The sequence below is a fragment of the Campylobacter concisus genome, assembly GCF_002092845.1.
Classification (GTDB): domain Bacteria; phylum Campylobacterota; class Campylobacteria; order Campylobacterales; family Campylobacteraceae; genus Campylobacter_A; species Campylobacter_A concisus_AQ.
Map to the genome: position 1 here is coordinate 1 of NZ_LVXF01000041.1, position 57,671 is coordinate 57,671.

At 39.0% G+C, this 57,671-nt stretch carries 52 protein-coding genes; 24 read left to right on the forward strand and 28 right to left on the reverse strand.

From position 1 onward, the window contains the following. Positions 1-57 precede the first annotated feature (57 nt). From uppS to glmU, 4 genes are read right to left on the reverse strand one after another with little or no spacing between them, the layout of a single operon-like run. Positions 58-729, reverse strand: coding sequence for a polyprenyl diphosphate synthase (gene uppS / locus A3854_RS08695; protein ID WP_084042141.1), 672 nt, complete (start codon positions 727-729; stop codon positions 58-60). A 3-nt stretch (positions 730-732) separates the two neighbouring features. After that, complete coding sequence (locus A3854_RS08700; RefSeq protein ID WP_084042142.1) at positions 733-1,419, reverse strand: hypothetical protein; 687 nt, start codon at positions 1,417-1,419, stop codon at positions 733-735. Next, positions 1,416-2,588, reverse strand: a complete 1,173-nt coding sequence (coaBC, locus tag A3854_RS08705; protein WP_084042143.1) for a bifunctional phosphopantothenoylcysteine decarboxylase/phosphopantothenate--cysteine ligase CoaBC — start codon at positions 2,586-2,588, stop codon at positions 1,416-1,418. The genes A3854_RS08700 and coaBC overlap by 4 nt, the downstream gene beginning before the upstream one ends. Continuing rightward, positions 2,575-3,882 (reverse strand): bifunctional UDP-N-acetylglucosamine diphosphorylase/glucosamine-1-phosphate N-acetyltransferase GlmU, encoded by a 1,308-nt coding sequence (gene glmU / locus A3854_RS08710; RefSeq protein WP_084042144.1) that lies wholly within the window; start codon positions 3,880-3,882, stop codon positions 2,575-2,577. Before glmU ends, coaBC begins: the two co-directional genes overlap by 14 nt. A 136-nt stretch (positions 3,883-4,018) precedes the next feature. Here glmU and A3854_RS08715 point away from each other — a divergent pair, with 136 nt between their 5' ends. Genes A3854_RS08715 through A3854_RS08750 form a run of 8 tightly spaced genes read left to right on the forward strand, consistent with a single transcriptional unit; the run spans position 4,019 to position 13,415 of the window. Beyond that, positions 4,019-4,786, forward strand: a complete 768-nt coding sequence (locus A3854_RS08715) for a motility protein A (RefSeq protein ID WP_084042145.1) — start codon at positions 4,019-4,021, stop codon at positions 4,784-4,786. Next, a complete protein-coding gene (locus A3854_RS08720; protein ID WP_084042146.1) occupies positions 4,786-5,565 on the forward strand; it encodes an OmpA/MotB family protein in 780 nt (259 codons plus the stop codon). Before A3854_RS08715 ends, A3854_RS08720 begins: the two co-directional genes overlap by 1 nt. A gap of 11 nt (positions 5,566-5,576) precedes the next feature. Further along, the gene (gene fliP / locus A3854_RS08725) at positions 5,577-6,299 is read left to right on the forward strand and encodes a flagellar type III secretion system pore protein FliP (RefSeq protein ID WP_374057409.1); all 723 of its coding nucleotides are present in this window, start codon (positions 5,577-5,579) and stop codon (positions 6,297-6,299) included. Then, complete coding sequence (locus A3854_RS08730) at positions 6,299-7,564, forward strand: TolC family protein (protein ID WP_084042147.1); 1,266 nt, start codon at positions 6,299-6,301, stop codon at positions 7,562-7,564. Before fliP ends, A3854_RS08730 begins: the two co-directional genes overlap by 1 nt. Continuing rightward, the gene (locus tag A3854_RS08735; protein WP_084042148.1) at positions 7,561-8,304 is read left to right on the forward strand and encodes an efflux RND transporter periplasmic adaptor subunit; all 744 of its coding nucleotides are present in this window, start codon (positions 7,561-7,563) and stop codon (positions 8,302-8,304) included. Before A3854_RS08730 ends, A3854_RS08735 begins: the two co-directional genes overlap by 4 nt. Then, positions 8,301-11,327, forward strand: coding sequence for an efflux RND transporter permease subunit (locus tag A3854_RS08740; protein ID WP_084042149.1), 3,027 nt, complete (start codon positions 8,301-8,303; stop codon positions 11,325-11,327). The genes A3854_RS08735 and A3854_RS08740 overlap by 4 nt, the downstream gene beginning before the upstream one ends. After that, positions 11,324-12,559 (forward strand): TolC family protein, encoded by a 1,236-nt coding sequence (locus A3854_RS08745; RefSeq protein WP_084042150.1) that lies wholly within the window; start codon positions 11,324-11,326, stop codon positions 12,557-12,559. The genes A3854_RS08740 and A3854_RS08745 overlap by 4 nt, the downstream gene beginning before the upstream one ends. Beyond that, entirely contained in the window at positions 12,552-13,415 is an 864-nt protein-coding gene (locus A3854_RS08750) for an EamA family transporter (protein WP_084042151.1), read from the forward strand. The genes A3854_RS08745 and A3854_RS08750 overlap by 8 nt, the downstream gene beginning before the upstream one ends. Here A3854_RS08750 and A3854_RS08755 read toward each other — a convergent pair. The 9 genes from A3854_RS08755 to A3854_RS08795 all read right to left on the reverse strand — a co-directional run bounded on the left by A3854_RS08755 (position 13,412) and on the right by A3854_RS08795 (position 22,474). Continuing rightward, a complete protein-coding gene (locus A3854_RS08755; protein ID WP_084042152.1) occupies positions 13,412-14,686 on the reverse strand; it encodes a ComEC/Rec2 family competence protein in 1,275 nt (424 codons plus the stop codon). The two genes, A3854_RS08750 and A3854_RS08755, sit on opposite strands and share 4 nt — an antisense overlap. Continuing rightward, positions 14,686-16,098, reverse strand: a complete 1,413-nt coding sequence (locus A3854_RS08760) for a replicative DNA helicase (RefSeq protein WP_084042153.1) — start codon at positions 16,096-16,098, stop codon at positions 14,686-14,688. Before A3854_RS08760 ends, A3854_RS08755 begins: the two co-directional genes overlap by 1 nt. A gap of 10 nt (positions 16,099-16,108) precedes the next feature. Continuing rightward, positions 16,109-17,167, reverse strand: a complete 1,059-nt coding sequence (gene ispG, locus A3854_RS08765; RefSeq protein WP_084042154.1) for a flavodoxin-dependent (E)-4-hydroxy-3-methylbut-2-enyl-diphosphate synthase — start codon at positions 17,165-17,167, stop codon at positions 16,109-16,111. A gap of 82 nt (positions 17,168-17,249) precedes the next feature. Beyond that, the gene (locus A3854_RS08770; protein ID WP_084042155.1) at positions 17,250-18,200 is read right to left on the reverse strand and encodes a hypothetical protein; all 951 of its coding nucleotides are present in this window, start codon (positions 18,198-18,200) and stop codon (positions 17,250-17,252) included. 8 nt (positions 18,201-18,208) lie between these two features. Continuing rightward, complete coding sequence (locus tag A3854_RS08775; protein ID WP_084042156.1) at positions 18,209-19,663, reverse strand: MBOAT family O-acyltransferase; 1,455 nt, start codon at positions 19,661-19,663, stop codon at positions 18,209-18,211. Between the two features lie 61 nt (positions 19,664-19,724). Further along, the gene (locus A3854_RS08780; RefSeq protein WP_084042157.1) at positions 19,725-21,578 is read right to left on the reverse strand and encodes a primosomal protein N'; all 1,854 of its coding nucleotides are present in this window, start codon (positions 21,576-21,578) and stop codon (positions 19,725-19,727) included. Further along, on the reverse strand, positions 21,578-21,994 hold the full coding sequence (locus tag A3854_RS08785; RefSeq protein WP_084042158.1) for a type II secretion system protein: 417 nt from the start codon (positions 21,992-21,994) through the stop codon (positions 21,578-21,580). The genes A3854_RS08780 and A3854_RS08785 overlap by 1 nt, the downstream gene beginning before the upstream one ends. Further along, positions 21,991-22,227 (reverse strand): hypothetical protein, encoded by a 237-nt coding sequence (locus tag A3854_RS08790; protein WP_054196819.1) that lies wholly within the window; start codon positions 22,225-22,227, stop codon positions 21,991-21,993. Before A3854_RS08790 ends, A3854_RS08785 begins: the two co-directional genes overlap by 4 nt. A gap of 13 nt (positions 22,228-22,240) precedes the next feature. Beyond that, on the reverse strand, positions 22,241-22,474 hold the full coding sequence (locus A3854_RS08795) for a cell division protein ZapB (protein ID WP_021091279.1): 234 nt from the start codon (positions 22,472-22,474) through the stop codon (positions 22,241-22,243). Between the two features lie 125 nt (positions 22,475-22,599). Between A3854_RS08795 and uvrB the strand changes: the two genes are divergently transcribed. After that, a complete protein-coding gene (uvrB, locus tag A3854_RS08800; protein WP_084042159.1) occupies positions 22,600-24,576 on the forward strand; it encodes an excinuclease ABC subunit UvrB in 1,977 nt (658 codons plus the stop codon). A gap of 190 nt (positions 24,577-24,766) precedes the next feature. Here uvrB and A3854_RS09905 read toward each other — a convergent pair whose 3' ends face one another. The 4 genes from A3854_RS09905 to A3854_RS08815 all read right to left on the reverse strand — a co-directional run bounded on the left by A3854_RS09905 (position 24,767) and on the right by A3854_RS08815 (position 30,200). Then, on the reverse strand, positions 24,767-24,889 hold the full coding sequence (locus A3854_RS09905; RefSeq protein WP_257639908.1) for a hypothetical protein: 123 nt from the start codon (positions 24,887-24,889) through the stop codon (positions 24,767-24,769). Between the two features lie 139 nt (positions 24,890-25,028). Next, complete coding sequence (locus A3854_RS08805; protein ID WP_084042160.1) at positions 25,029-26,396, reverse strand: hypothetical protein; 1,368 nt, start codon at positions 26,394-26,396, stop codon at positions 25,029-25,031. Between the two features lie 253 nt (positions 26,397-26,649). After that, entirely contained in the window at positions 26,650-27,627 is a 978-nt protein-coding gene (locus tag A3854_RS08810) for an MFS transporter (RefSeq protein WP_180378677.1), read from the reverse strand. A gap of 29 nt (positions 27,628-27,656) precedes the next feature. Then, positions 27,657-30,200: a tryptophanyl-tRNA synthetase gene (locus A3854_RS08815; protein WP_084042161.1), complete on the reverse strand. Its 2,544-nt coding sequence runs from the start codon at positions 30,198-30,200 to the stop codon at positions 27,657-27,659. A gap of 168 nt (positions 30,201-30,368) precedes the next feature. Here A3854_RS08815 and groES point away from each other — a divergent pair, with 168 nt between their 5' ends. The 4 genes from groES (at position 30,369) to A3854_RS08835 (ending at position 34,104) form a co-directional block, all read left to right on the forward strand. Further along, positions 30,369-30,629, forward strand: coding sequence for a co-chaperone GroES (groES, locus tag A3854_RS08820; RefSeq protein WP_084042162.1), 261 nt, complete (start codon positions 30,369-30,371; stop codon positions 30,627-30,629). An 8-nt stretch (positions 30,630-30,637) separates the two neighbouring features. After that, positions 30,638-30,946, forward strand: coding sequence for a monooxygenase (locus A3854_RS08825; protein WP_084042163.1), 309 nt, complete (start codon positions 30,638-30,640; stop codon positions 30,944-30,946). Positions 30,947-30,968: 22 nt separating this feature from the next. Then, entirely contained in the window at positions 30,969-32,603 is a 1,635-nt protein-coding gene (groL, locus tag A3854_RS08830) for a chaperonin GroEL (RefSeq protein ID WP_084042164.1), read from the forward strand. 133 nt (positions 32,604-32,736) lie between these two features. Further along, positions 32,737-34,104, forward strand: a complete 1,368-nt coding sequence (locus A3854_RS08835) for a phosphomannomutase/phosphoglucomutase (protein ID WP_084042165.1) — start codon at positions 32,737-32,739, stop codon at positions 34,102-34,104. Positions 34,105-34,497: 393 nt separating this feature from the next. Here the strand turns inward: A3854_RS08835 and A3854_RS08840 are convergent, their stop codons facing one another. The 4 genes from A3854_RS08840 to A3854_RS08855 all read right to left on the reverse strand — a co-directional run bounded on the left by A3854_RS08840 (position 34,498) and on the right by A3854_RS08855 (position 37,499). Beyond that, a complete protein-coding gene (locus tag A3854_RS08840) occupies positions 34,498-35,358 on the reverse strand; it encodes a cysteine ABC transporter substrate-binding protein (protein WP_084042166.1) in 861 nt (286 codons plus the stop codon). Positions 35,359-35,451: 93 nt separating this feature from the next. Then, positions 35,452-36,189 carry an amino acid ABC transporter ATP-binding protein gene (locus A3854_RS08845; RefSeq protein WP_021091230.1) on the reverse strand — a complete coding sequence of 246 codons (738 nt, stop codon included), beginning with the start codon at positions 36,187-36,189 and terminating at the stop codon, positions 35,452-35,454. A gap of 1 nt (position 36,190) precedes the next feature. After that, on the reverse strand, positions 36,191-36,859 hold the full coding sequence (locus A3854_RS08850; RefSeq protein ID WP_084042167.1) for an amino acid ABC transporter permease: 669 nt from the start codon (positions 36,857-36,859) through the stop codon (positions 36,191-36,193). Beyond that, positions 36,846-37,499, reverse strand: coding sequence for an amino acid ABC transporter permease (locus A3854_RS08855; protein WP_084042168.1), 654 nt, complete (start codon positions 37,497-37,499; stop codon positions 36,846-36,848). The genes A3854_RS08850 and A3854_RS08855 overlap by 14 nt, the downstream gene beginning before the upstream one ends. A gap of 109 nt (positions 37,500-37,608) precedes the next feature. On the opposite strand from A3854_RS08855, the gene A3854_RS08860 reads away from it, so the two are divergent. Genes A3854_RS08860 through A3854_RS08875 form a run of 4 tightly spaced genes read left to right on the forward strand, consistent with a single transcriptional unit; the run spans position 37,609 to position 40,622 of the window. After that, the gene (locus tag A3854_RS08860) at positions 37,609-37,854 is read left to right on the forward strand and encodes a CBU_0592 family membrane protein (protein ID WP_009293649.1); all 246 of its coding nucleotides are present in this window, start codon (positions 37,609-37,611) and stop codon (positions 37,852-37,854) included. Next, positions 37,851-38,819, forward strand: coding sequence for an agmatine deiminase family protein (locus A3854_RS08865; RefSeq protein WP_084042169.1), 969 nt, complete (start codon positions 37,851-37,853; stop codon positions 38,817-38,819). Before A3854_RS08860 ends, A3854_RS08865 begins: the two co-directional genes overlap by 4 nt. Positions 38,820-38,821: 2 nt before the next feature. Further along, complete coding sequence (locus tag A3854_RS08870; RefSeq protein WP_084042170.1) at positions 38,822-39,748, forward strand: cation diffusion facilitator family transporter; 927 nt, start codon at positions 38,822-38,824, stop codon at positions 39,746-39,748. Between the two features lies 1 nt (position 39,749). Then, complete coding sequence (locus A3854_RS08875; RefSeq protein WP_084042171.1) at positions 39,750-40,622, forward strand: carbon-nitrogen hydrolase; 873 nt, start codon at positions 39,750-39,752, stop codon at positions 40,620-40,622. 26 nt (positions 40,623-40,648) lie between these two features. Here A3854_RS08875 and A3854_RS08880 read toward each other — a convergent pair whose 3' ends face one another. Genes A3854_RS08880 through A3854_RS08895 form a run of 4 tightly spaced genes read right to left on the reverse strand, consistent with a single transcriptional unit; the run spans position 40,649 to position 43,860 of the window. After that, positions 40,649-41,314 (reverse strand): phosphate ABC transporter ATP-binding protein, encoded by a 666-nt coding sequence (locus A3854_RS08880; RefSeq protein ID WP_084042172.1) that lies wholly within the window; start codon positions 41,312-41,314, stop codon positions 40,649-40,651. Continuing rightward, a complete protein-coding gene (locus A3854_RS08885; RefSeq protein WP_084042173.1) occupies positions 41,283-42,140 on the reverse strand; it encodes a PstA family ABC transporter permease in 858 nt (285 codons plus the stop codon). Before A3854_RS08885 ends, A3854_RS08880 begins: the two co-directional genes overlap by 32 nt. Then, positions 42,127-42,984: a phosphate ABC transporter permease subunit PstC gene (pstC, locus tag A3854_RS08890; RefSeq protein WP_084042174.1), complete on the reverse strand. Its 858-nt coding sequence runs from the start codon at positions 42,982-42,984 to the stop codon at positions 42,127-42,129. Before pstC ends, A3854_RS08885 begins: the two co-directional genes overlap by 14 nt. A 3-nt stretch (positions 42,985-42,987) precedes the next feature. After that, entirely contained in the window at positions 42,988-43,860 is an 873-nt protein-coding gene (locus A3854_RS08895; RefSeq protein WP_084042175.1) for a phosphate ABC transporter substrate-binding protein, read from the reverse strand. A 314-nt stretch (positions 43,861-44,174) separates the two neighbouring features. On the opposite strand from A3854_RS08895, the gene A3854_RS08900 reads away from it, so the two are divergent. Both A3854_RS08900 and A3854_RS08905 read left to right on the forward strand, forming a co-directional pair. Beyond that, positions 44,175-45,116: a TAXI family TRAP transporter solute-binding subunit gene (locus A3854_RS08900; protein ID WP_072594373.1), complete on the forward strand. Its 942-nt coding sequence runs from the start codon at positions 44,175-44,177 to the stop codon at positions 45,114-45,116. Between the two features lie 86 nt (positions 45,117-45,202). Beyond that, a complete protein-coding gene (locus tag A3854_RS08905; RefSeq protein ID WP_084042176.1) occupies positions 45,203-47,269 on the forward strand; it encodes a TRAP transporter permease in 2,067 nt (688 codons plus the stop codon). A gap of 168 nt (positions 47,270-47,437) precedes the next feature. On the opposite strand, the gene A3854_RS08910 is transcribed toward A3854_RS08905, so the two are convergent. The 3 genes from A3854_RS08910 to A3854_RS08920 form a co-directional block, all read right to left on the reverse strand. Then, positions 47,438-47,923 (reverse strand): tetratricopeptide repeat protein, encoded by a 486-nt coding sequence (locus A3854_RS08910; protein ID WP_084042177.1) that lies wholly within the window; start codon positions 47,921-47,923, stop codon positions 47,438-47,440. A gap of 73 nt (positions 47,924-47,996) precedes the next feature. Continuing rightward, the gene (locus tag A3854_RS08915) at positions 47,997-48,680 is read right to left on the reverse strand and encodes a M48 family metallopeptidase (protein WP_084042178.1); all 684 of its coding nucleotides are present in this window, start codon (positions 48,678-48,680) and stop codon (positions 47,997-47,999) included. Next, on the reverse strand, positions 48,635-49,954 hold the full coding sequence (locus tag A3854_RS08920; RefSeq protein WP_084042179.1) for an MATE family efflux transporter: 1,320 nt from the start codon (positions 49,952-49,954) through the stop codon (positions 48,635-48,637). Before A3854_RS08920 ends, A3854_RS08915 begins: the two co-directional genes overlap by 46 nt. 102 nt (positions 49,955-50,056) lie before the next feature. Here A3854_RS08920 and abc-f point away from each other — a divergent pair, with 102 nt between their 5' ends. The 5 genes from abc-f (at position 50,057) to A3854_RS08945 (ending at position 57,521) form a co-directional block, all read left to right on the forward strand. Then, complete coding sequence (gene abc-f, locus A3854_RS08925) at positions 50,057-51,988, forward strand: ribosomal protection-like ABC-F family protein (RefSeq protein ID WP_084042180.1); 1,932 nt, start codon at positions 50,057-50,059, stop codon at positions 51,986-51,988. Between the two features lies 1 nt (position 51,989). Further along, complete coding sequence (locus tag A3854_RS08930) at positions 51,990-52,424, forward strand: hypothetical protein (RefSeq protein WP_084042181.1); 435 nt, start codon at positions 51,990-51,992, stop codon at positions 52,422-52,424. A 72-nt stretch (positions 52,425-52,496) separates the two neighbouring features. After that, complete coding sequence (locus tag A3854_RS08935) at positions 52,497-54,008, forward strand: DKNYY domain-containing protein (protein ID WP_084042182.1); 1,512 nt, start codon at positions 52,497-52,499, stop codon at positions 54,006-54,008. Beyond that, the gene (locus A3854_RS08940; protein ID WP_084042183.1) at positions 54,008-55,453 is read left to right on the forward strand and encodes a DKNYY domain-containing protein; all 1,446 of its coding nucleotides are present in this window, start codon (positions 54,008-54,010) and stop codon (positions 55,451-55,453) included. Before A3854_RS08935 ends, A3854_RS08940 begins: the two co-directional genes overlap by 1 nt. A 127-nt stretch (positions 55,454-55,580) precedes the next feature. Next, on the forward strand, positions 55,581-57,521 hold the full coding sequence (locus A3854_RS08945) for a BCCT family transporter (protein WP_084042184.1): 1,941 nt from the start codon (positions 55,581-55,583) through the stop codon (positions 57,519-57,521). Positions 57,522-57,671: the final 150 nt, after the last annotated feature.

Here is a 57,671-nt window from a genome sequence, read left to right on the forward strand (position 1 = left end):
ATACCCAAAACAAAAGCAAAAACGGCAAAAAAGATGACTAAATTATCCATTATCTCGCTAAACTCCGCCAAATCTTCGCTCTATATTTTTAAATTTGCTAACGATGCTTGTAAGCTCATCTTTACCAAAGTCAGGCCAAAGTGTCGGCGTGAAAAACAGCTCCGCGTAGCTTGCCTGCCAGAGCATGAAATTTGAAAGCCTGCTCTCGCCCCCAGTTCTAATGAGAAGATCCACTGGCTCACTCTCATCAAGTGCTGCATTTAGGCTCGCTTCACTTATCTCACAGCCTTTTAAATTTAGCTTTCTCACAGCTCTAATGATCTCGTCTTTTGAGCCGTAGTTTATCGCTAAATTTAATAATAAATTTTTATTCTCTCTTGTAGCGTTTTTGGTGATCTCTATCTCGTTTTTTAGCTCATCGCTAAATGGCGAAATATCGCCGATTGTGTTAAATTTAATCCCATTTTTTATAAAGTCAGTACGCTTTAAAATGAGAAATTTCTTAAGCAAATTCATTAAAAACTCAACCTCTTTTTGTGGCCTTTTCCAGTTTTCAGTACTAAATGCGTAAAGACTTAAAATTTTCACGCCATTATCGATACAAAATTCGCACATATCGCTTACTACATTTGCTCCGGCTTCGTGCCCATTTGTCCGTAAAAATCCACGTTTTTTAGCCCAGCGTCCATTTCCATCCATGATAATAGCAAGGTGGTTTAATTCATTCAATCTTTAGCCTTTTATATCAATAATTTGTTCTTTTTTGCTCCAAAGAGCACTCACATTTTGCACTGTTATGTTGGCGTTAAATTCACTTTTTAACAAGCTAGCTACATTATTAAATGGGGTCGCGATCTCGTATAAAACTTCATCTTTAAATTTAAAAATAAGTGGAGCAAAATTTGAAAATATTAAAAAAATTTTCATATCCTCCTCCTCTTTTTTTAGCTGAAAAACGCCGTTTGTACCATTATAAATAAATGGTATATACACGACATTTTCTTGCAGAGCAAAGAGCATTTTCGCTAGCACTTTCATCTCGTCTTTTGTCTTAGCTTCACTTAAACTTTTAAATAAATGGTCATAAAACCACGATAAATTTTCATTTTCTATCAAAATTTCGATAAGATTTAGCCCATCAGCCAAGATATCTTCGTCTAAAATTCTTGGCTTTTCGTATAAATTTTTTATGACGATATTTTCGCCCTGGCTTTGCACCTCGCCCCAGTATCTCGAGCCTACGTTTAGCTCTTTTGCGCTTTTTGTGTTTAAATTTCTATTTGCGAAATTTAAAATGTATCTGTTAAAGCCGATCTTTTGGCTTACCAAGATACTAAGTGGAAGTGACGAATTTATAGCTACTAACGGAGAATTTGCATTTTTTGCTATTTTTTGAATGCGAGAAATTTTCTCTATCATAAATTTGCCGCTAGCTCCACGATATGTCTTGCGATCTCGTCTTTTGTGGCAAGCGGCAGCAAAGTTTCACTATTTTTCGTGATGAAATTTACCTCATTTTGCTCGCTTGCAAAGCCATTTTTCTCACCCAAGATATTTAGGCAAACTGCGTCAAGCCCCTTTTGTTCTAGCATTGCTCTAGCGTTTTTGTGTGCGCTCTCACTTGAGATTTCAAGCTTAAAGCCGATCTTTTTGCATTTAAGCTCTTTTAAGCTTTGCAAAATATCGACATTTCTCTTTAGACTTAAGCTTAAAATTTCGCCAACGTCCTCTTTTTTTATCTTGCCATCAATTTTTGTCGGAACAAAATCGCTTACCGCAGCACACATTACAAGCAAATTCGTACTCTCGCACTCGCTCTTGCAAAGCTCTAAAAGCTCACTGCTTGAGCTAAATTTAAGGCATTCAAATGGCTCGTTTTCCGCTTCAAAGCTAGCAAGTAGTTTTACCTCTGCGTCCGCATAGTAAAAGGCTCTTGTCAAGGCTCTTGCCATCTTGCCGCTTGAGAAATTTGTAATGGCTCTTACATCATCTATCTTTTCGGTTGTCGCGCCACCTGTGATCACCACTTTTTTGCCAGCAAAAAGTGGTCTGCTAAGCCTTTTAATGGCAGCTTCAACTATCGCTTCAGGACTTGCAAGACCGCCCTTGCCAACGTCGCCACAAGCTAGAGTTTTAAGCACTGGCTCAACTACTAAAGCGCCGTTTTTCTTTAAAATTTCAAGTGAATTTTGCGTCGCGTAATGCTCGATCATGTTGTTATTTGCAGCTGGGGCAACGACTAAAGGCACGTGCGAGGCGGCGATTAGCGTTTGCATAAAGACATTGTCGCAGATGCCAGCTGTTAGCTTATTTATCGTATTTACCGAGGCAGGTGCGATGAGGACTAGATCCATTTTAGAGTAGGCTATGTGATTTACGCCATCTTGCCAATTTTGCGTTTGTGAGCTTAAAATTTTATGCTCGCTTAGCGCCTCAAAGCCGCTTACACTGCAAAAATCAAGCGCCCCGTCACTTAAAGCCACATAAACATCAGCGCCTAGCTTTTTAAGCAGCGATAAAATTTCGAATGCCTTATAAAAGGCGATACTACCGCAAACGGCAAGTAAAATTTTCTTATTTTTTAACATCGTCTTTGCCAAAGAATTTCTCAAAAAAGCCACTTTTGTTCTCTTGACGACCTCTGCTGATAGCTAGAGCGCCGCTTTCAACGTCTTTTGTGATGGTGCTGCCAGCTGCGATGATAACATTATCAGCGATATTTACAGGGGCAACTAGCTGCGTATCTGAGCCAATAAAGACGTTTTTGCCGATTTTGGTTTTGTATTTTGCTTTGCCGTCGTAGTTGCATGTGATCGTGCCACAACCGATGTTTGTGCCACTTTCTATCTCACAGTCGCCAAGATAGCTCAAATGTCCAGCTTTTACGCCGCCAAGAACGCCTTTTTTTACCTCGACGAAATTGCCTATATGTGTGTCAGAAATTTCAGAATTTGGCCTTATGTGAGCTAGTGGGCCGATGTCTGAGTTTTTAATAACGCTGCTTTCGATCACCGACGAGCTTTTGATGATGCTCTCAGTGATGACGCACTCGCCAAGGATACTTACGTTTTCTTCTAGCACGCACTCGCCTTCAAATTTAGCCCTGCTGTCTATGAAAATGCTCTCAGGCATGCGCATCAAAACGCCAGCTTTCATCAAATTTTGCTTGATCTCATCTTGCATGATCTTTTCAGCGATGCTTAGCTGAAATTTATCATTTATGCCCATGAAATTTTGCTCATTTACATTTACTGCGACGCACTTTAAGCCCTTTTCATTTGCTATTTTTATGGCGTCAGTTAGGTAGTACTCTTTTTGTGCGTTTTGGTTGCTTATGAGCGGTAAAATTTGCTCTAACGCCTCGCGTTTAAAGCAGTAGCAGCCAGCATTTACGCTTTTTATTGCAAGCTGCGCCTCGCTCGCATCTTTTTGCTCGACGATGGCTTCAACTTTGCCGTTTTTTATGATAACTCTGCCGTAACCAAAAGGATTTGCTGCTTCAAATGAGCTCATAACCACATCTGCTTCGGCATTTGCTAGGCGCATGAGGTCAGTTGATCTAACTAAAGGCATGTCGCCGCAAGTAACAAGCACCTTTTCTCCGCTTAGGCTAACGCCTTTTATCGCTCCAGCAGTGCCTGGGAAATTTTCTAAATCTTGCTCAAAAATTTTAGTTTGAGGGAAAATTTCTTTTATCTTTTTGCTAATTAACTCTTTTTCGTAGTGAAGCACGACACTAACGTCATTTGTGATGGCATAGGCTTGTTTTAAGATGTGAATTATCATTGGCTCACCACAAAGTTCAAATAATACTTTTGGGCGGGTTGATTTCATTCTGGTGCCAAGACCAGCAGCTAAGATTATGATTGAAGTATTGTTCATTTTTAAGCCTTTTAACGTTAAAAATTTCGCAGATTGTATCAAAAAATGGCAAACAATTTTTTTAATTTAACGATTTTTTCAACAAAAAGCTAATAGAATAGGCAATCTTAAGAATTTATAAATAAAGCGAGTTTAAATGGATTTAGGAACCGTCGTCGGCTGGGTTTTGACCCTGGTGCTTTTGTTTGGATCAATGGCGATAGGCGTTGGTATAGGACCATACATCGATATTCCTTCTGTGATGATCGTTTTTGGTGGTACTATCGGCGTTATGATGGTTGGCTTCAAGATGGAGACGCTTAAAGGAATTGGTAAATTTTATGGCATTGCTGTTAAGCCATCAGTCGTAGTAAATTTACCTGAGACTATAAAAAAAATAGTCGATTATTCAACTAAAGCTAGACGTGATGGTATCTTATCGCTCGAAAGCGAAGTAAATAATGAGACAAATCAGTTTTTAAAAAGAGGCCTTTCAATGGCAGTTGATGGCAATGAGCCAGATGCGATCAGAGCACTTTTGGAGATCGATATCGATCAAACTAGCACAAGACATTCAAATAACATTAAAATTTTTGAGCAAATTGGCGGTTTTGCTGGTGCGATGGGTATGATCGGTACTCTAATAGGTCTTGTTGCGATGCTTCTTAACATGTCAGATCCTAGTGCGATCGGCCCATCAATGGCGGTTGCCTTGCTTACGACGCTTTATGGTGCGATGATAGGTAACATCATAGGTGCGCCTGTGGCAAACATCCTCTCTATTCGCGATGCTGATGAAGCACTTGAAAAACAAGTTGTGCTTGAGGGAATTATGTCGATACAAGCAGGCGATAATCCAAGAACGCTTGAAGCTAAACTCTTAGCATTTTTACCACCAAAAGATAGAAAAAGTCAGTTTGAATAATGGGTAAGTTAATAAAACCAGAAGAGTGTCCAAAATGTATGCCTGAGTGGCTAGCTGCTTTTGGTGACCTTATGTCACTTTTGCTTTGTTTTTTCGTTTTATTACTTTCTATGGCGACAATGGATGCTAAAAAGATGGAGGCCGCTGTTGGCTCACTAGCTGGTGCTTTGAGTGTGCTTGAAGGTGGTGCTAGACCTGAAAATCAGATAGAAAAAGAGACAGATCCTGAAAATACTCGTGCAAAAAAGATAAGCAAGCAAAAGGGCTCACAAAGTGAGCTAAATATGAATGTTAAAAAGATAAATGAATTACTAGCTGCTAGCGGAGCACCTGAGATTACGATGGAAGAGAGCGAGGATGGCTTTATCGTAAGGCTTCCAGCGGCTATGCTTTTTGATAAAGATAGTGCTGAAATTTCTGGCGAAGATGCGAAGCTATTTTTAAAACGAATAGGCATGATTGTGGCGAAAATGCCTAATGATGTAAAAGCCGATATCATCGGCCATACAGATAATATAGAACCAAGCAAAGACTCAGCTTATAAAAATAACTGGCAACTTTCAACTGCAAGAGCTTTAAGTGTAGTAGAGCAGCTTAGCAGCGATGGAGTGCCACAAAATAGGCTGATAGCTTCAGGAAAGGCTTCGTTTGATCCTATTGCTACTAATAACACAGAAGAGGGTAGGGCAAAAAACAATAGAGTAGAAATTCACTTCGTCTCTCTTGAGCCAAAAAACAAAGAGGCTACTAAGAAAAGTATCCTTGATATGAGGAATTAGTCTTGAAAGCACTGCTTAGCTTAGCGGTTTTATTTTGTGTAGTTTTTGGGGCTGATCCGGCCTTACCAACTATAAATTTAAGCCTAAATTCTCCTGCAAATGCTGAGCAATTAGTAAATTCTCTAAATGTTTTACTAATCCTAACAGCACTTGCACTTGCTCCTTCGCTCATCTTTATGATGACAAGTTTTTTGAGGCTTGTTATTGTTTTTTCATTTTTACGCCAAGCGATGGGTACACAGCAAGTGCCTCCTTCAACAGTGCTTATCTCGCTTGCGATGGTTCTTACATTTTTTATCATGGAGCCAGTTGGGCAAAAGAGCTATAATGATGGCATAAAGCCTTATATAGCTGAGCAAATAGGCTATGAGGAGATGCTTGATAAGAGCTTAAAGCCTTTTAAAGAATTTATGGTAAAAAACACAAGAGAAAAAGACCTTGCGCTTTTCTTTAGGATTAGAAATTTACAAAATCCAGCAAATATCGAAGAGATACCGCTAAGTATCGCAATGTCAGCTTTTATGATAAGTGAGCTAAAGACATCTTTTGAGATAGCATTTTTGCTCTATTTGCCATTTCTTGTCATCGACATGGTCGTAAGCTCAGTGCTAATGGCTATGGGTATGATGATGCTTCCTCCTGTCATGATCTCACTACCATTTAAACTGCTCATATTCGTGCTTGTTGATGGCTGGAATTTGCTAATAGGAAATCTTGTAAAAAGCTTTCACTAATGAAAAAAATTTTATTCATTTTTTTGCCGGTATTTTTGCTTGGTTCAAATTTAAGCGTGATCGCAAACAAAGCAACGCAAAATGAAATTTCAAAGATCAAAGAGCTTGAGCTAAAAAGAGCAAATTTAAGCGATGAAGCCACATTAAGCTCATATATGCCAAGCCTTAGCTTAGAGGGCTCATACGGCAAAAATGCAAGCACCTTTCCAAGTGTAGTCGCTAAAGAGTCAGCTGGCGTGCTGGCTAGAATTGATTTTTTGCTTTATGATGGCGGAGCGAGAGAGGCTAGGCTAAAGATGAGCCAGCTTTTGAAAAATAAAGCCGCCATCGCAAACGATGAAGCCAAAAACTACCTTGCATTTAAGGCTGTAAATTTATACTTTAACGCCTGCGCACTTGAAAATATAATAGCCGCCAAAAACGCTCAGGCAAATTTCTTAAAAGGCGTTTTAGACAAGCTTGAAAAGGCAAATAAAGCAGGACTTGCCCCAAAAGATGAGCTAGAAAATGTGCGTGCAAAATACCACTTGGCAAACAGCACGCAGCTTGAATACAAAAATAAAATGGATCAAATTTTAAATGAGATAAATTTGCTAACAGGTGAGCAAATCGCACCTATGAGCGGGGCAAAAATGGCTGAGATTAGCTCAAATTTAGCTTCAAAAAACGCTGAGCTTGACAAGCTAAGTCAAGATATATCTTTAAGCGAGGCTAAGCTTAGTGAGACAAGAGCTGGCTTTTTGCCTCAAATTTTGCTTTATGACACATATGGATTTTACAAAAATAACTACGACATCGACCTTGGCAAGTATAGCGCTTACCGTCCATATCTTGATAAATATCTAAAAGAGGATACGCACGGCAATAAATTTGGCGTTAGCTTTAGGTGGAAAATTTTTGACTTTTTTGCCACTAGCAAGATGAGCCAAGCTAGCAAGATCGCGCTTGATGAAGCGAGGCTAAATTTAGAGTATAAAAAGCGTGAAAACGAGACAAAACTTAAAAATTTGCAAAGTGAAATCGTGGTACTTACTTCAAAAATCGCTTCACTAAACGAATATGTAAAAGCAAGTGATTTGGCATTAAAAGCTAGCTATGAGAAGTATAACTCTGGGCTTTTAGGATATAGCGACCTACTTGAGGCGCTTTCTCAAAAATTTGATGCCATTAGCCTTTTTGAGAGTGCAAAGGATGAGCTTGAGATTAAAAAAGCGGAGTTCTTTTTTGAAAATGGTGAGCCGATTTTAGAGAGGATTAAAGATTGAAAAAGCTGATAATTTTAATGATATTTTGCATTTTTTCATTTGCTAGTGAGGAAATTTTTGTTGACTTTGAAGTCTACGCTAAACAAAGCTCAAAGCTCGCATTTGAGGGTAGTGGCAAGGTGGATAAAATTTTTGTAGATGTTTCAAGTCATGTTAAAAAGGGCGACGCTTTAGCTATTCTTGATCAAAGCAGCTTAGAAATAGCTCTTAAAAAGGCAAAAAATGATCTTGAGCTGGCAAAAAATGCTAGTGAATTTGCAAAAAATACTTTAAACAAATTTACTCAAGTAAGGGACGTCACTTCAAAGCAAGAATTTGACGAGGTAAAGTATAAATTTGACGAAGCGATACTTCGGGTTCAAAGTGCACAAATCGCTATTTTAAATGCGCAAGATCGCCTTAAAAAAGCTGTTTTAAAAGCCCCATTTGATGGCGTTATCGCTAGCAAAAACATTGAGCTTGGAGAGAGTGTTTCGCCGCTTAGTCCAGCTTTTATTTTAAACTCAAACGAGGCTAAAATTTTAATAGCGATCGATGAAAAATATGCAAATTTAGTAAAAGTTGGCGATACATTTAAATTTAAACTTGACGCAACAAGCGACGAAAAAGAGGTAAAAATCGCACTCATCTATCCAGAGATTAAAAGAGAGACCAGGAAATTTTACGCCCAGGCTTATGACACTGGGCTAAAGCCAGGCATGTTTGGTCAAGGCAGAGTGCTAGTTAGTAAAAGAAAATGATAAAAACAGCCATAAATCGCCCTATAACTACATTAATGGTTTTTTTAAGCCTTGTTGTCTTTGGCATCTACTCGCTAAAGACAATGAATGTAAATTTATATCCACAAGTAAATATCCCAATAGTAAAAATCACGACCTACGCAAACGGCGATATGAACTATATAAAAACTAAGATCACACAAAAGATCGAAGATGAAATTTCAAGCATTGAAGGTATCAAGAAAATTTACTCAACTAGCTTTGATAACCTAAGTGTGGTTAGCATCGAATTTGAGCTAAACAAAGACCTAGAGAGCGCTACAAACGACGTCCGTGACAAGATGCAAAAAGCTAGGTTAAACGCAAACTACGAGATAGAAAAGCTAAACGGGCTCTCTTCATCTGTTTTTAGTCTCTTTATCACAAGGCTTGATGGCAACGAAACCAAGCTCATGCAAGAGATCGATGACGTGGCAAAGCCATTTTTGGAACGAATTAGCGGCGTTTCAAAGGTCAAGACAAATGGTTTTTTAGAGCCAGCGGTGAAAATTTTACTTGATAGATTTAAGCTTGATAAAAACGCCCTTAGTGCAAATGAAGTGGCAAATTTAATAAAGGTTGAAAATTTAAAAGCACCACTTGGCAAGATAGAAAATGAGCAGATCCAAATGGCGATCAAGTCAAATTTCAGTGCTAAAAGCATAGATGAGATAAGAAATTTAACGATCAAACAAGGGGTCTTTTTAAAAGATATCGCAAGTGTTGATCTCGCTTACAAAGACGCAAACGAAGCAGCGATAATGGATAAAAAAAGTGGCGTCTTGCTGGGTCTTGAGCTAGCTCCAGACGCAAACGCTCTAACCGTGATCGCTCTAGCTAAGTCAAAGCTAGATCAGTTTAAAAGCTTGCTTGGCAATGAATACGACGTAAAAATAGCCTACGATAAGAGCGAAGTGATACAAAAGCACATTGATCAAACCGCCTTTGATATGATCCTAGGCGTCTTGCTAACCATCGTGATCGTCTATCTATTTTTAAGAAATTTCTCGATCACTATCATCTCGGTCGTAGCGATACCAACTAGCATCGTAGCGACATTTTTCATCATAAATGCCCTAGGATACGACATAAACCGCCTAAGCCTTATCGCATTAACGCTTGGCATCGGAATTTTTATCGATGATGCGATAGTTGTCACTGAAAATATCGCTAGTAAGCTAAAAGATGAGCCAAATGCCCTAAAAGCAAGCTTTGCAGGCATAAAAGAGATAGCATTTAGTGTCTTTGCGATCTCGCTCGTGCTGCTTTGCGTCTTTGTGCCTATCGCCTTTATGAGTGGCATCGTTGGCAAATACTTTAACTCATTTGCCATGAGCGTGGCAGCTGGCATCGTCATATCGTTTTTTGTGAGCATATTTCTTGTGCCAACGCTTAGTGCAAGGTTTGTAAATGCCAAACAAAGCGGCTTTTTTCTAAAGAGCGAGCCATTTTTTGAGGCGCTTGAAAATTTCTATGAGAAAATTTTAGCTTTGGCGCTTAAGTTTAAGCTCATATTTTTAGCCATAACGCTTGTGGTCGTCGTTTGCTCGTTTGCTTTGGCTAAATTTATAGGAGGTGACTTCATGCCAAGCGAGGATAACTCGGAGTTTAACATCTACTTTAAGCTTAATCCTTCACTTAGTCTGCAAGCTAGCAAAGAGAGGCTAAAAGATAAAATTTCACTCATAAACGCCGATCCTCAGGTAGCTTACGCCTACTTCATCCTTGGCTACACAGATGCCAAGCAGCCATATCTTGTAAAGGCTTACGTTAGGCTAAAGGAGCTAAAAGATAGGGTTAATCATGAGCGGCAAAATGCTATCATGCAAAGTTTTCGTGACAAGCTAAAGAGCGATGATATGAGCGTCATCGTGGCTGATCTTCCAGTAGTTGAAGGTGGCGATGTGCAGCCAGTAAAGCTTACTATCACATCTGAAAATGGCAAGGAGCTAGAGAAATTTGTGCCAAAGATCAGCAAAATGCTAAAAGAGATAAACGACGCAACGGACGTAAATTCGCCCGAAGAAGATCTGCTAAAACGCGTGCAAATTTCTATCGATGAAGATAAGGCTAAGAGGCTAAATTTAGACAAAGCTAGCGTTGCAAGCGCCGTTTATAGCGCATTTAGCCAGAACGAGGTCTCTGTCTTTGAAAACGAAAATGGCAAAGAGTATGAGCTTTACATGCGCCTTGATGATAAATTTAGAAGCGATACAAATGATATCTTAAAGACCAAGATAAGAAGCAATGAGGGCTTTTTCGTGACACTTGGCGATGTGGCGACAATTAGTTTTGAGCAAAAGCCAGCTAGTATTTCAAGGTTTAATAGAGCAGATGAGATCAAATTTCTAGCAAATACCAAAAACAACGTTCCGCTAAATAGCGTGGCAAATGAAATTTCAAAGAAGCTTGATGAAATTTTGCCTGCAAATTTCAAGTATAAATTTTTGGGATTTGTCGAGCTGATGGATGATACAAACGCTTCTTTTATATTTACGGTGAGTGCTAGTGCGGTGCTTATTTATATGGTGCTAGCTGCACTTTATGAGAGCTTTTTGCTGCCATTTCTCATCATGCTTGCCATGCCGCTTGCCTTTTGTGGCGTCGTGATTGGCCTTTTTATAAGCGGCAATCCATTTAGTCTATTTGTCATGGTTGGCGTCATCTTGCTCTTTGGCATGGTCGGTAAAAACGCCATTTTGGTCGTTGATTTTGCAAACCACTTTGCAAATAGCGGCATGGAGGCGAACGAAGCTGTAAAAATGGCTGCTAAAAAGCGACTAAGAGCTGTTTTGATGACCACTTTTGCGATGATATTTGCCATGCTGCCACTTGCTCTTAGCAGGGGTGCTGGCTATGAGGCCAACTCACCTATGGCTATAAGTATCATCTTTGGGCTCATTAGCTCGACTTTGCTAAGCTTGCTTGTCGTGCCAGTGCTTTTTGCATGGATCTATAATCTTGATAAATTTATAAGAAAATTTTATGAAAGGGAGAGAATTTGAAGAAAATTTTAGCTGTTTTGCTCTTTGCTTTGCCTCTTTGGGCTGGAAATTTACTAGAGATCATCGCTCTGGCGCAAAGTGCAAGGCTTGAGAGTTTGAAAGAATTTAATAAAAATGAATATATAAATAAAAATAAAAGCAAAAAGCTAAATTTATCCCTTGATGGCAGATATACCTTTGTGCCTGATGAGATAAAGGGCGGATATATGACAAAGGCAGGCTCGATCACGGCAAAGGTTGAGTATCTTATCTTTGATGGCGGTGCGAGCGAGGCTGCTGATAAAATTTTAGATCACAAAGGTGTGGAGAAAATCTACAAAGATGAAGAGCTGATGAATCTCACTGCTTTTCAGGTCGCAAAGGTCTATTTTAACGCCGTTGCCCTAAATTCACTTATAAATTTAGAGACAAAATTTGTCGATAGCTTTGCTAAGGCTGCGGCTGAAAATGAGTTTTGGTTTGAGTATGGCGAGATAGATAAGAGCGAATTTGATGCGATAAATTTCACCTTAAATAAAAAAAGAGCTGAGCTTGACGAGCTTGGACTTAAGCTAGCTGAGCTAAACTCAAGGATAAATTTGCTCTCAAATGGCGAGATTGGTTTTAATGCTGGCTCAAAGATAATGATGCCTGATTTTAGTAAAGATGATATAAGCGCAAAACTTGGGGCAATGGAGCAAGAAAAATTTATAAAAGAGCAAGAAAATGAGAAGCAAAAGAGCAAATTTGCTCCAAAAATTTACTTAAAAGATACGCAAAGTGTGAATAATAACAGCTTTAAAAAAGGTGAGAGGACGACTTCGCAGATGATAGGTGCTTACGCTGATGCGAACAAGCCTAGAGTGGAGTTTGAGTGGAAGCTGCCTGATAGCTTAAGTCTTAGCAAGCAAAGTCAAGTTAAACGCATTGAAGAGCAAAAGGCGGCACTTGATCTAAGCGATGAAGAAAATAGGATAATCACTCGCCTAAAAGAGCTAGAAAGCACGATCAAAGGCTTAAATGCAAAGTTAAATTTGCAAGATTTGAAGCAAGATAAGCTTGATAGTGATTTTGTTGATTTGTTAAATGGCTATCTTGATGGTGAGATAAAATATGAAGAATTTCTATTTGTGAGTGAGAAAAATTTTAGTGATAGGGCAAATTTCATACTTGATGGCGATTTGCTTGAGTTAAATAAGCTTGAGTATTTTTTTGAATGTGCAAGAAAAATAAATGAGGTGATAATTGAATAAACTGATCTTTGTAACCATTTTGTGGGCGTTTAGCTTTAGTTTGATAGGGGAATTTTTAGCTGGTAAGGTTGATAGCTATTTGGCTGTTTTTATTCGGGTTGCGCTTGCGAGCTTAGTCTTTTTGCCATTTACAAAATTTCGTGGCATTAGCCCAAAGCTAGCATTTGGCATAATGGCGATCGGAGCGGTGCAAATAGGACTTATGTATCTATTTTATTACAATTCATTTTTGTATCTAAGTGTGCCAGAAGTAGCACTTTTTACCATTTTTACGCCGTTTTACGTGACGCTCATCTACGACGCATTTAGCTTTAAATTTAGACCACTTTATCTCTTTAGCGTTGGCGTTGCGGTTTTTGGAGCTTTGGTTATAAAATATGGCGCTATAAATGATGGTGTATTAAAGGGCTTTTTGCTAGTGCAAGCGGCAAATATCTGCTTTGGAGCAGGGCAGAGCGCATATAAGGCACTTTTAGAAAAATTTGACGTGGATCAAAAAAATGTCTTTGGCTACTTTCACTTTGGTGCATTTTTTGTAGCTATCGTTGCGCTTCTTGCTCTTGGCAATCCAGCCAAATTTTCACTTACTTCAACACAAATTTTAGTGCTTCTCTGGCTTGGAGTGGTCGCTAGTGGAGTTGGATATTTTATGTGGAACAAAGGCGCTTGCGAGGTCGATAGCGGCGTGCTTGCCATCATGAATAACGCTCTCATTCCAGCTGCTATCATCGTAAATTTAGTCTTTTGGCAAAAGGACACAGACTTAACTAGGCTAATTTTAGGCGCTGTTATAATGTATATATCTTTGATAATTCACAATAAGATAATGAAATTTTATGGTATGAAGATCGCTTAGGCGTAAATTTTATAGCTAGCAATAGCAAAGCACAAGAGCCCAAGCAGCGGTAAAATGTAGAATATAGATTTAAATTTTATAGCTAGAAGCGAAGCGATATTATAAAAGATAAAAATAATGGCTGGCACGAAAATTTTAGTCGAGCTTAGTCTAAAATTTAAAACATTATTTAGCAATCCATCAAAAATGTCGCCATACGAAGCGATATGAAGTGCGGCGCTTAATGGATAAAAAATGCTAAAGATGTAGTTGATAGCAAGGACACTAAGCTGCTGTAAGCTAATGAGTGGAAAGAAATAAAGCACGCAAATTTCCATTGCAAAGCAAACATATAAATTTAAAAGTATAAGATGAGTGAAAGGCGAAAATTTATCTTTTAGGTGTTTAAAGTATAAAAATATGTAAAAAACGCCCATGAGCGAAAAGTAAAAACCTATGCTAAAAAGTAGCTGCGGAAAGAGCGATATGCTAACAAGTGCCACTATAAAAAGTGTTTTGAAGTTTAAAATTTTGACGCCTTTTAACGTGCAATAAAATCCTAAAATGCTCATTAAGAACGCTCGCAAAAAGCTTGGAATAAAGCCTATTATAAAAAAGTAAAATGACAAGACTATAAAAACGATAATGGCTAGATCAAAGTTGTAGTTTCTAAAAGGTAAAAACCTCGCATATAAAAATTTTAAAAGCGGCCTAAATACAAAAAATATAACCGCACTTATAAAGCCTAAATGATAGCCACTTATGGCTATAAGATGCGCTATACCAAGGTGCGAGACGTCATCTCTTAACTCTGCGTCAATATTTGTACCTAAAAATAGAGCCGAGTAGAGCTGTGAAATTTTACTATTTTCATGCTGGGCGTAGATTAGTGATTGTAATTTTTGGTTGATATTTAGCGTGGCTTTTTGTGGCAGTTTTTCGCGTGAAAAGCTAGGCATGTAAAAGGAGGAAGCAAGATAGTCTTTAAAACTAACGTCTAAATTTATGACGCTTAAAAATATACTATCTCCAGCTTTAAAGTCATCTGTTTTAGCTCCAAGCGTATAAAATAAAAACTCATCAGTCTTAAGCTTTAAAATTTGCCTTTTCTTGCCGTCATCTCCAAGCTTTTCATAGCTAGAAATCACGGTTGCTGTTAGCTCTTGTTCGCCTTTGTCTATGAAAATTTGATATTTATGGTAGCTAATAGCTAAATTTATAGAAAAAATACAAAGGCAAAACAGACAAAATATAGTAAAAATTTCTCTATTTTTTAAAGCTTTAAAACGCATCAGCCTTCAAATGAAACATCAGATACTGGCATTGCAGACATATCTTCAAACCTTGAGTGTTGCTTTTGAAAGAGCACATCAACTGAGCCAGTTTCGCCATTTCTATTTTTGCCAACTATGATCTCAGCCTTTTCTTGAAGCTTATTAAAGACGTGATTGCTCTTGTACTCTTTGCCCTCGGCACTTGCGCGTTTTTCTTTCTCTTTTTCTTCTTGTTCTAGATAAAACTCATCTCTATAGACAAAAAGAATGATGTCAGCATCTTGCTCGATCGCGCCTGACTCTCTTAGATCGCTTAGCATAGGGCGTTTATTTGCGCGAGATTCTAGGCTTCTGTTTAGCTGAGAAAGAGCGATGATTGGCATATCTAGCTCACGTGCTAAAAGCTTTAATCCACGAGAAATTTCAGCTATTTGGACGTGACGATCAGCGTAGTTATTTGTACTCATCATAAGACCGATGTAGTCGATCACGCAAAGTGAAATTTCAGGATGCATAGCCTTTAGTTTTCGCATTTGTGTTCTTACTTGATGGATATTTACATAGCCACTATCATGCACAAAAAGCTTGCTAGCAGCAAACCCTTCACAAGCATCGCTAAATCTAGCCAACGCTTCATCATCCATCTTTGCGGTCATTATGTCTTGAAGCGGAATAGAGGTCTTGCTTGCTAGCATTCTCATCATTATCTGCTCAGCTGGCATCTCAAGCGAGAAAAAAACAACTCCAGCATTATTTTTTAGAACCTGACTCATAAAATTTAAACAAAGTGTCGTTTTTCCCATGCCTGGACGAGCTGCGACGATGATGAGGTCACCATTTTTAAAGCCCTTTATCATCTCATTTAGCTTTTTAAATCCAGTATCAAGTCCAACTATATCTTTTTCGCCAAGCAAGGCCTGAGCATTAATATGATCCATCATTTTCATGATGATCTCTTTGCCTTCTTTTATAACTCCAGTGCTTCCACCTTCTATCAAAGAGTAAAATTCCTGGCTAAGATCATCGACCATATCGCGACTTGGCTTATCTTCATTTACTTTGCTTGGTATGTTGTGAGCGATCTTTACAAGACTTCTTTTTATAGATTTTTCTCTTAGTTCGTTTGCGTATTTTTGAATGTCTATTAGGGAATTTGTGCCCAAAATATCTAGTATTAGCTCTTCGTCGTATTTTTCGCCAAGTCTATTTTTTAAAAATGGCATAGTTATAGGATCATCGCTATTTAGGCATGCCACCATTGCATCGTATATTTGCGAATGCCCTTTTAGATAAAAATCCTTTGCCTTAACAATGTCAAAAATTTCACCTAAAATATCGTTGTTTTGCAAAATGGAGCTTAGTATAGCTCGCTCCATATCAATGTCGTAAAGGTTGGTAAATTCTATCTCGTTAACTCTTTGCTTTGCCACAACTTTTCCTTTAGTCTCTACTTTTTATCTCGTCATCGATCTCTTGTAAAAATCTATCCACAAGTTCGCTCTCAGGTAGTCTTGCGACCACTTCGCCGTGACGCATGATCATGCCATTGCCTTTTCCAAATGCTATGGCAACATCTGCGCCTTTTGCCTCGCCGATAGCATTTACCACGCAGCCCATGACTGAGACGTTTAACGGCTCTTTTATGCCTTTTGTTTTTTCTTCTACGAGCTTTACTGCTGCCATGAGGTCAGCCTGCAAACGCCCACAAGTTGGGCATGAGATGATGTTTAGCCCCTCTTTTTGGCGGCCGCTATCTTTTAAGATCGCCTTTGCGACTTTGATCTCTTCTTCAAGCTCGCCAGTGATGCTAACTCTCATCGTATCGCCGATACCCTCAAGTAGTAACCCACCAAGTGCGATCGCGGACTTGATAGTAGCGTGAAAAGTGGTGCCAGCCTCGGTAACACCTAGATGAAATGGGTAGTTTGTCTTTGGGCGAAGCGCTCTATAAGCTTGCATAGTGCGCTCGACGTCGCTTGATTTAAGTGAAATTTTAATGTCTGTAAAGTCAAAATCCTCAAGAAGCTTGATGTTATACATCGCACTCTCCACCATCGCCTCAACCGTGCGGCCATAGCGGTCTTCAAACTGCTTTTCAAGTGAGCCAGAATTTACGCCTATGCGGATAGGTAAATTTCGCTGCTTGCAGGCATCAACGACCGCTTTTATGTTTTTTGCTGAGCCAATGTTGCCGGGGTTTATGCGGATAGCATCGACAAATTCGCTAACGATGAGCGCGTAGGTGTGGTTAAAATGTATGTCTGCAACGACTGGGATGGGTGAGCTGGCGACGATTTGCTTTAGCGCGCTGGCGTCCTCTTTGTCAAAAACTGCGCAGCGCACGATGTCACAGCCTGCAAAGTATAGCCTTTGTATCTGCTCTAGCGTGCCTTTTACATCCTTTGTCTTTGAAAATGTCATCGACTGCACGGAGATCGGTGCGTCACCGCCTATTAAAACATCGCGAATTTTTATTTGTTTTGTCGGGTATCGTTGCAAAATTTTGCCTTTAAATTTTTAAAAACCAAATTGTAGTAAAAATTTGTTTTTATTTTTATGAAAATACTATATTTAAAAAAACTTAATTTTGTAATATTATGTTAATAATATTTTTAGCAATAATTTTACGACCATTATAGTCAAGGTGTTCACACACATAGTTTTGATCTATAAAATTTTCACCAGGCACACTATATGATAGATCTAATGCTGCAATATTATGATCAATAAAAAACTGTTTTATTATTTTTACATTGTTTTCAACAGAGCTTTTAAAATCATCTCCAACAATTACTTTTCCGTGATCGATATTTATTGGCGTGATATAAAATACTAACTTGATACTGTGGCTTTTTGCATAATTAATCATTTCGTTAATATATTTGAACATCTCGTGATTTCTATCTAATTTATACATGTAGAAGGATTTGTATTTTAAAGAAAGTTTGTCTTTAAACTCTTCTTTTTTGTAATAAAATTTATCATAGCAATAAAAATCTTCATCAATTTTTATTTTTTGGATATTGTTTATAGTTCCTAAATTATTATTATCTCTTATAATATTTAGAGAATTATATTTTTCCTTAGTATAAATAAAATAATCATAAATAGCTTGATATACGGCCCTTAAATCCAATGCCAGCATTGAGTATATAATCCTTTGCGCAATAAATCTGTATTGGTTAAAATAAAACCACTCTTCGGAAAAGGAGCGTAAATTTATAGGTACTACAACAGTTGTATTTTTTGGAATAATTTTTATGTAATCTTTATATAATATTGGTGAATAGGCTGAACTATTTAAATTTATTACATGCAGTCCCATTTCTCTTAATATATCATCCACACCAATTGGATTTTTTTCACATTTCGAGTGTGATTTCATTACGCTATCTGAAAAATAAATAATGTCGTTACTGTTGAGTGTTAAAAGCTTTAAATTGTGATATGGCATAAATTTTATGCAAAATATTATTGGTAAAATAAAAATAGATGTTGTTAAAAAAACAATAAGCCATTTTTTGCAAAACATTTTTTTCCTTAAAAATTAAAATATAAGAATTCAGATATATTGTTTAATGAAAAAATAGAGTACATAAAAACAATAGAACAAAATATAGCGGTTTTAGTTTCAAATTTTAACTGTTTCAAAATTTCTATACTATTTTTAAATACTAAAACCAAAATAAAACCAAATAAAATAAATAAAAATGTATTTTTATCTCCAACTTTATCTATAGATCCGCCAAAGTCAACCCCTAAAGGTTTTAAAAAGCAAAATTTCGTTTCTAGAAAACTTGGAAAAGCAATACCACTAAGCCCAAACATCCCTTTTAAAACTTTTAAAGCATCGTCCCACTCTTTTGCTCTAAAAAATACCCAAGTAATATTTATGAAGTTAAATGTTATGAACCAAGCCAAAAATTTATTCATCTTAAAGCCAAGTTCGCTCCAAATTCTGTGAATAACCAAGGCAACGCCATGCAAAAATCCCCAAAAGATAAATGTCCAGCCAGCCCCGTGCCATATACCGCCTATTATAAAGGTTGCCATTAAATTTGCATATGTTCGAAGCCTGCCTTTGCGGTTACCGCCTAGCGGGATATAGATATAGTCTCTTAAAAACCTGCTTAGCGTTATGTGCCATCTGCGCCAAAAGTCTTGAATGTTTAAGGCTTTATAGGGTGAGTTAAAATTTATTGGAAGCTTGATATTAAAAAGAAGCGCTGCACCGATAGCCATATCGCAGTATCCGCTAAAGTCAAAGTAGAGCTGAAAAGTATAGCTTAGGCTAGTTGCCCATGCTTCAAATAAATTTAAGACAGCCGCCTTGTCAAAACCATTTGTTGCCCAAACAGCAAAACTATCAGCGATAACTACCTTTTTAAAAAGACCTATCGAAAATATAAATAGACCAAGTGCTATATTTTTATAGTTGATTATTCTATTTTTTAAATTTGCAAACTGCGGCATCATCTCTTTGTGATGCACGATCGGACCAGCGATTAGTTGCGGAAAAAAGGTAACAAATAAGCAGTAGTTTAAAAAATCATACTGCTTCGTACCCCCCCCCGTAGCACTATCTACTAAATAGGCTATTTGCTGAAAAGTAAAAAATGATATCGCAAGGGGCAATAGTAAATTCAAATGAGGTATATGGGTGTTAAAGATAAAATTTACATTGCTTATGAAAAAATCTGAATATTTAAAATATCCAAGTAGCATTAAATTTGCCACAATGCCTAGTATAAGAATAAATTTTTTAGAAATTCTACTATTTTCTTTGTTTAGCTCCACCCCAAAGCAGTAGTTAAACACCATTGAGCCTAAGATTAGCGGCAAATAAATGACATTCCACCAGCTGTAAAAAAATAGAGATGATAGAACCAAAAAGCCCTTTGCTACTTCTGTGAGGCGCTTTTTATTTAGATAAAAATACACAAAAAATGTAAATGGCAAGAATAAAAATATAAATTCGTAAGAGTTAAAAAGCATTGATGTATCCGTTAAATTTTTGGTGAGATTATAATAAACATTGGCTAATCACTAACTAAAATTAACTAAAATTCACCGGATCTATATCGATATCGCTAAGTTCGCTTTTGCAGAGGTTTGCCGCTTTTAAAAGCATGGCGTGCGAGTTTGAGCGAAGCAGAATTTCATATCTAAATTTACCCACAAGATACTCAGCCTGGCACTTGCCGTATCCAACGATCTCTAGCTCATCGCTTTTTAGTGGCTCTAGTCTTTGCACAAATTCGTTCATTGCGCCCTTTGCCGTGTTCTCATCTTTGTGCGAAACGACCACGCGAAGTAGCCTCGTAAATGGCGGATACAGCCCCTCTCGGTAACTGATCTCCTCCTTTAAAAATGAATCGTAGTCGCTGATATAGCTCTCAAAAAACTCCCTTTGTTTGCTTTGGATGATGACCCTACCAGCTCCGTTTCTACCGGCTCTGCCAGCTACTTGCATGGCAAGGGCAAGTGTCCGCTCTCTGGCTCTAAAATCAGGAAAATTTAAAAGCTCGTCAAAGCCCATGATGACGGCTAGCTCGACGTTGTGATAGTCATGCCCCTTACTTAGCATCTGCGTACCAAGCAGGATATCTATCTTGCCATCGTTAAATTCCTTCAAGGCCTTTACGAGCTTATTTTGCGTCGTGATCTCGTCTCTATCAAATTTAGCGATTCTAGCGTTTGCAAACTCAGCTTGCAGTCGCTCTAAAAGCTCGCTCGTACCGATCTTTTTGGCCTCTATCATCTCGCTACCGCACTGGTGGCAGGTCTTTGGCACGGCCATTTTGTGCTCGCAGTATTGGCACTTTAGCACGTTTTGCTTTTTATAGTAGCTCATGCCGATGCTACAAAACGGACACTTCACCGTCTCGCCGCAGTTTTTGCAGACAAGATACTTGAAATTTGCCCTTGTTGGCAGGCAGATGACGGCTTGTTTTTTGTTTTCAAGCGTCTTTGCGATCTGCTCTTTTAAAATTTCACTTATGCCAGTCTCGCTCTCGTCAAATATATAGCTCTTTTGCGACGCAAAATATGTCCCTTTTAGGCGAAAACATTCTTGCTTGTAAAAGCTAGTGAGGCTTGGCGTGGCACTACCCAGAACTACTTGCAGGTCAAATTTACTAGTTAAAAAGAGGGCTAGGTCCCTTGCGTTGTAGTGGGGCTTTGAGCCTGTATTTTTGTAGCTATCGTCGTGCTCTTCGTCGATGATGATGAGTTTTAACCGCTCAAGTGGCAAAAATAGGGCAGACCTAGCTCCTGCAATAAGCCTTGCTTTGCCGCTTTTGATGTCTTTTAAAATTTGCTCTTTTTTCTTTAGCGTGATCTTTGAGTGCCACACAGCCACAGCCTCGCCAAAGAAGTTCTCTAAGCGTTTTTGCATCTGCGGTGTTAGTGAAATTTCAGGCATTAAAAATAGCGCTTGAGCGCCTTCGTTTAAAATTTCTCTGATCTTAGCGATGTAAATCTCGCTTTTTCCACTTCCAGTGTCGCCAAAGATGAGTGAAATTTTACGTTTATTTATAAAATCCAAAGCCTCTTGCTGTTTTTCACTTAGTTTGGGTGCTACATTAAAATTTTGATTTTCATAAAATTTATCTACTGCAATAGTGTCATTTGGTTCAAATAAATTTAGGCTGACGCCAAGCTCGCATGTGTAATATTTTGAGATAAATATTGCCAATTCGCTTTGCATTGAAGTTAGATTAATCGGTAGAATTTCTAAAATTTTACTTGTTTTAAACTCTGGCTTGCCAGTCTCTGTTATGATAAAAGCAGTAAGAATTTTGCCTCTTAAAGAAGCCTTTACGCCTTGAAATTTTTCTAGTTTTTGATCGCTTTCATAAGTGAGCGGGGCTAAATTTAGCCCATAAAATGCGAGTATGTAATAATGCATTACTGAAGTGATTTGCAAATTTCATTTTCATCACTGCAACCAAAATCACCAGTATTTTTATCGTATTTGAAATTTGCTACTTTGCCATCTAACCTAAATGTATATTTGTCATCGCTTATTCTGTGCCAGCCATTTTTGCTGCCGCTATCTTTTATCGGTATATTTATAACATTTTTAAAGAGTTTACTTGGATCGCCATCGTCTAGTTTTTGTGGAAATTCTGGCTTTGCTTGCAAGATGTTGTCGTTGTATTTTAGTGAAATTCCACTTCTTATAGCGGCAAGTTGAGTTTTGGCATTTGAGATGGTAGCATCACTTCTAGAAAAAAATAGCCTAGGTATAGCGACTGTGCTTAAAATGCCTAGTATAACTACTATAAATATCAGCTCAAGCAAGGTGTAAGCTCGTCTTTTCATCTCTCTTCTCGCTTTAATATCTCATCAACGTTGCCAGTTAAATTTTTTACTGCCTTTATCACAGCGTAGTTTTCATAACATTTTTCTATAAAGGCGTTTAAAAGCTCTTTTGGCTCGATAAATTGGCGTCCGCCCATTAAATTTTGCCAGTCATCTTCAAAGAATTTAGCAAAATCATCATCAAGCGTGATCGTGTAGTCGCGAGATGATATCGTGAGCGTGATTTTTTTCATATTTTAGCCAAGCTTATCTGCCAAGGACAGCTTCGATTTTTCTCATTACATCGTCAGCTTCGGTATTTTTCTTATCAAGATCCTCTTCTAAGCGCATGATTTGATTGCTTTTTGCCTCATTTTGTGCTTTTAAAGTTACGATCTCATTACGCAACTCTTCGTTCGTTTTGCAAAGCTCGTCATATTTTGTGATCAGGTCATTTACTTTATCGCTTAGTGTGGTTAAGATCGCATTATCTTCAAACATAAAAGTTCCTTTAAAATAATAATTAGGCTCGTATTCTAACACGCAGAGGCTAAATTCTTATTAAAATTCTCATTTGACAAAGCACTATCTTTGCTATAAAATTCGCCCAAATTTAAAGGCGATCAATGAGTAAATTTGAAATTTCATCTAAATTTAGCCCAAGCAGCGACCAAGCAAGAGCGATAAAAGAGATAGTAAAAAGCATAAAATCAGGCAATAAATACCAAACACTTCTAGGTGTGACAGGATCTGGCAAGACTTTTACCATGGCAAACGTCATACGTGAGCTAAATATGCCAACTCTTATAATGACGCATAACAAATCCCTTGCCGCGCAGCTTTATAGCGAATTTAAGGGCTTTTTCCCAAAAAACCACGTCGAGTACTTCATAAGCTACTACGACTACTACCAGCCAGAAGCCTACATCCCAAGAAGCGACCTGTATATAGAAAAGGATAGCTCGGTAAATGAGGAACTTGAGCGCTTGCGCCTCTCTGCGACGGCTAGCTTGCTAAGCTTTGATGACGTGATCTGTGTGGCCTCAGTCTCCGCAAACTACGGCCTTGGCAATCCAAGCGAGTATAAGGGGATGGTGGCATATCTTAGCGTGGGCGAGAAAATAAGCCAAAGAAAGCTTTTAGAACAGCTTGTGGATATGGGCTATAAGCGCAATGACAACTACTTTGATAGGGGGGATTTTCGTGTAAATGGCGACGTGGTTGATATTTATCCAGCTTACTATAACGACGAAGCCCTAAGAGTTGAGTTTTTTGGCGATGAGATCGATACGATGTATCATTTTGACGTGCTTGATAACAAAAGGCTAAAGGACATCTCTAAGTTTACGCTTTACGCCACTAGCCAGTTCATCGTGGGCGCCGATAGGCTAAAGATCGCGATGAAAGAGATCGAGGAAGAGCTTGATGTGCGTTTGAAAGAATTTAACGAGCAGGGCAAACTAGTCGAGGCGCAGAGGCTAAAGCAAAGGGTGGAGTTTGACCTTGAGATGATGGCAAGCACTGGTATGTGTAAAGGCATCGAAAACTACGCGCGCCACCTAACTGGTCAAAAGGCTGGAGAGACGCCGTACTCGATGTTTGACTACTTTGAGATAAGCGGTGAGGACTATCTGGTTATCGTCGATGAGAGCCACGTGAGTTTGCCGCAGTTTAGGGGTATGTACGCAGGCGATAGGAGCCGTAAAGAGGTGCTTGTGGAGTATGGATTTCGCTTGCCTTCAGCTCTTGATAACAGGCCGCTTAAATTTGATGAGTTCATAAGCAAAAAGGCGAAATTTCTCTTTGTCTCAGCCACGCCAAACGAATACGAGCTTGGTATCAGCCAGGGGCACGTATATGAGCAAATTTTGCGACCTACGGGACTACTTGATCCGCTTATCGAGATAAAAGATAGTGACAATCAAGTCGAGGTGCTATTTGACGAGGCAAAGGCAGTCATTGCTAGAGGTGAGCGCGTGCTAGTTACGGTGCTAACTAAAAAGATGGCCGAGGAGCTAAGCCGCTACTACATTGAGCTTGGCGTAAAGGTCAAGTATATGCACTCAGATATCGACGCGATCGAGCGAAATGAGATCATTAGAGGGCTTAGAAGCGGCGAATTTGACATGCTAATAGGCATAAATTTGCTCCGTGAGGGGCTTGACCTGCCTGAAGTGAGCCTAATAGCTATCATGGACGCCGATAAAGAGGGCTTTTTGCGCTCGACCACGAGTCTTATACAAACGATGGGGCGCGCAGCTAGAAATGTAAATGGCAAGGTATTAATGTTTGCCAAAAAGATAACAAAATCAATGAAAGAGGCGATCGATACGACGACAGCTAGGCGTAAATTTCAAGATGAGTACAACAAAGCTCACGGCATAATGCCGCACTCTGCCAGCAGAAATATCGAAGAGAGCTTACACGTCGAAGATGATGGTGAAATTTATAAGCGTGGTAAAAATTTAGAGAAGATGCCAGCTAGCGAGCGAGCAGCGATCGTAAAAGAGCTAAGAAAACAGATGCTTGAAGCGGCGGCACAGCTGGAGTTTGAGAAGGCGGCGGCGTTAAGAGATGAAATAGCAAAGATGAGAAAACTTTAAGGCGATTTTGTATTTTTCTGCTATACGTCTTTGAAATTTCACTCTACTTCAGTCACATACTACATGTATGCTCCTTTGTATCGTAAAATTTCGCCTCGTCTAGCAAAAAAATACTGTATCTTGGGGTTTTAAAATTACTAAACAAAACAAAAATTTCTTGTCTTGGTGGCTTAAATTTATTTGTTTATCTTCAGTCGAAAATTTCTTCGTAGCATTTAAAATCATCACGAGATACTTTGCCTTGATGTTTTTGGTAACTAAAATTTAGATTTTTTATGCGTCTAGTCTGCACAAATTTTAAACCGCGCAACATTTAAATCTATCACAAAATACTACTGCTTTTGAGCCCATTCGTATCGCGAAATTTCGCCTCATCTCCTCATAGCGAAGCTAAAGACAAAATCATATTGTCTTTAGCTGTTTAAACTATAAATTTATCGCCAAATGCCGTTTTATGATCTATCCTGCTCTCTTGTGTCTTTTTTCACGCTATACCAAGCAATTAGTAAAAAGAAAAACTCTGCTATATTAAAAAGGTCTATGTTTTTGGTTAAAATGCCTATAAAGTCTGGTTTACCTGGAAATAGTAGCGCTAAAAGTATGACCGAACTTACCACAAACAATATAAAATTTATCCAAAATAGCCTACTTTTAGTTGCGCTCACTAATCTTGTTGTAAATAAAAATAAAAATACTGTAGCTAACAAATGAGCAAATACTCCAATGTATAAGATTGTATTGGCACTAGAAACTAAAGATTTAATTGAGGCATTGTGCGTACCAAAGATATTTAAAAAATTATAATCGTAAGCATATATATACATGTAGTCAGTTGTTGCTTTTGCTATTGTAAATATCACAAAAAGGATAGAGAAAAATAAGAAATTTGTATGTAGTCTTATCTCATTTAACGTATGTGCTATCTGCTTAACGGCAGAGTAAATAACCGCTAATACTACTGCATAGGCAAGAGGCTTTATAAATATTATTGGTCGAAGTGACATTCTTTCTTGATGTGCTAACAAATATTCAAAAAATATATAGAAAAAAAATGTTGCGATAAGGCCAAATAAACAAGCTGTCGCGGCTAATTGGCTTGAAGATTTGATAGTAGCCACATTTAAAATCCCACCTTCGCTAGTTGCTTGGATTTCGTCACTACTTACTTGTGTCTTTAGTCGCCACCATGCGATTAAAGCAAGAAAGAAAGCTCCAATGTCAATATAATCATAAATTTTGTGATCAATTTTAATAAAGTAGCTTGCTATATGAGATGCGCCAAATAATGCATAAGTCCAAAACATTTTTTCTTTTGTTGTTTTTATTAATTTTGCGATAGATATAAATAAAAATAGTGATGCTGTTACGAATAATACTCTCAATAAATAGCTACGATAAATAAATAGCTGTTTAAACAGGTCATGATTATACATGATCTCTTCATCGCTATAAAAATGATTCAATATCGTAAAGATAAAATCATCATTGTTAAAATTTCTTTCTCCTAGATACATAACAATTTTAAAAGTCAAAAGAGTTAAAATCACATATATCAAAATGAAAATAGTAAAAATTTTAAAATATGTTCTTAGTTTTGAGGAATTATAAACAGAACATATCAATGAAATGGCAAAAAATAAAAGTAGCCAACTGATAGAGTCGCAGCATGCTTTGAGGATAAGACTGAAATCACGATCAAGGGTTTTGTAAAGCCCTGAAACGAAAACTAGATACTTAAATATCGCCACAATACAAGATATAATCCCCAGCTCTCTGGCACTTTTTAACATATATTTTTTTTCTTGTTGTAACGGTTCCAAATTTACTCCTTAAATTAAATTAGTTATTTTATTGTAATTAGTCTAAAAAATATTTAAATATTTTAAATCAGGTTAATTTATTTTAATTTGGTATTTATTTATCTCGTGACTGGCCTTAAAAAGTAGCTAGAAGCTGCGCATATAAGCGATACTGCTGCGACAAAGTAAAATGAGTGTATAAGGCTAAAGATGTCAGCGATCTTGCCGATGACCGTTGCGAATATGCCGCCGATCGTGATACTAAGGCTAAGCGTTATGCTTGACTAAGCCTATAAACTGATCTGATTTGGCAAATAAAGCTGTGCAAAGGGGTTGAGGGGGTAAAAGATAGGCTGATGTAGCCACTCACGCACATGGAGGCCGCGAGAAATAGCGCGTAGCTGTCGATAAAGAGCATTAGCACGACTAGCGGCGCGGCGATGCTTAGGCTTATTTTGATGAGCCTAACTAGGCCGTATCTATCTGCTAGCGCTGCGCCAAATAGCGTAGAGATCGCACCTGCAGCAAAAAACATACTTAAATTTACATTTGCAGCTTCTTTGCTAAGACCAAAAATTTTGATGAGGTAGATGCTAAAAAATGCCGCAAAGCCAAAAGCGACGATAGAGCGTGAAAATATACACAGACAAAGCCTCAAAAATGCGCCCAAATCGTCTTTTAGGGCGCTTGTTTTTTGTGAAATTTGCTTTTTGTGATTGCCTTCTAGCACTTTTATAAATTTGCCTTTTTTAAGGTATAAAAGTGTTAGCAAAATTTGAGGGATTATAAAGACCAGCGTCCCTTTTAGGCCAAAATTTCCCACAAAAACGGCGACTAAAATGGGCCCAACTGCAAAGCCGACATTACCACCAAATGAAAATATACTTATGCTTTTGGCTCTATTTTTGGCGTTTGAGGCGTAGTTTACGATCCTTGCGGCGCTTGGGTGAAAGAGTGCGGCACCGATACCGCTTATCATCACGCAAAGCAAGATGAGGTAGTAGTTTGTCACAAAGCCAGTGAGGCTCATGCCTCCGCCTGCAAGCAGTAGCCCAAGCGGGATGATGTAGGGCAGCTCTTTTTTGTCGCTTAGGCGGCCGATAAGTGGCTGGATGAGCGAGCTTGCTAAATTTGTGGCGGTCACGAGCGAGGCGGCTGTGGCATAGTCGTAGTGGTAGCTTGCGATGAAAAATGGCAGCATCGCGCCAAGGGCACTTTGGTTTATGTCGCTACAAAAGTGCCCAAGCCCCATTAGATACTTTAAATTTTCCGTCTTTTTACCTAAAATAGCCCCTTTAAAAGCCCCTTTAAATTTTGCTTTTCGCCGCTTGTGCCTTCATCGTCTTTGCCCAGCTTTTTATCTAAAAATCTACCTATCTCTTTTTTGACCTTATTTTCAAGATACTGCGACCTGACGTCGTATTTTAGGTTGTCTGTCGTACCTGAGATTTTCACGTTTAGATCGGTCTTTTCTAGCCTGCAAACAAGCGGCGCGTTAAGCATTTTTGTCGCAGTATTGTAAGTGCCGCCTGCAACCTTTATGTCGCTCTTTGGCGAGCTTAAATTTACGTTAAAGATGACGTTGTCACCCTTTATATCGCCGTAAATTTTGCCGTCTTTGTAAATTTCTTTTGTGATATCCTTGCCGGTGAAGGTTTTTATATTGTTTGTGAGATTTGTGCTGGCTAGGTGACCCTCTTTTAGTAAGATGTCAAATTTACCGAGCTTTTGCTTTGTTTCGTAGTCAAATTTAGCATCGCCGTTGCCATCATAAAGATGATCCAGTCCCAAAGTCTGCGTTAGCCCCTTGACTTCGAAGTTTTTTAGCACCGCATCAAGCGCGCCAGCTTTGTAGTTTGCCTCTAGTTTGCCCTTAAATAGATCATCAGAGGTGGCTTTTACGCTTAGATCATCCACTTTGCCATTTGCTGTTATGATGGTTGCAAATTTTCCGTGAAGCTCGCGGCCAGCTAAAAATGCAAGCTTATTTAGCTCTGAAACTATCGCTTGAAGCTTTAAGCTTAGCGTGTTTTTGCCCACGTCAAAGCTGCCATCTATGCCCTTTATATCAGCTAGCGAGCTAAGAAAGTCGCCACTAAATTTTGCCATGTCGCCTTTGTAATCTAGGCTCAAATTTGAGCTAAATTTCTCATTTTCTGGGAATTTTTTATCAAGCATTTTGCTAAGCGCTGAAGCGTTAAATTTACCATCATTTAAAGCGATTTCAGCGGTGACGCTTGGGCTTTTGCTAAAGATATTTTGCCCCTTTGCCTGCACATTTACCTTAGCGTTTGCCAGTCTGTCGTTGCCGCTAAGTGCTAGTATCTCTCCTAGCTGCGCCTCTTTTAGGCTAAGATCAAGATTTTCATTTTTTATGGCGGCGTTTAGCTTGCCAGCAAAGGCGTCACCGCCTAAATTTAGCTCATCTATCTTGCTCTCTTTGACCTTCACATCGCCCGCAAGCGCCATCTTTGAGCTCACCTCAAAGCCACTAACCGCTTTAAATTTCTCAGGGTCGCTAATGAGCAGGGCAAATTTGCTAAAAATTTGGTTATTTTTTAGGTCAAAAACGCCCTTTATATCCTTTAGCTCGCCAAGGTCGCTAAGCACGTTTGCGTCAAAATTTACAAGCTCACCTTTTGCGGTGGCGCCGCCTTTTAGCTCAAATTTTGCCGCATTTTTAAGCTTTGCAAGACCATTATTTATAAGGCCGTTTTTTATCTCAAATTTAGCCTCGCCTGCAAGCTTTTTTAGCTCGTCAAAGCCGCTAAAATTTGCGTTTAAATTTATCTCTCCGTCTGCGTAGCTAGGCTGCAAGGCAAGCGCTAGAAGCTTTTTTAGCTTTATGCTGGCCGCATTTAGGGCTAAGTTTTTACTATCAAAATTTGCATTTATCTTGCCACCAAGCCCGTTTATCTCAGCTTTTAGATTTTTAAGGGCATTTTCTTGCATTGTAATTTCGCCGTTTGCATCCACAGCGCCGCTTAGTTGTTGATTTATGAGCTTGCCAAAAAGGGCAAGATCAGGCACGTTTAGCAAAAAGTCGCTCTTTAAATTTTTGCTAGCTAGATCATAAGTCGTCTCATTTGCTTTTAAAGTGGCTTCAGGTGCGATGATGAGGGCTTTTGCCACTACTTTTTCATTTGCAAATTTAGCATTTACACCGCCTTTAAAATTTATATCTTTTGCTAAATTTAGCCCAAATTCGTTTTTTAGAATTTCTTTGTTTATCGCTGCATCGCTTGCTAAAATTTGAGCGTTAATGATCGGCTCATTTTTCTCATCAATCTCTTGCATATTGCTCGTTAGATCAAGCTTACCGCTAGCTAAATTTGGCTTTTGTGCAAGGGCTGATATCTCGGAAAGTTCGATGTTTTTAGCGTCAAGATTTAGAGCTTTTGGCAGATAGTCTTTTAAATTTGCGTTTAAATTTATGTTTGAACCAAGCGCCGTGCCAGTTGCCGCTAGCTTGAAGTCGCTAAATTTACCAGTCACGTTGGCCTTGAGTGCCACATCCTTTTTTAGCCCAAGCTCTCTAGCCTTTGCCTTGTCGGTGTCTATATCTATGTTTAAGTTCATGCTTTGAGTAAGCAGTGAAAGCTCACCATTTGCCTTTAAATTTATGGCGTTCATCACGGTCGCTTCTAAATTTAGCGTACTAAATTCTAAGCTAAAATCTTTAAATTTCGCATCTATACCGCGAGCGAGTGCCTCTTTTTCTATTTTACTTGCTATAAATTTATTACCAAAAGAGCTAAAGATAAAGCCAAAAATGCAAAGGATTATCAGCCCCAAAGCCACTACTAAATAGGCTATTTTTTTCATAAATTTCCTTTATATTAGTTTTACATATCATAAAACTTTAGTGTAAGTGACTAAAGTTTTAATAAAATTTAACTATAAATTATTGACTTTTTTAGAAAAAAGTGCTAGGATTTCATCACTCAAAAATAAAGAGTGCTAAAAAAGACAATTAAACCAAAAGGATGAACAATGAACTTTCAACCATTAGGCAAGCGTGTTCTAGTCGAACGCGTAGAGGAGACAAAGACCACAGCTTCGGGCATTATTATACCTGATAACGCAAAAGAAAAACCTTTAAGCGGTGAGGTAAAAGCAGTCGGGGCTGAAGTAGAGGGCATAAAAGTTGGTGATAAAGTTGTATTTGCAAAATACGGTGGCACTGAGATAAATTTAGATGATAAAACATATCTTGTTTTAAACATCGACGATGTTTTAGGCGTTTTAAAATAAGGCTGCAGATGGCTGCAATTATGTATGTTGATTTTCCGCAAGAAGGTCTTTTTGGAGACGAGATGTCAAAAGCTTTTGAGGATTTGGCCAAAAGCATCAACCAAGAACCCGGTATGATATGGAAAATTTGGACTGAGAATAAACAAACAAAAGAAGCCGGCGGAATTTATCTTTTTGACAATAAGGAGAATGCGGAAAAGTATCTGAAAATGCATAGCGAAAGACTGGCTAAAAACGGCTATTCAAATATTCGCGGCAAAATTTTTGATATTAATATGCCTTTGTCAATGATAAATAAGGCTGATTTTTTAAAATAAATTAAAACCAAAAGGAAAAACAATGGCAAAAGAAATTTTTTACTCTGATGATGCAAGAAATCGCCTATACGAGGGCGTAAAAAAACTAAATGACGCTGTAAAAGTGACAATGGGACCAAGAGGCAGAAATGTCCTTATCCAAAAGAGCTTTGGCGCGCCAAACATCACAAAAGACGGCGTTAGTGTGGCTAAAGAGGTTGAGCTAAAAGATACTATCGAAAACATGGGTGCAAGTTTAGTTAGAGAAGTAGCAAGTAAGACAAACGACCAAGCAGGTGACGGCACGACAACAGCAACCGTGCTAGCTCACGCTATATTTAAAGAGGGTCTTAGAAACGTAACTGCTGGCGCAAATCCTATCGAAGTAAAACGCGGTATGGATAAAGAAGTAGCAGCTCTTATAGATGCACTAAAAAATATCTCTAAAAAAGTATCAGGTTCAAAAGAGATCGCTCAGATCGCTACTATCTCTGCTAACTCAGATGAGAGCATCGGCAAACTAATCGCTGATGCGATGGAAAAAGTTGGCAAAGATGGCGTCATAACAGTAGAAGAGGCAAAATCTATCCAAGACGAGCTAAGCGTTGTTGAGGGTATGCAGTTTGACCGCGGATACCTAAGCCCATACTTCATCACAAACCCTGAAAAGATGCAAGTTGAGCTAAGTAACCCATTTATATTGCTATTTGACAAGAAGATTACAAATTTAAAAGATCTACTCCCTGTGCTTGAGCAAGTACAAAAGAGTGGCAAACCGCTACTAATCATCGCTGAAGATATCGAGGGCGAGGCACTTGCAACGCTTGTTGTAAATAAGCTTCGCGGCGTGCTAAACATCTCAGCTGTTAAAGCTCCTGGCTTTGGCGACAGAAGAAAAGCGATGCTTGAAGATATCGCTATCTTAACAGGTGGCGAAGTTATTAGCGAAGAGCTAGGCAGAACACTAGAAAGCGCTACTATAAACGACCTTGGACAAGCTTCAAGCGTAGTTATCGACAAAGACAACACAACTATCGTAAATGGTGCAGGCGAGAAGTCAGCGATAGACGCTAGAATAACTCAAATAAAAGCGCAAATAGCTGAGACTACAAGCGACTATGACAAAGAAAAACTTCAAGAGCGCCTTGCAAAACTAAGCGGCGGCGTGGCAGTTATCAAAGTAGGTGCTGCGACTGAGACTGAGATGAAAGAGAAAAAAGACCGTGTAGATGACGCTCTAAGCGCTACTCGTGCAGCTGTAGAAGAGGGTATCGTAGTAGGTGGCGGTTCAGCTCTTATCCTTGCTTCAAAGAGTGTAAATCTAAATTTACAAGGCGATGAGGCAATCGGCGCTGAGATCGTTAGAAGAGCGCTTCGTGCTCCACTTCGTCAAATCGCTGAGAACGCCGGCTTTGACGCAGGCGTAGTAGCAAATGCAGTTGAGACAAGCAAAGATGTAAATTTTGGCTTTAACGCTGCAACTGGCGAATATGTAAATATGTTTGAAGCTGGTATCATCGATCCAGTGAAAGTTGAGAGAGTTGCGCTTCAAAACGCTGTTAGCGTAGCTAGCTTACTACTAACAACTGAGGCAACTATCAGCGAGATAAAAGAAGAAAAAGCAATGCCTGCAATGCCTGACATGGGCGGAATGGGTGGTATGGGCGGCATGATGTAGCAGCCCTTTTCGAGCTAGAGCTTTCTAGCTCGAATTTATACTTAAACTTTAGACTCACTAAATTTATAAAATTATTTACTCCTTTTTAAATTTATTCTTGTATCATTTTGCTTTCTTTTAGGGAGAATTTACAATGAAATATGATGAAATTTTTAGAGAATACGACATCCGTGGCATTTTTGAAAAAGACTTGACAGAAGATAGCGTCAAGGCTATAGGGCTTGCTTTGGGTAAGAAATTTAACGAATTTGGCGTAAAAACCTTAAGTGTTGGCTTTGACGCAAGACTAAGTGCTAGAACGCTTTTTAGGTACCTGCTAAGTGGCCTAAACAAGGCTGGTGGCTTTAAAATTTACAACATCGGCTTACTTCCAACTCCAGTTGGCTACTTTAGTGTTTATGCTGATTATTTCGACGCAAATATCATGATCACGGGCTCTCACAACCCAAAAGAGTACAACGGCTTTAAGATTACTATCAAAAAAGATAGTTTTTTTGGCAAAGATCTGCAAATTTTAAAAGATAAAGTTAATGAGATAATCGCCTCAAATTTAGAGATCGCAGACGATGAGAGCTGTGAGAAATTTAATATCCTAGAAAAATATGTCGAGTTTTTTGTAAAAGAATTTAGTGAGCTTAAAAATTTTAAAAAGCCTTTTGTTATCGACTGCGCAAATGGCGCTGTTGGCGTGAGCTTGGTACCGATTGTCAAGGCACTCGGGCTAAATGCAAAAATTTTGTATGAAGAGCCAGATGGAAATTTCCCAAATCACCACCCAGACCCAAGCGAAAAAGAGAATTTAAAAGAGCTATTTTCACTCATCGAAAAGAAAGAATTTGACCTTGGATTTGGCTTTGACGGAGACGGCGACAGGATCGCGGTTATAACGCCAAAAAGAGATATAAAAGGCGATGAGCTAGCATATCTTTATGCACTAAATATGAAGCATCCAAAGGTGCTTGGCGAGGTAAAATGCTCACAAAATATGTACGATGAGATCGCTAAGATCGGCGAAGTTTTTATGGGAAAAACAGGACACAGCAACATTAAAAAGATGATGAAAGAGCTAAACGTAGATCTTGCAGCTGAAGTGAGCGGTCATATCTTCTTTAAAGAGCGATACTTTGGCTTTGATGATGCGCTTTATGCGATGATGAGAGTGCTCGAACTAGTTCATAAGGGCTTTGACCTTGATGGCGAGCTTGATAAGATGCCACTTGTCTTTAGCACCGATGAGATCAAGGTAAAGACGACTGATGAGGCTAAATTTAAGATAGTTGCCAAGCTAAAAGATTGTGTGAAAAATGAGAGTTGCGACCTGCCAAAGATAAAAAATATCATTGATATTGATGGTATAAGGATTCAGTTTGAAAATGGCTGGGCGCTAGTACGCGCGTCAAATACAACGCCAGTTATTGTTACTAGATTTGAGGCAAAGAGCAAGGAATTTTTAGAAGAGATCGAGCAAAAAGTGACAAATTTGTTAAAGAGCTTAATGTAGCTTGCAAAGGCATTTTGGGGTAAATTTACCCCAAAATGCTTTTTAAAATTTTATTTAAACATTCAAAAAACTAAGATTTATCTTTCTTGCCTAGCTTTCGCGGATTTTTCTCTGCATACATACTATCTGTAATTTAAATTTATCAAAAACATGCATCTTAGCTTTTTTGAACCTTCATGTGGATAATGCAATTTAAATCCAAAATTAGTCTATCTAATATCGGCGTTCAGTTTATTGTTGCAAGGGTTCATCTACTAGCTTGCTGTTCAGGTATGCAAAATATCAGCCTTTATGGATTTTATGCAGTGTAATCTACCGGCAAAAATTTTTACAAACGTATTTGTTAAATTTAAAAAAAAGAGAGATGGCGTAAAGATTTACGCCATTAAATTTTTAGAGTTTGCCACCTTCAACGACAAGTGATTCTGGATTGACACTGTCGCCGTAGATCGGTTTTAGTGTAGCATCATAGTCTTTGTGGAAGAAATTTTCTTTGCCTAACTCAATGATCTCATTATTTAGCCAGTCAAGTAAAACTTTGTTGCCTTTTTTAACAGCTGGTGCTATTACATCCACATCACCAAGTGCTTCAACGCCTACAACAAAACCTGGAGTCTCTTTCGCCCAGGCAAAAAGTAGGGCGTTATCATGCGCTAGTGCAGCACCTCTTTTATCAACCAAAGCTGCAAATGTTTCAGTATTTTGGTCGTATTTTACAAGCTTAATATCTGGATAATTTTTTGTAAAAAACGCGTCCGCAGTCGTGCCCTTATTTACGATTAGGGTTTTGTCTTTTAGCTCATCTATGCTTTTTATCACTGCACCTTCAGGGCTTACGATGCCAAGTGAAACCTTCATGTATGGAAGCGCAAAATCAACAACTTGTGCACGCTCAGGTGTTTTTGTAAAATTTGCAAGCGTGATATCTACTTTATCAGCTACTAAAACTTCAACTCTACCAGCAGCCTCGACTAGCTCAAATTTTACCTTGCTCTCATCGCCTAGTAGGTCTTTTGCGATACGTTTTGCAAAGTAAATATCATAGCCTTGGTTTTTGCCGTCTTTATCGACATAGCCAAATGGTGGTTTGTCGCTGAAAACGCCAATTCTTACAAATCCACGCTCTTTGATCTTTGCGATCGCATCAGCTTCGTTTGAAGCAGCTTTTGCCGTGTCGGCACCTTTGTCATTACCACAACCCGTTAGAAAGACGGTAGCGATTAATGCTAATAAGAAAAATTTAAATTTTCTCACTCTTTCTCCTTGTAAAAAAGTTAAATAAATAAGAGCGTTAAAATTTTGCTCTAAACGCATTTTGAAAAAACGGCAAATTATCTCTTATTTTTTCTAAAACGAGAATAAATTTAGAAATTTCTTCGCGCGATCGCTCTTTGGGTTGGTAAAAAATTCCTCTGGCTCGCTGATCTCCACGATCGCTCCAGCGTCCATAAATACGATCTTGTTTGCAACCGCCCTTGCAAAGCTCATCTCGTGGGTGACTATTAGCATCGTCATGCCATCTTTGGCTAAATTTAGTATAACATCAAGCACTTCTCTAACGATCTCTGGATCAAGCGCAGCCGTAACCTCGTCAAATAGCATAATTTCAGGGTTTAAACAAAGGCTTCTAACGATTGCTATGCGCTGCTTTTGACCGCCGCTTAACTCCTTTGGGTAGGCAAATTTCTTATCAAGCAGTCCAACCTTGCTTAACCACATATCAGCGGTCTTTTCGGCCTCGGCCCTATCTCTTTTTTGCACCTTTAAAGGCCCAAGAAGTACGTTATCTATGACGTTCATATGATCAAAGAGCTCGTAGCTTTGAAAGACCATGCCGACCTTTTGGCGGATCCTTTGCCAATCATTAAATTTAGCATCAATCACTTCACCATCAATTATTATCTCGCCACTTGCGATACTCTCAAGGCCGTTTATACATCTAAGAGTTGTGCTTTTGCCACAGCCCGATGGTCCAAGAAGCACGACCACTTCGCCACTTTTTACCTCTAAATTTATATCTTTTAAGGCGTGAAGCTCTCCATAAAATTTGTTTATTTTTTTAAGTTCTAATATGTTTTCGCTCATTTTAACTCCATTTTTCTTCTAGTTTTTTTGATAGTTTTGAGACTGGATAGCAGATCACAAAATATAAAAAGAATATGAGCGTGTATATCCAAAATGGCGCCATAGGATTTGTAAATACATTTCGCTCAATGATCTGCTGACCGACTTTGACCACCTCTACAACGCCGATTAGAACGACGATAGAGGTCGTTTTTATCATACGGCTTAGTAAATTTACAGCCCCAGGCACTAGCCTTCTAGTAGCAAGCGGGATGATGACATAAAAGTAAATTTGAAATTTACTAAGTCCAAGCGATGCGGCTGATTCAAATTGATGTTTTGGTATTGATGTTATCGCTCCACGCACGATGTCCATCATTTCAAAAATTCCCCACAAGCTAAAGACGATGAGTGAGGCTGTAAATGCTGAAATGTGAATATCAAACGCCTTGCTGACACCAAAATAAAATAAAAATAGCCAAACGATCTGAGGCATTATGCGAACGATTTCTAGGCAAATTTTTAAAATAAAATAGATAAATTTGTTTTTCATGCTCATAAGCACGCCAAGCACTAAGCCACCGATTATAGAGATAAAGATAGAGATAAATGAAATTTCTGTGCTAACAACTAGACCTTCAAAGAGCCTTAGTAAATTTTGCGTGTCAAATAAAATACTAACTCCTTGCATTTCTCACCCTTTTTTCGATATAGCTAAGTACTAGCGAGACTGGCAAGATGATGATGAGATAGCTAATTACTAGCATAAAAAGTGCTTCATCTGTCTTGTAATAAAGCCCGATAAGATCCTTTGCAACATAAACCAGATCGGCGAGTGCTACAATACTAACGATGCTTGTTTCTTTTAGTAAAAAGATAATATTTGCACTAATGCTTGGCACCGCTACGCTAAATGCTTGAGGCAAGATAACATATCTTAAGAGCTGATTTTTGCTAAGTGCGATGCTAAGTCCCGCTTCGATCTGCGACTTTCTAACCGCCTCAAAACCAAGCCTAAAGCTCTCACTCATATAGCTACCACCAAGAAAGCTAAGCCCAGCGACCGCACAGGCAAAGCCGCTCATCGACACTCCAAGCTTTGGCAAGCCATAATATAAAAAGAAAAGCTGTATAAGAAGTGGCGTATTTCTTGAGAGCTCGACATAGCAGTCAATCACTTTTGATAGAAATTTTAGCTTGTAAAATTTCACAGCCATACAAAAAATACCGATCAAAATAGAAAAAACGATCCCTAAAAAGGCAATCTCACAGGTAAGCACTCCGGCCTTAACATAAAGCGGATAAAATTTCTCAATAAACTCAAAATCCATAAACTTTAATCCAATCTGAAAAATGGAGTTATTTTATCTTATAATCATAAATTTAAAACTAATTAGATATGATCTTGCTTTAAATTTAAGCTTACAAAAAGGATAAAATTTGATCGATCTTTTTCAGATCATCGGCTTTTTAGGGATGATTTGCATCGTGATGGGCTACTTTTTACTTCAGATCGGCCGCCTAAATAGCCGCGATCTAGCCTATCAGATAATAAATTTAGTAGGTGCGGTGCTACTTATCATCTCGCTTTTTGTGCACTTTAACCTCGGTTCATTTTTGATAGAGGTCTTTTGGATAATAATTACGATTTATGGAATTTATAAAATTTATAAGGAGAGAGCGTGAGAGCTTACGCAGAGTGGGAAGAGCAGGAGCTTTTGTTTTTGTCGCTGCCACATAGTAAGAGCGACTGGGAGCCCTATTTAGAGGAGATTTTAGCTGGCTATGAAGAGCTTGTGGCTGCTATTACGCCGTTTGAAAAGGTGGTGCTCATCTGCCCTGATGAGGCAAATTTCGCTAGGTTTAAGAAATTTAAAAATGTAGAGTTTGTTAAGCTTGATACTGACGATACTTGGATCAGAGACTACGGCATGATTGACATTTATGCTGAAGATGGCGTAAAGAGCTACGACTTTAAATTTAATGCTTGGGGCGGTAAATTTAAGAGCTCAAAAGATGATGCCCTAAATTTGGAGCTAGCTAAAATTTATAAAACCAAGCTTGAGCAAGTTGATATGATACTAGAGGGCGGAAGTGTCGAGTTTAACGGAGATGGCGTGCTTTTAACCACTTCAAAATGCCTACTAAATGAAAATAGAAACAAATCGCTTAGCAAAGAGCAGATCGAAGAAAAACTAAAAAATTTATTTGGCTTAAAGCGTATCATCTGGCTTGAAAATGGCTTTATAAGAGGCGATGACACAGATAGCCACATCGACACTTTAGCGCGTTTTATCACGCCTGATACGATAGCTTACGCATCTTGCGAAGACAAGAGTGATGAGCACTTTGATGAGCTTAAAAAGATGGAGGATGAGCTTAAAAAAACTGGCTTTAAGCTACTTGCTCTACCGCTTCCTAAGCCTAAATTTTATGAGGGCAAAAGGCTTGGCTGCACATATGCGAACTTCATCTTTATAAATGGTGCCTTGATCGTGCCAACATATAACGACGAAAACGATGAAAAGGTGCTAAATTTACTAGCCAAGGCACTGCCAGATAGAAAGATCATCGGTGTAAATTCGCTAGTTTTTGTGCGTCAAAATGGCTCGCTTCACTGCTCAAGCCAAAATAGATATAAAAGGTCTTAGTCTTGTCAAGTCCGTTTGATTATGAGTTTAACCGTATAAATAAGCAGGAGTGCACGCAGGGCGAAAATAAGGCTGTTATCGCAGCTGGAGCTTGCGCTTTTTTACTCGCACTTGTGAAATTTACAGCTGGGCTTTTTAGCGGCTCGGTCGCTGTGCTTGGCTCAGCGATTGACTCGATGCTTGATTTTATAGTCTCGCTTTTAAATTTATTTGCTCTTAGAAAGTCAAGAAAGCAAGCCGATGAGAGATTTAACTTTGGCTATACAAAGTTAGAGGCCTTAGCAGCACTATTTGAGTGTGCCATCATCGTGGCTGCTGCTGGATATATATTTTATGAGAGCGTTAAGAAATTTAGCGAGCCAAATTTAGAGATAGACCTTGGCTTAAGCCTTGGCGTGATGGTATTTTCAGTCGTAGTGACGCTATGTTTGGTGCTATTTTTAAACCAAATTTCTAAAAAAAGTGGAAACCTTATCATAAAAGCAGACGCGCTGCACTATAAGATCGACCTTTTTAGCAACCTTGCTGTCATTATTTCTCTTCTTATCATTAAATTTAGCGGATTTGTGATGATAGATGCGATCTTTGGCATCGTGATAAGCGGCTACATCGCTCAAAGCGCTATAAATTTAGGTAAAGACGCCTTTGGTATCTTGTTAGATCATGCAGCAAGCCCTGAAGTCACAGATGAGATCATCAAGATGATAAAGGCAAAAGAGAGGATTTCAGACTTTCACTACCTAAACACAAGACAGAGCGCAAATACCATATTTTTAACGCTGCATTTAGTTTTTGACAAAGATATCTCGCTTTACGACGCGCACGAGGTGGCTGACTCGCTTGAAGCTGAGATAAGAGAGAAATTTAAGGAATTTTCGTGGCAGATAACCACGCATTTAGACCCATACAACGACAAAGAAGGGAAATGAGATGAAAGTAGCACTACTTCAACAAGAATTTAAAGGCACAAAAGAGGCGACCATCGCAAAGACGCTCGAGCTAATCGCTGAGGCAAAAAAGGGAGGTGCCGATCTAGTAGTCTGTCAAGAGCTGCACCAGACGCAGTATTTTTGCCAAAGTGAGGATACAAATTTCTTTGATCACGCAAATAACTGGCAAGAAGATGTCGCTTTTTGGGGCAAGGTGGCTAAAGAAAATGGCGTGGTTTTGGTCACTTCGCTTTTTGAAAAGAGGGCTGACGGACTTTATCACAACACCGCCTTTGTCTTCGAGCATGACGGTAGTGTGGCTGGCAAATACCGAAAAATGCACATTCCTGATGACCCTGGATTTTACGAGAAATTTTACTTCACGCCTGGTGATATCGGCTTTGAGCCAGTTGAAACTAGCCTTGGCAAGCTTGGCGTTTTGGTTTGCTGGGATCAGTGGTATCCAGAAGCAGCAAGGCTGATGGCACTAAAAGGAGCAAAAATTCTTATCTATCCAACGGCTATTGGCTGGTTTGAGGGCGATAGTGAGGATGAAAAATCAAGACAGCTTGAGGCGTGGGTGGCAGTTCAAAGAGGCCATAGCGTAGCAAATGGCCTGCCAGTGGTCGCAGTAAATCGTGTGGGCTTTGAAAAAGATGATAGCGGCGTGATGGATGGGATAAAATTTTGGGGAAATAGCTTTGTTTTTGGACCACAAGGCGAGCAACTTTTCCGTGCAAATAGCACAGATGAGCTATGCAAGATCATTGAAATAGACATGAGAAGAAGCGAAGAAGTCCGCAGAATTTGGCCATTTTTAAGAGACCGTAGGATCGATGCCTACGCAAATATCACAAAGAGGTTTATCGACTAAATTTAGAGCTAGAATTTCTAGCTCTTTTAAAATGTAAATTTCTTATCCACTATGCGGACTATCCTGCCGCCAAGCCTTTTTGCCTGCTCTTCGTTGTGCGTGGTGATGATGATGGTGTATCTTTGCGACAAGCTTTTTAAAAGCTCCTCTATAATCAAGATATTTTTCATATCAAGCGACGAGCAAGGCTCATCAAGCATGAGCACTTCAGGCTTTGTAGTTAGCATCCTTGCGATGCAAAGTCTTTGCTTTTGACCGCCGGAAAGTTTGCTAGCTGGCATATCAAGGCCATTTATCTCATCTAGTAAATTTACGCTTTTAAGCAGCTCCTCTACTCTTTTTTGTTTGTCTTTTATGCTGCCCTCGTAAAATTCCATCGCATAGGTCAAATTTCTTTCTACGCTAAATGGAAAGAGTGTGGCGTCTTGAAAGAGTATGGCTAGCTTTCGTCTTAGCCAAATTTCGCCCTTATTTTTGATATTTTCGCCTTTAAATAGGATCTCTCCGCTATATCTGCCGCCCTTTTGCTCCAAAAAGCCATTTAACGCTGAAAGAAAAGTCGATTTACCACATCCTGAGCTACCCATTAGGCAGATGATCTCGTTTTCGGCAACGTTTAAATTTAGATCTTTTAAAATTTCATTATCTTGGTAAAAGATACTAAGGTCTTTTATGTTTAAAATATCTGGCAATTTTCTCTCCTATATCAAATAAAACTACGGCTGAAAGCAAGTGCAAAATGATCAGTATAAAAATGAGCACAAGCGCCGTGGCGTAGGCATTTTTCGTTGCGACTGACTGGCTTAGGAGCATATGCAGGTGAAAAGGCAGTGCCATGACCGGCGAGAGCAGGCCTTCGGCCTTTGCCATGAAGACGACCCCTGTTAAAAGTAGTGGCGCAGTTGCCCCTATGGCGTAGCTGCCAGCAAGTATCAAGATCGATATGATATTTTTTCTAATAGCTGGCAAAATCAGCTTTCTAGCCATGAAATTTTTATCAACACCAAGCGCGAAGCTATCTCTTAATATCTTCTCATCGATTTGCGAGATCACCTTTTCAATGCTTACTTCAACAAATGGAAAGACCATCAAAGCAAGCGTAATGCTAGCTGTTAGCAGACTCTTTGGGATATCAAGACTAACGATAAAAAGCCCATAAACAAACATACCAAGCAAGATAGAAGGTATGGAGGCCATCGTTTGGATGATAAATTTAAGCCCAAGTTTGATCGTGCTAGAGGTGCAGTAAATTTGCCTATAAATAGCGCAGCTAACGCCAAGAAGCGCAGAAAATATCATGGATAGTATCATCAGCAAAAATGAGCCTATGATAGCGTCTCTTATGCCACCACTCTCACCTAAATTTAAACCTTGCGGATTTTTGGTTAGAAAGTCTAAATTTATCTGAGAGATACCATTTGCAAAGATGAAATAAAATATCCAAAATATCACCGCAACCACTATAAATACGCAAAGATAAGCGTAAAATTTGACTAGATGATCTTTAAAAGCGTTCATTGTTTTTCTCAAATTTAAAGATAAAAATATTTAGCATAAATATAAAAACAAGCAGGACAAATCCGCTTGCTATTAGGGCATGATAGTGCAAGCTACCAGCCTCGCTCATACCCATTTCAAGGGCTATTAGAGATGGTATGGTCTGAGCTTTTGAGAGCAGGTGCGGAAAAAGCGGGGTGTTGCCTATGACCATCATCACAGCCATCGTCTCGCCAGCTGCCCTTGAAAATGCGAGTATAAAGCCTGAAATGCTAGCTTTTATGGATTTTCTAAAAATGACTTTTCTTATAAAATATCCTGTGCTTACCCCAAGTGCGTCTGAGTTTGTTTTGAAATTTTGTTTTAGCAGATCAACACTTTGGAGCAAGTGCGAGGTAAAAAAGGGCAGTATCATGACGCTAAGTATGAGGCTAGCTGCCAAAACTGACTCGCCAGCGGACATTTTTAGCCCTGACTCTAAAATTTTTACAACCTTGTAAAGCGCGAAAAATCCATATATGATAGATGGTATGCCAGCTAAAATTCTTATCATCCAGTCTAGCACATGCCTAAGCCAGGCACTCGCAAAAAAGCATATAAATATAGTAACGCCAAGCGAGATAAAAAATGAAAATATGCAAGCTAAAAAGGCAACTACGAAATTTGCGACTAGGATATTAAACAGTCCAAAGCTAAAAGGCTCTGTGCTAACGTCCCAGTCGTCATTTAGTAAAAAGTCAAAGAGGCTTACTTCTGTAAAGAAACTCGTGGAATTTAGCAGTAAAAACCCAACGAGTAAAAGCAAAAGCATGGCGGATAAAAGTGTGAAAAGATATACCCCGCCTTTAAAAATTTGCCCTGTCATTGGCTATTTTACTGGTATAAATCCCATTTTTTCGATAGTCTTTTGACCTTCAGCTGAATTTAGCACGTCAACAAAAATTTGCTCGCTCTTGCTTAGATCGCCACTTTTTACGATGATGAGCGGACGAGAGATGTAGTATTTGCCATCAACTATGTTTTTAACAGTTGGCTCGACGCCGTCAACGTTTAGCGGTATTAGCTTGCCTTTGTTTTGGTTTGTGATACCAAAAGATGCGTAGCCAATAGCGTTTTTATTTTCGATTATTTTTGAGACAAGTGCGCCCATAGAAGGTGATTGGATGACGTTTTTGCTAACTTTGACATCTTTCATGATCTTTTTTTGAAATACCTCGTGAGCACCACCGCCAAGATCTCTTGTAACTACGACTATTTCGTCATTTGGTAGCGATTTGTCAAGGTCGCTCCACTTTTTATACTCGCCTGAGAAAATTTTGACGATCTCATCTTTGCTTAAATTTCCGCCCTTTAGCTTTATCACCTCATTTTCTGGGTTTACAGCCACGCAAAGTGCGTCTATGCCAAGCGTATAGGCTTTCATATCCTTTATCTTTGCTTTTTCGCTATCTTTTATATCGCGAGCTAGCATGCCAAAGTCAGCGACATGATCAAGCACGGCTTTCACGCCAGCGCCTGATCCACCAGCTGAGACAAAGATGGTGATATTTTTGTTTGGTAAAGAGCTATCAACCTTGTCCCAAGTCTCGTACTTTTCAATAAAGTCGGTTGAAATTTTAGCAATGACTGGAGCCAGAGTAGATGAGCCACTAAAGCTAACTTGCGTTTTTTCGTCTGCACCAGAAGCGAAATTTAGAGATAAAAGCAGCATTGAAGCGGCCAACATAAGTGATTTTTTCATAAAAACCTCCAAAATTTGATTGTTATTAACATTTATAAAAGCTATTGATTAGTTGTAAATTTGCAACAGTTTTTCTAAAACTTAGAACTGCGATGGATTATACAATAAAAAATGATATTTAAATAGCTGGTTTATCAAATTTATTTTGGCTGATAAAGAAATATAAATTTAATCTTAAGAAAATATTTTTTTAAGTCTTGATTGTGTAGAATGGTTGCAACTTTACTAAAACGGCATGAAAATATCATATCAAATAAGGTAAAAAGCTAAATTTATAGAATAAAATAGTCTTAAATTTCTTGAAAGGATCTTAGATGAAAACTACTTCTTTGGCACTTGCTGGCTTGCTTTTAGCAACAACTCTTTCAGCAAAAGAATTTATCAGTATCGGTACTGGCGGCATGACAGGCACTTATTATCCGATAGGTGGAGCGATTTGCCGTTTAGCAAACAAAAATACTAATGTAAAATGCTCAGTCCAATCAACTGGCGGCTCAGTCTATAACGTAAATAACGTCCTCAAAAAAGAGCTCACATTTGGCTTTGTTCAAAGTGACGTTGTCTATGATAAATTTAATGGCACTGGCAAATTTGACGGAGCAAAAGATGAAAATTTACGCTCAGTAGTTGCTATCTATCCAGAACTTCTTGCATTTGTTGTAGCAAAAGATAGCGGTCTAACAAGTGATCTTGCTTCATTTGCAGGCAAAAAATACAATGTCGGAAACCCAGGTAGCGGCAACGAAGTGAGCACACTTGAAGTCTTTAAAGCAAAAGGCTTTGACGTTTCAAAACTAGGCTACCGCGGCGTTTTAACAGTTGGTGAATGCCCACACGCACTAAAAGATAAAAAGATAGACGGATATAGCTTTGTTGTCGGCCACCCAACTGCAAACATCACTGATGCTGCGACATCTTTGCCGATCGATATCCTAAATATCGAAGGTAGCGAGATCGATAATCTTCTTAAAGAGAAGCCATACTTTGCAAAAGGTGTGATCCCAAAAGGCTCATATGACGGCGTTGATCACGATGTAAATACTATAGGTGTAAAGGCTGTTTTGGTAACCAATAAAGACACAAAAGATGAGGCTGTAAAAGCTGTGATAAAAGCTATTTTAGATAATTTTGATGAGTACAAAACTCTTCACCCAGCGCTAAAATCAGTAAACAAAGAAGATCTTGTTCAAGGTCTTTCAGCTCCGCTTCACCCAGCTGCAGAGGCTGCATTTAAAGAGGCTGGCATCTTAAAATAATGTAAATTTCCAGGGGCTTTTGCCTCTGGATAAAATTTAAATATGCAAATTTTTTAATTTTTATATTTAAATTTTAAAGGAGAGAGATGAACGAAGTCAAAGACAACGAAGAACAATTTGTCGAAGTAAAAACAAGGGAGATAAATAGCAATTTTTACAACTATTTCATTGCGATCGTATGCTTTTCCTGGTCAGTTTTTCAGCTTTATATAGCTTATTTTCCGCTAAATACTAACATTTCCCGCTCAATACACTTAGCCTTTGCGGTTGGGCTTGTATTTTTGCTTTATCCAGTCACTTTTCATAAAAAGGCACATTCTAGTTTGCCATTTTACGATCTAGTCTTTTGCGTGGTAGGCGTAGTTACTGTGCTTTATCCGGCGGTTTATTTTTATGAACTAGCTGATAGGACCGGGGACTACATCACGCAAGATATCGTCATATCGTTTTTAGCGATCATTGTCTTGCTTGAGGCTGGTAGGCGTGTCATGGGGCCAGCACTTCCAATTATTTGTATATTATTTTTGATATATGATCACTTTGGTCCTTATATGCCAGACATCATCGCTCATCAAGGTGCCAGCTTTGAAAAGATAGCAGGTCATATGTTTTTAACGACTGAGGGCATCTTTGGTGTGCCTATCGGAGTTAGTGTTAGTTTTATCTACCTTTTTGTACTTTTTGGCTCATTGCTTGAGAGGGCAGGTGCTGGGCAATATTTCATAAATTTAGCTTTCTCTCTTCTTGGAAAATATAGAGGCGGTCCAGCTAAAGCCTCGGTCATCGCAAGTGGTCTAACTGGTATGGTTTCAGGAAGCTCCACTGCAAATGTTGTAACAGTTGGTACATTTACCATACCACTTATGAAAAAAGCCGGTCTTTCACGCACAAAAGCTGGAGCCATCGAGGTTGCAGCTGGCGTAAATGGACAGCTTATGCCTCCGATCATGGGCGCAGCTGCCTTTATCATCGCTGAGTTTTTGGGCATGACATATACAAATGTTATGATGGCAGCGGTAATTCCAGCTTTTGCTTGCTATTTGTCACTATTTTTTATTGTTCATTTGGAGAGCGTCAAGCTTGGCTTAAAAGGTATAAATCAAAGCGAATTTCACTCAAGATTTAAAATTTTTGTAAGCGGACTTCACTATATAACTCCGATTTTGATTTTGCTTTATACGCTATTAATCGCAAAAGAATCGGCCATCGCTGCGGCATTTAATGCGATTGGATTTTTATTTTTAATAATGATCTTTCAAGAGCCAGTTAAAAAACTAGCAAGTGGCGAAAAAGTTGGAATAAATGATGTGTTAATAGGCTTTGAAGATATATTTTGGGCGATGGTTGCAGCCGCAAAAAGTATGACAACGATCGCCATTGCAACCGCACTTGCAGGTATTATCGTGGGTTCTATCTCTCTAACTGGCCTTGGCCAAGTACTTTCAGATCTAGTCGAGCTACTTGCTGGTGATAATATAGTTATGATATTGCTTCTTACTGCGATGATGTCACTTATACTAGGAATGGGCCTTCCAACGACGGCAAACTACATCGTAGTTTCAAGCCTTGTGGCACCTGTTATTTTATTTTTGGCGCACAAAAATGGCTTTTTAATCCCAGCCATTGCTGTGCATCTTTTTGTCTTTTACTTTGGAATTTTAGCTGATGACACGCCACCAGTTGGCATCGCAGCTTATGCAGCAGCTGGTATCGCCAAAGCGAATCCTATAACCGTTGGCGTTCAAGGATTCTTTTACGATCTAAGAACGGCGATCTTGCCATTTGCCTTTTTCTTTAACAACAAACTTATGCTAATAGAAAGCGTAAATGAGGGCGACCCGCTTGATTCAAAAGGAATAATCTGGATGAGTAATCCGCTTGAAATTTTACTTGTCTTTGGTATGGCGATCGTGGGAATGTTTGCTTTTTCAAGCTTACTTCAAGGCTACTATGTCACAAAGCTTAGGATCTGGGAGCGTATTCTTTTGATCCCTGTTGTGCCACTAGCTCTTGTACCAAATATATGTGTGAAATTTAATCTTATACCAAACGAATACACTGCTTATATCGTAGCTGCTGTGCTTTATGGATTTGTTTTTATGACTCAATGGGGCATTAAAGACAAACCACTTGATCAAATAAAAATAATCTAATCTTAGGCAAGATCATTCTTGCCTAAATTTCTAATATAAATTTTTTAGACTACCTTTATACTTTGAGTAATTTCTATTTAAAATAAGTGTATTTTTTTGGATTTTTTTGTTTAAGGATATTGGTGTAATAAATTAAATAAGAAATTTTTAGGCTCGTAAGCCTAAAAATTATAGTTGTTTTGAGCGTCTTAGATCGCCTGCAAATTCGCAAGACATCTTATCGCCTAATTCGCAGCCTTTTACTAAAAATTCATAAGCTTTTTTAAATTCTTTAGCTTCTATCAAGATAGAACCTACCATCTCACAAGAATATCCATCATTCTTATCACAAGCTTTGTTAAAAAGTTCTCTTGCTTTTTGTGGCTCAGTATTTAGATAAAGTCCACCAGCTGCCGAGCAACCTTCAACCTCGCCAGCTTCGCAAGCTTTATTATAGTACTCTAAGGCCTTGCTTGGATTAGGTAGAGCTGTTTTTCCTAGTTGGTAAATCGCTCCAACTTTTACGCAAGATTTTACGTCATTTGCCAAACATCCTGCTTCAAATTTAGCTAAAGCTTCTTTGAAATTCGAGCTCCCATATGCCTTTAGGCCATCTTCAAAGTTACCTGCAAAAGCACAAGCAGCTAAGATTGAGATAAAAATCATTTTTTTCATTGAAATTCCCTTTTTTGTGAATTAACATGCAATTTTAGCATATTAATTTTTACACTTACTTTATGAAAAATAATTACGCTTTTAAAATTTGCTCTTGTTTTTTATAATTAGGCATGATTTTTTCTATAAAATCGTAAAAACTTTTTTGATGATGTGGATAGAGCATGTGTGTTAGTTCGTGAAGAACGACGTAGCGCACGGCTGAGAGTGGCTTTTCTATGAGTCTTAGGCTTAGGTTTATATAGCCTTTTTTATGATTGCAGCTGCCCCAGCGAGTTTTGCTATTTCGTATGACGATGCGCTTGATTGGCTTATTTATAAAAGGCTGAAAATGGCTTACAAGCTCTAAAAACAGCTCTTTTGCTCTTACTTTTTTAAAACACTCAAGGCTTTTTAAATTTGGCGTAAAGACAAACTCGCCATCAAAAAATGGCTCTTTAAAATTTTCATCAAATTTTATCTTATAAACTTGTCCAAGAAATTTCATCTCATTATCTTTTGGCAAATTTACAAGAGCTTTTTTGTAAGTATTTTCAAGCCAAATTTTATGCATCTCAAGAAAGCTAAGAGCCATCTTTTGTGTGCTGTAAAATGGCATAGATAGCGTGATCTTAGCGTCCTTACCAACTCTTAAACGCATGGATTTTACATTTGTTTTAAAATTTATTAAAACGCTTAGCCCATAAAAGTCTAAATTTATACTCTTTTGCTTTAAACTAGGCGTTTTTCTTGCCATTTTTTGCTTCTCCAACGCCATGTATTTGCAAGGCCTCTTAGCCATTCATCAGCACAAAACCCTATCCAAATGCCGATAATTCCCCAGCCAAGATAGATGCCTAAAAAATATCCAAGTGGCAGTGAAAGCCCCCACATGAAGATAAGACCAGTTATGAGTGGAAATTTTGCATCTCCACTTGCACGAAGGGCATTTACGATGACTATGTTAAAGGTTCTACCCGCTTCAAGAAATATCGAAAGTGTAAAAAGCGGTAACATGATCGCACGTAAATTTTCGTTTAAATTTAGTGCGTCCATGATCTGATACTTTAGCGCATAAGCTATAAGCACGACTACAAGCGTTATAAAAACTCCAAGTCTTAACGCCCTAAATGTCCTTGTATAGGCCTCGTTAAACTCGCTTGCTCCAACTAAATGTCCTACAATGACCTCGTTTGCCACGCTAATGCTCGCTCCACAAAGCAAGATAAGAAGCGTGATCTGAAAGTAAATGGTCTGCACGCTAAGGCTAGCCTCGCCCATGCTTGCCACAAAGCCAAAAGCGACCATGTATTGCGCCATCCAGAGTAAATTTTCGCCTGCGCTTGGAAGGCCGATTGAGAGGATTTTCTTTAAAATTTCAAATGGCACGACAAGTAGCTTTTTAAAATAAATTTTAACTTTTGCCTTTTGACTTAGCATATAAGCTAGCACAAAAATGCCTACTAATCTACCAACAAGTGTCGAGAGAGCGACTCCTTGTAGGCCTAAATTTGGCAGATCAAACCAGCTAAAAAGGGAGATAGCGTTGCCTAAAATCGTAATTACGTTCATTAAAACCGAAGTTAGCATAACAGCAGTTGCTAGGTTATAAACACGAAGCACCGCAGCTAGCACCATGCCGATACCATCAAAAAGTAGGGCAAAACCAAGGATATGAAGATATGAGAAGCTATCATTTATAAGTTCTTTTGGCACGTTTAGTAAATTTAAGATGTTGTAGCCAAAGACATAGATAACGATAGCTGAGAAGATACCAAAGAGTGTATTTGACGTGATACTTGCGTGTATAACGTTTGAGGCAAGATCGTTCTTTTTAGCTCCCAGCGCTTGGGCGACGACGACTGAACAGCCAATGCCTAGGAAGTTAAAAATAGTCATAAAAAGATCCATCACTTGATTGCCAGCACCCATTGCACCAACTAGATGCACGCTCACTTTTGTAACCATGTAGGTGTTGATGATGAGCGTAATGAAGTGTAAAAACATATCCAAAAATATCGGAACTACGAGTTTTCTCATAGATAAATTCATTAAATTTTCCTTAATTATTTTAAAATTTTGGCGATTATAGCCAAAATTAGGTTTTAGCTCCCTTTTGATATAATCGCGAGAAATTTAAAAAATGAGAGAAAAATGGCATTAATCGACCTGATAGACGTAAGTAAAAAATTTGGCGCAAATGAGATTTTAAACGCTGTAAATTTTAGTGTAAATGAAAATGAAAAAATAGCGATCATCGGTAAAAACGGCAGCGGTAAAAGCACGCTAATGAAGATCATCTCTGGCGAGGTGGCAGTAGATAGTGGCAGACGCATAGTGCAAAACTTAATAAGCGTCGAGATGCTAGCTCAAACTCCAAATTTTAACGCAACTTTTACCGTAAGGCAGGCACTAAATAACGAGCTAAAAGAGATATTTGACGCGATAAGCGAATATGAAAAGAGCGGCATTTTGCTAGCAAATGATCCTGAAAACAAAGAAATTTTAAAAGAGCAAGAGAGGCTTTTAAAATTTATAGAGGCAAAGGACGGCTGGAATATCGAGCATAAGATCGAGCGAATTTTGCAAGAATTTAAGCTAAAAGAGTATGAAAACAGGCCCATTTGCTCGCTTAGCGGTGGTGAGATCCGCCGCGTGGCACTAGGAGCGCTCATACTTAAAAAGCCAGATGTGCTTTTGCTTGACGAGCCGACAAACCACCTTGATGTCTATATGGTCAAATTTCTTGAAGATATGCTTAAAAGCTCAAATCAAAGCATAGTTTTTATAAGCCACGATAGGTATTTTATCGATGCGCTCGCTACTAGGTGTGTTGAGGTCGAGGATGCAAGCTTAAAAAATTTCGAGGGCGGATATGCAAACTATCTAACCAAAAAAGAGGAAATTTTAGCAAGTCTTGCAAAGTCGCATGAGACACTGCTAAAACAACTAAAGGCTGAAGAGGAGTGGCTAAGGCGTGGCGTAAAAGCTAGGCTAAAGCGAAATGAGGGCAGAAAAGAGCGGGTGCTCGCTATGCGTGAGGAGGCGAAGAAAAATCCAGGCGTGATAAGGCGCGTGAGGCTAGAGCTTGAGCGTGCGAGTAAAAATTTCAACCAAACGCAGAGCCAAAACCGCAAAAAAATGCTCTTTGAGTTTAAAAATTTAGGCAAAAGCATAGACGGCAAGGTGCTTTTTGAGAAATTTGACGCAAGAATCTTGCAGGGCGAGAGGATAGCCATAGTTGGGCGAAATGGCAGTGGCAAAAGCACGCTGCTTAAAATTTTGCTAGGACTTGAAAAGCAAAGTAGTGGCGAGATAAAAAGAGGCGAGGTTAGTATCGGCTACTTTGATCAAGCTAGAAATGTCCTTGATGATGATAAGAGCCTTATAGAGACATTTTGCCCAAATGGTGGCGATCACGTGCTAGTTCGTGGGCGAAATATGCACGTTTATGGCTATCTTAAAAATTTCCTCTTCCCAAAGGAATTTCTGGATAAAAAGATAGGCGTTTTAAGTGGCGGCGAGAAAAACCGCGTCGCGCTTGCACTTCTTTTTACCAAAACCTACGATGTGCTGGTGCTTGACGAGCCGACAAACGACCTTGATATCGCAACTATCAATATCTTAGAAGACTACTTGCAAAGCTTTGAGGGGGCGATCTTGCTAGTTAGCCACGATAGATATTTTGTCGATAAGATGGCAAATAAGCTCTGGGCGTTTGAGGGCACAAAGATAAATGTCTTGCACGAAGAGTATAGCGTCTATTTAGAGCTTGAAGATGAGATGAAAGAGCTTGATAAATTTGAAAAAGAGCTCTCAAATAGCCAAAATGAAGCCAAACAAAAGAGTAAATCTGGCGTAAAACTAAGCTATAAACAAACGCAAATTTTAAACACATATCCAGATAAAATTTCAGCCCTTGAAGCAAAAATTTCTGAGCTAAATGAAGGTTTAAGCGATCCTAAAATTTATCAAGAAGTAGGCCTTACTAAGCTTTATGAAGAGCTTGAAAAGGCAAAAGCCCAGCTTGAAAGCCTAGAAAATGACTATTTTGAAGTGCTTGAGATCGCTGAGGAGCTAGAGTAGCTTGAAAAAGATCGGTAGGATAAGCGCACTAAATACGAGAGTTGTTAGGCAAAATTCTGTTGTAAGCCTTAGCATTATCGTTGATAAGATGAGGTTTAGTGAGACATTTTCGCCTAAAATATATAAATATGAAGTGGGCGGCCTAGTCGAGATAAAATATAAAAAGGTTGGGTTTTTAAATAAGATAGAGACAATTAGGCTAATCGTAAAAAGCAGCGAAGAGTCGGGACTTTTTGCAAGGATTACAAATTTGATCTTTATGCTTGGTTATTTTTATTTATGCTTTATTGCGTCAGTCTTTATTTATTATGGGGTTACGTTGGAATTTCATATTATTAGGCTTATTATTACATTAGTAGCTGCTTGTTTTCTGTTTTTGATGGGTAAATTTGCATATCTTAAGTTTTTGATATTTAGATATTTTATATTTGGATAGAACTTTGAAATTTAAATGTATGAGGTTTTGCGGCTTGATGAGGTCGCTAAATTTGTTTGAAATGGGGCTAAAATGCTAAAAAAACATCCGCTAATCTCTGTAGTGATCGCTATTGTTGTGATATTTTTTGCTACCTACTTTTTTATCTTTGGGTTAGTTTCTATTTTAGATGACGACATTGGCGATAGTAAAGAGCTAAATAATAGCTTTTTTTACGTCAAAGATGGCAAGGTCTATGCCTTGGTGCCAAGCGGCGGTAAATTTGAGCTAATAGGCGTGAGGGCCAGTAAATTTAGATACATCGACACTGGCAAATACGACAACAGAAACGTTGGCGCAAGCGATGAAGCTGTATATTGCGGTAATCTCGTGATGAGTGGGCTTGATCCAAATGGTGTTAGAGCGCTTGGCAATGGCTACTTTGGCGATGGCAAGATAACATATTTTTGCGATAGCGAAAGCGAGACAAACCTCGAAATATCCGCATTTAAAGAGTTTTGGGACATCGTCTCACACAAAATGTTTAACACCCCAAAAGCGCAAACTCATATCTATAAATTTAGGCAGGTTGATAACGCAAATTTAGCAGCGATCTTGGGCTTTGGCTACGCAAGCGACGGAGTAAAAGTCTATCATGAGGGCAAAGAGCTAGAGGGCGCAAATGCCAGCAAAATGCGTTGTATCGAGCAGATATCTGGCAGAAAGAGCGTGCATTTTACGACTGACGGAGAAAATGTCTATTATGACAGCTCAAAGCTAGGGATCAAATTTAGCCCACAAATGCGTGATATTGGCGAGATATGGCGCATTCACTATCTTTATGAGCCAAATTCTGGCATGGTCTATGCAAATGATAATGAATTTGACCCAAAATTTGCCCCATACGAGCCACTTTTTAACCTAAAAGATGAGTACTCCTATCATGCGCTCTTTCGTGGTAAAGGCGGTATATATCACTGGGAGCGAAAGTGGCAGTGGTATAACAGCATAGATGAAGGCGAGTTTGTAAGGGACGGAGATGATCCATTTAAAGGCGAGATAACGCCGCTATATGGCGACGTGGTGATAAGTGATGGCAAGACATATTTTTTAAAAACCTATGAAATTTGGCACAACACAAAAAATAACCACAGCCTAAGCTCACGCCACACTTGCATCGTAATGCTTGATACAAAAGAGCAGTGGCGAAAGATCGGCTTTGTAAGAAACGATAGCTACGGAGCGGTCTATGCAAACGGTGATAAGACCTATTATTTTGATAACGTCGGCTACGGCTGGCATTTTAACAGCAGCGTTTATGATATAAACGACCTTGGTGTGGTTGAAATTCTCACTCGTCCTTATGGCTCAAATGTTAAGAATTTAAAACTTGATGAGATAGTAAAAATGGTAGATCAAGGCGCTATGGTGCCAGCTGAGGGCGAGGTGGTGATCGATGCGATAAGCGACTTTGATGATTACTCGCAAAAATATGCTTACTGGATATTTTTAGCCATCGCATTTATAGTCTCGGTAGTTGGCGCTATTTTTAAAAACAAAAAGCAAAAAAGCGAGCTTAAAAAAAGGGTGGATGATTATAGATAATGAGAAAAATTACTATTAGGTTTGTTTATTTTTTAGTCATCTTGACGCTATTTTTTGTTTTGGCGATGCTTTATCTATGGCATGAGGGCGAGTATCAAAGAAGCTTTGCAAACATTGATAATAGCGAGTTTTACCGCTCGCCTGAGGGTAAAATTTACGTTCAAATTTCAGGTAGTGGCAAGTATGAGCTAAAAGGCGTTGATGAGGCTAGTTTTAGGGTCTTAAAGCTAAAACACGCATACGACTACTCAAATGTGGCGGCTGATAAAAATCATGTCTATTGCACTAGAGAAATTTTGCAAGGACTTGATCCAAAAAGTGCCAAAGTGCTTGGCAATGGCTATATAAGTGATGGCAAGATAAGCTATTATTGTGGCACTAGAAGCGAGAAAGAGGCGGGATTTAGCGAATTTAGCGCCATTATGAAAAACCTTGCTCACACCTTTATCAAAAGCTACGATGATAGCCCTTATTTTTACAGGACAAAAAGGGTCGAAAGCACAAATTTAGAGCCTACCTTTGACGCTGGTTTTGCAAGAGACGGCGCTACGCTTTACTACAAGGGCGAAAAGCTTGACGCTGATCCTAGCGAGCTAAGATACATCACGACAGAAAGCGGCGCTGCTAGTGGATATTACACAGATGGTAAAAGCTTGTTTATGGGCTTTTATAAGCTTGATACTGGCTACGGAGATGAGACGCGCCGGATATGTTATGACCCAAAACACGATATAGAATATCTTTTTGAGCCAAAAAGCGGGGCTGTGTTTGCAAATGAGCATAAATTTAGCGCTCAAAATATGCCTTATAGCGCCATTTATAGCGTGGATAACGTGCACTCTTTTTGGCCACTTTTTGCCAGCAAAGATGGAATTTACTTTTGGGATGGCAGTAAAAACGAACAAACTAAAATTTCAGACTATCAGCTAAAAGGCAAGCTAAAAAGGCTCTATGCTGACGTTTTTGTAGATGAGAGCTCAGCCTATTTTTTACAGCAAGGCGAAGAGTGGCAGCGCTCAAAGCACGGCAGGCATTTAGTGGCACAAACCGTCTCTTTATATAAATTTGCCCCAAGCTCATCTTGGCGCGAGATAGGGCTGGTAAAAGATGGCGAGTATGGCGCAGTTTATGCAAACGGCGAGAAGGTCTATTTTTTTAGCAACATAAAGCCATTTTACGGCATAAAGCATAGCGTTTATGAGGTGGCTGATCTTAGCGTGATAGAAATTTTAACAAGGCCGTCTAAAGAGCTTAGCGCAAAAGATGTCAGCCAGATGATAAAGCGTGGCGAGCTAGTGGAGGCAAGCGGCGAAGAGGTCGCAAGATCTAGGATAGAGTATGACTCGCCAAAGATCATTTTGTATATCACATTTGGCATTGCTTTTGTCGTCATAGTGCTAACAACTCTTGCAAAACCAAAGAGAGATAAAAGAGACTTGAGATAAATTTCAAAGTGGCTATTTTTGGTGGCTAGAGCTTAAAATTTCATAAAAAATTTAAAGAGAAAATTTGACCTATTTACTCTTTTTTGTTAGTTTGAAAGGAAGCTGAAATTTACAAAAAAGGAGAAAAATGTTTAAATTTCAAAGGTCAAAATTTAATAACTCAGTATTTATCCCATCGCTTGTTGTTATAGTTTTAATAACGGCATTTGCAGCGATATTTCCAAATTTCTCAAATGAGTTTTTTAAAGGTATGCAAAACTACATCGCGGCCAAATTTGGCTGGTTTTACATCCTAGCCGTCGCCGTCATACTTCTAAGCGTCATCATACTTGGCTTTAGTAAGCTTGGTGAGATCAAGCTAGGGGCTGACCACGTAAAGCCAGAGCACAAAAATATCTCGTGGTTTTCTATGCTTTTTGCCGCCGGCATGGGCATAGGTCTAGTATTTTTTGGTGTGGCCGAGCCGCTCATGCACTATCTAAATCCGCCGCTCGGCGACGCGCAAACTATCGCAGCGCAAAAGCTTGCGATGAATATCACCTTCTTTCACTGGGGTATGGGCGCATGGTCGGTCTATGCTATCGTGGCGCTGATACTCGCCTTTTTCTCTTACAGACACGGCTTGCCGCTCACGCTTAGATCGGCGTTTTATCCAATAATCGGCGATAAAATTTACGGCAAGATAGGTAGCGCCATCGACACATTTGCAGTTGTTGCGACGCTTTTTGGCGTGGCGACCTCTCTAGGATACGGCGTACTTCAGGTAAATGCCGGCCTTACGCACGTTTTTGGCCTGCCGACTATGCATATCACGCTTCTTATCGTGCTTTGTTTTGCAGCGACCATCTCGGCGGCAAGCGGCGTTGATAAGGGGATTAAAATTTTATCAAACGCAAACATCGCGCTAGCCATTTGTTTTATGTTTTTGATACTATTTTTGGGCGATACTACGCAGCTTTTAAAGTCATTTGTACAAAACAGCGGCGACTACGTATCTACGCTCATCTCAAACACATTTAATCTCTACGCCTACGAGAGGCAAAATGAGAGCTGGCTTGGCGGTTGGACGCTGCTATACTGGGCTTGGTGGCTATCTTGGTCGCCGTTTGTGGGGCTTTTTATCGCTAAAATTTCAAAGGGCAGGACGATAAGAGAATTTGTGATCGGCGTGCTTTTCGTGCCAACCGGCTTTACATTTGCTTGGATGAGCTTCTTTGGCAACTCGGCGATTGCGCTTGTTCAGGGCGGATTTAGCGAGCTTGCCAGCACGGTAAATTCTGACTCGGCCTCGGCGCTCTTTATGTTTTTAGAAAAATTTAGCTTTTCAGGCGTGCTAAGCACGATCGCAGTCTTTATGATCGTCATATTTTTCGTCACTTCAGCAGACTCTGCGGCGATCGTTATGAATATGCTTTGCTCAAACGGTAGGGATGATACGCCGGTTTGGCAAAAGGTCTTTTGGGGTGTTACAGTGGGCGTCGTGGCGGCATTTTTGATGTTAGCTGGCGGTCTTGGCTCACTTCAAGCACTTACGATCACGACCGCGCTGCCATTTGCCATAGTGCTACTTGGCGCTATTTATGGGCTATTTAAGGCGCTACGTGTGGATCTAACCAAAAAAGAGACAAATAATTTTAGTAACATGCCTCTTAGCGATCTTTCAAAGCCATGGCAAGAGCGCCTAAGTGCGATCATCACGCTTCCAGGCAAGAAAGATGGCAAGAAATTTTTAAACGAAGTCGTGCTAAAAGCGTTTAACGAGCTAAAAGAGGAATTTGCCAAAAATGGGCTTGAAGCAAAGGTCACAAATGGTGAAAATTTTGTAAATTTAAACGTTGGACTTGGCGATGAGATGGACTTTAGATATGGCGTCTATCTCACCAAAAGCCAGAGCCCAGACTACACCAGAGAGCTTGACGGCGATGATCTTTACTATAGAGCTGAAGTCTATCTAAAAGAGGGCGGTCAGGACTACGACGTGCTTGGCTGGAGCGAAGCCACGCTGATAAACGACGTCATCGAGCAATACCGCAAACACATGCAGTTTTTACATGTTGTTAGAGAGTAAATTTGAGTGAAATTTGCCTGGAATTTGAAAATTTCTAGGCAAATTCTAAATTTTACTCACTCGTTATCGTTTGTTACTGAATTTAAAAGCGTGATATACTTGTTTGTAAATTTTAAAATTTAATTGAGTTTTATACACGTGGTGTAAAGC

Coding starts and splice junctions, on each gene's coding strand:
- A3854_RS08700 (WP_084042142.1), bottom strand. CDS start 1,419: ATGATAGAGAAAATTTCTCGCATTCAAAAAATAGCAAAAAATGCAAAT.
- coaBC (WP_084042143.1), bottom strand. CDS start 2,588: ATGTTAAAAAATAAGAAAATTTTACTTGCCGTTTGCGGTAGTATCGCC.
- glmU (WP_084042144.1), bottom strand. CDS start 3,882: ATGAACAATACTTCAATCATAATCTTAGCTGCTGGTCTTGGCACCAGA.
- A3854_RS08715 (WP_084042145.1), top strand. CDS start 4,019: ATGGATTTAGGAACCGTCGTCGGCTGGGTTTTGACCCTGGTGCTTTTG.
- A3854_RS08720 (WP_084042146.1), top strand. CDS start 4,786: ATGGGTAAGTTAATAAAACCAGAAGAGTGTCCAAAATGTATGCCTGAG.
- A3854_RS08730 (WP_084042147.1), top strand. CDS start 6,299: ATGAAAAAAATTTTATTCATTTTTTTGCCGGTATTTTTGCTTGGTTCA.
- A3854_RS08740 (WP_084042149.1), top strand. CDS start 8,301: ATGATAAAAACAGCCATAAATCGCCCTATAACTACATTAATGGTTTTT.
- A3854_RS08755 (WP_084042152.1), bottom strand. CDS start 14,686: ATGCGTTTTAAAGCTTTAAAAAATAGAGAAATTTTTACTATATTTTGT.
- A3854_RS08770 (WP_084042155.1), bottom strand. CDS start 18,200: ATGTTTTGCAAAAAATGGCTTATTGTTTTTTTAACAACATCTATTTTT.
- A3854_RS08775 (WP_084042156.1), bottom strand. CDS start 19,663: ATGCTTTTTAACTCTTACGAATTTATATTTTTATTCTTGCCATTTACA.
- A3854_RS08780 (WP_084042157.1), bottom strand. CDS start 21,578: ATGCATTATTACATACTCGCATTTTATGGGCTAAATTTAGCCCCGCTC.
- A3854_RS08785 (WP_084042158.1), bottom strand. CDS start 21,994: ATGAAAAGACGAGCTTACACCTTGCTTGAGCTGATATTTATAGTAGTT.
- A3854_RS08790 (WP_054196819.1), bottom strand. CDS start 22,227: ATGAAAAAAATCACGCTCACGATATCATCTCGCGACTACACGATCACG.
- A3854_RS08795 (WP_021091279.1), bottom strand. CDS start 22,474: ATGTTTGAAGATAATGCGATCTTAACCACACTAAGCGATAAAGTAAAT.
- uvrB (WP_084042159.1), top strand. CDS start 22,600: ATGAGTAAATTTGAAATTTCATCTAAATTTAGCCCAAGCAGCGACCAA.
- A3854_RS09905 (WP_257639908.1), bottom strand. CDS start 24,889: ATGTTGCGCGGTTTAAAATTTGTGCAGACTAGACGCATAAAAAATCTA.
- A3854_RS08810 (WP_180378677.1), bottom strand. CDS start 27,627: ATGGGGCTTGGGCACTTTTGTAGCGACATAAACCAAAGTGCCCTTGGC.
- A3854_RS08815 (WP_084042161.1), bottom strand. CDS start 30,200: ATGAAAAAAATAGCCTATTTAGTAGTGGCTTTGGGGCTGATAATCCTT.
- groES (WP_084042162.1), top strand. CDS start 30,369: ATGAACTTTCAACCATTAGGCAAGCGTGTTCTAGTCGAACGCGTAGAG.
- A3854_RS08825 (WP_084042163.1), top strand. CDS start 30,638: ATGGCTGCAATTATGTATGTTGATTTTCCGCAAGAAGGTCTTTTTGGA.
- groL (WP_084042164.1), top strand. CDS start 30,969: ATGGCAAAAGAAATTTTTTACTCTGATGATGCAAGAAATCGCCTATAC.
- A3854_RS08835 (WP_084042165.1), top strand. CDS start 32,737: ATGAAATATGATGAAATTTTTAGAGAATACGACATCCGTGGCATTTTT.
- A3854_RS08845 (WP_021091230.1), bottom strand. CDS start 36,189: ATGAGCGAAAACATATTAGAACTTAAAAAAATAAACAAATTTTATGGA.
- A3854_RS08850 (WP_084042167.1), bottom strand. CDS start 36,859: ATGCAAGGAGTTAGTATTTTATTTGACACGCAAAATTTACTAAGGCTC.
- A3854_RS08855 (WP_084042168.1), bottom strand. CDS start 37,499: ATGGATTTTGAGTTTATTGAGAAATTTTATCCGCTTTATGTTAAGGCC.
- A3854_RS08875 (WP_084042171.1), top strand. CDS start 39,750: ATGAAAGTAGCACTACTTCAACAAGAATTTAAAGGCACAAAAGAGGCG.
- A3854_RS08885 (WP_084042173.1), bottom strand. CDS start 42,140: ATGAACGCTTTTAAAGATCATCTAGTCAAATTTTACGCTTATCTTTGC.
- pstC (WP_084042174.1), bottom strand. CDS start 42,984: ATGACAGGGCAAATTTTTAAAGGCGGGGTATATCTTTTCACACTTTTA.
- A3854_RS08895 (WP_084042175.1), bottom strand. CDS start 43,860: ATGAAAAAATCACTTATGTTGGCCGCTTCAATGCTGCTTTTATCTCTA.
- A3854_RS08900 (WP_072594373.1), top strand. CDS start 44,175: ATGAAAACTACTTCTTTGGCACTTGCTGGCTTGCTTTTAGCAACAACT.
- A3854_RS08905 (WP_084042176.1), top strand. CDS start 45,203: ATGAACGAAGTCAAAGACAACGAAGAACAATTTGTCGAAGTAAAAACA.
- A3854_RS08910 (WP_084042177.1), bottom strand. CDS start 47,923: ATGAAAAAAATGATTTTTATCTCAATCTTAGCTGCTTGTGCTTTTGCA.
- A3854_RS08915 (WP_084042178.1), bottom strand. CDS start 48,680: ATGGCGTTGGAGAAGCAAAAAATGGCAAGAAAAACGCCTAGTTTAAAG.
- A3854_RS08920 (WP_084042179.1), bottom strand. CDS start 49,954: ATGAATTTATCTATGAGAAAACTCGTAGTTCCGATATTTTTGGATATG.
- abc-f (WP_084042180.1), top strand. CDS start 50,057: ATGGCATTAATCGACCTGATAGACGTAAGTAAAAAATTTGGCGCAAAT.
- A3854_RS08935 (WP_084042182.1), top strand. CDS start 52,497: ATGCTAAAAAAACATCCGCTAATCTCTGTAGTGATCGCTATTGTTGTG.
- A3854_RS08940 (WP_084042183.1), top strand. CDS start 54,008: ATGAGAAAAATTACTATTAGGTTTGTTTATTTTTTAGTCATCTTGACG.
- A3854_RS08945 (WP_084042184.1), top strand. CDS start 55,581: ATGTTTAAATTTCAAAGGTCAAAATTTAATAACTCAGTATTTATCCCA.